This is a genomic window from Gloeomargarita sp. SKYB120 (genome assembly GCA_025062155.1).
GTDB lineage: Bacteria > Cyanobacteriota > Cyanobacteriia > Gloeomargaritales > Gloeomargaritaceae > Gloeomargarita.
On the sequence record JANXAM010000003.1, the window covers coordinates 1 to 55,382 of the forward strand.

The 55,382-nt window shown below is 59.1% G+C and carries 58 protein-coding genes, 1 tRNA gene and 1 pseudogene (1 of these 60 running past the window's edge); 28 read left to right on the forward strand and 32 right to left on the reverse strand.

Translation table 11 applies throughout. The features are described 5' to 3' along the window. Positions 1–176 precede the first annotated feature (176 nt). The 4 genes from NZ705_01765 to NZ705_01780 all read left to right on the forward strand — a co-directional run bounded on the left by NZ705_01765 (position 177) and on the right by NZ705_01780 (position 2,417). Positions 177–332, forward strand: a complete 156-nt coding sequence (locus NZ705_01765) for a hypothetical protein (GenBank protein ID MCS7291689.1) — start codon at positions 177–179, stop codon at positions 330–332. Positions 333–647: 315 nt separating this feature from the next. Beyond that, complete coding sequence (gene speD / locus NZ705_01770; protein ID MCS7291690.1) at positions 648–1,040, forward strand: adenosylmethionine decarboxylase; 393 nt, start codon at positions 648–650, stop codon at positions 1,038–1,040. Then, the gene (speE, locus tag NZ705_01775; protein ID MCS7291691.1) at positions 1,040–1,915 is read left to right on the forward strand and encodes a polyamine aminopropyltransferase; all 876 of its coding nucleotides are present in this window, start codon (positions 1,040–1,042) and stop codon (positions 1,913–1,915) included. Before speD ends, speE begins: the two co-directional genes overlap by 1 nt. 55 nt (positions 1,916–1,970) lie before the next feature. Beyond that, entirely contained in the window at positions 1,971–2,417 is a 447-nt protein-coding gene (locus tag NZ705_01780; protein ID MCS7291692.1) for a TerB family tellurite resistance protein, read from the forward strand. Here the strand turns inward: NZ705_01780 and NZ705_01785 are convergent. Beyond that, positions 2,353–3,288, reverse strand: a complete 936-nt coding sequence (locus tag NZ705_01785; GenBank protein MCS7291693.1) for a CHAD domain-containing protein — start codon at positions 3,286–3,288, stop codon at positions 2,353–2,355. The genes NZ705_01780 and NZ705_01785 overlap by 65 nt on opposite strands. 46 nt (positions 3,289–3,334) lie before the next feature. Further along, the gene (gene cysH, locus NZ705_01790) at positions 3,335–4,084 is read right to left on the reverse strand and encodes a phosphoadenosine phosphosulfate reductase (protein MCS7291694.1); all 750 of its coding nucleotides are present in this window, start codon (positions 4,082–4,084) and stop codon (positions 3,335–3,337) included. Positions 4,085–4,210: 126 nt separating this feature from the next. Here cysH and NZ705_01795 point away from each other — a divergent pair, with 126 nt between their 5' ends. Both NZ705_01795 and NZ705_01800 read left to right on the forward strand, forming a co-directional pair. Next, complete coding sequence (locus tag NZ705_01795; protein MCS7291695.1) at positions 4,211–5,950, forward strand: NADPH-dependent assimilatory sulfite reductase hemoprotein subunit; 1,740 nt, start codon at positions 4,211–4,213, stop codon at positions 5,948–5,950. A gap of 124 nt (positions 5,951–6,074) precedes the next feature. Beyond that, positions 6,075–7,694, forward strand: a complete 1,620-nt coding sequence (locus NZ705_01800) for a DUF4070 domain-containing protein (GenBank protein MCS7291696.1) — start codon at positions 6,075–6,077, stop codon at positions 7,692–7,694. On the opposite strand, the gene cydB is transcribed toward NZ705_01800, so the two are convergent. The 8 genes from cydB to NZ705_01840 all read right to left on the reverse strand — a co-directional run bounded on the left by cydB (position 7,691) and on the right by NZ705_01840 (position 14,967). After that, positions 7,691–8,731, reverse strand: a complete 1,041-nt coding sequence (gene cydB / locus NZ705_01805; GenBank protein MCS7291697.1) for a cytochrome d ubiquinol oxidase subunit II — start codon at positions 8,729–8,731, stop codon at positions 7,691–7,693. The genes NZ705_01800 and cydB overlap by 4 nt on opposite strands. Positions 8,732–8,748: 17 nt before the next feature. Next, entirely contained in the window at positions 8,749–10,194 is a 1,446-nt protein-coding gene (locus tag NZ705_01810; protein ID MCS7291698.1) for a cytochrome ubiquinol oxidase subunit I, read from the reverse strand. Positions 10,195–10,305: 111 nt separating this feature from the next. After that, complete coding sequence (gene hemF / locus NZ705_01815; protein MCS7291699.1) at positions 10,306–11,310, reverse strand: oxygen-dependent coproporphyrinogen oxidase; 1,005 nt, start codon at positions 11,308–11,310, stop codon at positions 10,306–10,308. An 81-nt stretch (positions 11,311–11,391) separates the two neighbouring features. Then, entirely contained in the window at positions 11,392–12,393 is a 1,002-nt protein-coding gene (gene bioB / locus NZ705_01820; protein ID MCS7291700.1) for a biotin synthase BioB, read from the reverse strand. Positions 12,394–12,442: 49 nt separating this feature from the next. Continuing rightward, on the reverse strand, positions 12,443–12,979 hold the full coding sequence (locus tag NZ705_01825; GenBank protein MCS7291701.1) for a hypothetical protein: 537 nt from the start codon (positions 12,977–12,979) through the stop codon (positions 12,443–12,445). Positions 12,980–12,981: 2 nt separating this feature from the next. After that, positions 12,982–13,761, reverse strand: coding sequence for a DUF4115 domain-containing protein (locus NZ705_01830; protein ID MCS7291702.1), 780 nt, complete (start codon positions 13,759–13,761; stop codon positions 12,982–12,984). Positions 13,762–13,792: 31 nt separating this feature from the next. After that, positions 13,793–14,527 carry an rRNA pseudouridine synthase gene (locus NZ705_01835; protein ID MCS7291703.1) on the reverse strand — a complete coding sequence of 245 codons (735 nt, stop codon included), beginning with the start codon at positions 14,525–14,527 and terminating at the stop codon, positions 13,793–13,795. Continuing rightward, positions 14,524–14,967 carry a peroxiredoxin gene (locus NZ705_01840; protein ID MCS7291704.1) on the reverse strand — a complete coding sequence of 148 codons (444 nt, stop codon included), beginning with the start codon at positions 14,965–14,967 and terminating at the stop codon, positions 14,524–14,526. The genes NZ705_01835 and NZ705_01840 overlap by 4 nt, the downstream gene beginning before the upstream one ends. Positions 14,968–15,147: 180 nt before the next feature. Between NZ705_01840 and NZ705_01845 the strand changes: the two genes are divergently transcribed. From NZ705_01845 to NZ705_01855, 3 genes are all read left to right on the forward strand, one after another. Then, on the forward strand, positions 15,148–15,642 hold the full coding sequence (locus tag NZ705_01845; GenBank protein ID MCS7291705.1) for a tRNA (cytidine(34)-2'-O)-methyltransferase: 495 nt from the start codon (positions 15,148–15,150) through the stop codon (positions 15,640–15,642). Between the two features lie 359 nt (positions 15,643–16,001). Further along, the gene (locus NZ705_01850; protein ID MCS7291706.1) at positions 16,002–17,315 is read left to right on the forward strand and encodes a peptidoglycan DD-metalloendopeptidase family protein; all 1,314 of its coding nucleotides are present in this window, start codon (positions 16,002–16,004) and stop codon (positions 17,313–17,315) included. A 129-nt stretch (positions 17,316–17,444) separates the two neighbouring features. Next, positions 17,445–18,845 (forward strand): folate/biopterin family MFS transporter, encoded by a 1,401-nt coding sequence (locus NZ705_01855; protein ID MCS7291707.1) that lies wholly within the window; start codon positions 17,445–17,447, stop codon positions 18,843–18,845. Here NZ705_01855 and NZ705_01860 read toward each other — a convergent pair. Continuing rightward, entirely contained in the window at positions 18,842–19,081 is a 240-nt protein-coding gene (locus NZ705_01860) for a NifU family protein (protein MCS7291708.1), read from the reverse strand. The two genes, NZ705_01855 and NZ705_01860, sit on opposite strands and share 4 nt — an antisense overlap. 132 nt (positions 19,082–19,213) lie before the next feature. On the opposite strand from NZ705_01860, the gene NZ705_01865 reads away from it, so the two are divergent. Genes NZ705_01865 through NZ705_01875 form a run of 3 tightly spaced genes read left to right on the forward strand, consistent with a single transcriptional unit; the run spans position 19,214 to position 22,538 of the window. Continuing rightward, the gene (locus NZ705_01865) at positions 19,214–20,476 is read left to right on the forward strand and encodes a serine hydroxymethyltransferase (GenBank protein MCS7291709.1); all 1,263 of its coding nucleotides are present in this window, start codon (positions 19,214–19,216) and stop codon (positions 20,474–20,476) included. Between the two features lie 2 nt (positions 20,477–20,478). Beyond that, positions 20,479–21,528, forward strand: a complete 1,050-nt coding sequence (locus NZ705_01870; GenBank protein MCS7291710.1) for an undecaprenyl/decaprenyl-phosphate alpha-N-acetylglucosaminyl 1-phosphate transferase — start codon at positions 20,479–20,481, stop codon at positions 21,526–21,528. Further along, the gene (locus NZ705_01875) at positions 21,525–22,538 is read left to right on the forward strand and encodes a Gfo/Idh/MocA family oxidoreductase (protein ID MCS7291711.1); all 1,014 of its coding nucleotides are present in this window, start codon (positions 21,525–21,527) and stop codon (positions 22,536–22,538) included. Before NZ705_01870 ends, NZ705_01875 begins: the two co-directional genes overlap by 4 nt. On the opposite strand, the gene secG is transcribed toward NZ705_01875, so the two are convergent. Beyond that, the gene (secG, locus tag NZ705_01880; GenBank protein ID MCS7291712.1) at positions 22,444–22,785 is read right to left on the reverse strand and encodes a preprotein translocase subunit SecG; all 342 of its coding nucleotides are present in this window, start codon (positions 22,783–22,785) and stop codon (positions 22,444–22,446) included. The two genes, NZ705_01875 and secG, sit on opposite strands and share 95 nt — an antisense overlap. Before the next feature lie 869 nt (positions 22,786–23,654). Here secG and NZ705_01885 point away from each other — a divergent pair. After that, a complete protein-coding gene (locus NZ705_01885) occupies positions 23,655–25,001 on the forward strand; it encodes an FAD-dependent oxidoreductase (protein ID MCS7291713.1) in 1,347 nt (448 codons plus the stop codon). On the opposite strand, the gene rplI is transcribed toward NZ705_01885, so the two are convergent. Then, positions 24,970–25,440 (reverse strand): 50S ribosomal protein L9, encoded by a 471-nt coding sequence (rplI, locus tag NZ705_01890; protein MCS7291714.1) that lies wholly within the window; start codon positions 25,438–25,440, stop codon positions 24,970–24,972. The genes NZ705_01885 and rplI overlap by 32 nt on opposite strands. Before the next feature lie 212 nt (positions 25,441–25,652). On the opposite strand from rplI, the gene NZ705_01895 reads away from it, so the two are divergent. Together NZ705_01895 and NZ705_01900 are read left to right on the forward strand one after the other, a co-directional pair. Beyond that, complete coding sequence (locus tag NZ705_01895) at positions 25,653–26,051, forward strand: cytochrome c (GenBank protein ID MCS7291715.1); 399 nt, start codon at positions 25,653–25,655, stop codon at positions 26,049–26,051. Further along, positions 26,052–26,627 (forward strand): pyridoxamine 5'-phosphate oxidase family protein, encoded by a 576-nt coding sequence (locus NZ705_01900; GenBank protein MCS7291716.1) that lies wholly within the window; start codon positions 26,052–26,054, stop codon positions 26,625–26,627. It abuts the gene before it with no gap. A gap of 2 nt (positions 26,628–26,629) precedes the next feature. On the opposite strand, the gene NZ705_01905 is transcribed toward NZ705_01900, so the two are convergent. Next, positions 26,630–27,271, reverse strand: coding sequence for a hypothetical protein (locus NZ705_01905; protein ID MCS7291717.1), 642 nt, complete (start codon positions 27,269–27,271; stop codon positions 26,630–26,632). 150 nt (positions 27,272–27,421) lie between these two features. Here NZ705_01905 and NZ705_01910 point away from each other — a divergent pair, with 150 nt between their 5' ends. From NZ705_01910 to NZ705_01920, 3 genes are all read left to right on the forward strand, one after another. Continuing rightward, the gene (locus NZ705_01910; GenBank protein MCS7291718.1) at positions 27,422–28,108 is read left to right on the forward strand and encodes an aldehyde oxygenase (deformylating); all 687 of its coding nucleotides are present in this window, start codon (positions 27,422–27,424) and stop codon (positions 28,106–28,108) included. Positions 28,109–28,159: 51 nt separating this feature from the next. Then, positions 28,160–29,179, forward strand: coding sequence for a long-chain acyl-[acyl-carrier-protein] reductase (locus tag NZ705_01915; protein ID MCS7291719.1), 1,020 nt, complete (start codon positions 28,160–28,162; stop codon positions 29,177–29,179). Positions 29,180–29,193: 14 nt separating this feature from the next. Continuing rightward, positions 29,194–29,265: transfer RNA gene (locus NZ705_01920), tRNA-Thr, on the forward strand. Here the strand turns inward: NZ705_01920 and NZ705_01925 are convergent. From NZ705_01925 to NZ705_01950, 6 genes are read right to left on the reverse strand one after another with little or no spacing between them, the layout of a single operon-like run. After that, the gene (locus NZ705_01925; protein ID MCS7291720.1) at positions 29,266–29,967 is read right to left on the reverse strand and encodes a hypothetical protein; all 702 of its coding nucleotides are present in this window, start codon (positions 29,965–29,967) and stop codon (positions 29,266–29,268) included. Next, positions 29,937–30,509, reverse strand: coding sequence for an NAD(P)H-dependent oxidoreductase (locus tag NZ705_01930; GenBank protein MCS7291721.1), 573 nt, complete (start codon positions 30,507–30,509; stop codon positions 29,937–29,939). The genes NZ705_01925 and NZ705_01930 overlap by 31 nt, the downstream gene beginning before the upstream one ends. 2 nt (positions 30,510–30,511) lie before the next feature. Beyond that, positions 30,512–30,814 carry a hypothetical protein gene (locus NZ705_01935; GenBank protein MCS7291722.1) on the reverse strand — a complete coding sequence of 101 codons (303 nt, stop codon included), beginning with the start codon at positions 30,812–30,814 and terminating at the stop codon, positions 30,512–30,514. Continuing rightward, entirely contained in the window at positions 30,789–31,190 is a 402-nt protein-coding gene (locus NZ705_01940) for a biopolymer transporter ExbD (protein MCS7291723.1), read from the reverse strand. Before NZ705_01940 ends, NZ705_01935 begins: the two co-directional genes overlap by 26 nt. Further along, positions 31,168–31,824 (reverse strand): MotA/TolQ/ExbB proton channel family protein, encoded by a 657-nt coding sequence (locus tag NZ705_01945; GenBank protein MCS7291724.1) that lies wholly within the window; start codon positions 31,822–31,824, stop codon positions 31,168–31,170. Before NZ705_01945 ends, NZ705_01940 begins: the two co-directional genes overlap by 23 nt. Positions 31,825–31,842: 18 nt before the next feature. After that, positions 31,843–32,898, reverse strand: coding sequence for a TonB family protein (locus tag NZ705_01950; protein MCS7291725.1), 1,056 nt, complete (start codon positions 32,896–32,898; stop codon positions 31,843–31,845). A gap of 152 nt (positions 32,899–33,050) precedes the next feature. On the opposite strand from NZ705_01950, the gene NZ705_01955 reads away from it, so the two are divergent. The 3 genes from NZ705_01955 to NZ705_01965 all read left to right on the forward strand — a co-directional run bounded on the left by NZ705_01955 (position 33,051) and on the right by NZ705_01965 (position 37,069). Beyond that, positions 33,051–34,730, forward strand: a complete 1,680-nt coding sequence (locus NZ705_01955) for a hypothetical protein (GenBank protein MCS7291726.1) — start codon at positions 33,051–33,053, stop codon at positions 34,728–34,730. Between the two features lie 69 nt (positions 34,731–34,799). Next, positions 34,800–36,623: an ABC transporter ATP-binding protein/permease gene (locus NZ705_01960; GenBank protein MCS7291727.1), complete on the forward strand. Its 1,824-nt coding sequence runs from the start codon at positions 34,800–34,802 to the stop codon at positions 36,621–36,623. Positions 36,624–36,631: 8 nt separating this feature from the next. Beyond that, positions 36,632–37,069, forward strand: coding sequence for a YlqD family protein (locus NZ705_01965; GenBank protein MCS7291728.1), 438 nt, complete (start codon positions 36,632–36,634; stop codon positions 37,067–37,069). Here the strand turns inward: NZ705_01965 and NZ705_01970 are convergent. The 4 genes from NZ705_01970 to NZ705_01985 all read right to left on the reverse strand — a co-directional run bounded on the left by NZ705_01970 (position 37,062) and on the right by NZ705_01985 (position 40,849). Beyond that, the gene (locus tag NZ705_01970) at positions 37,062–37,892 is read right to left on the reverse strand and encodes an S-layer homology domain-containing protein (protein MCS7291729.1); all 831 of its coding nucleotides are present in this window, start codon (positions 37,890–37,892) and stop codon (positions 37,062–37,064) included. The two genes, NZ705_01965 and NZ705_01970, sit on opposite strands and share 8 nt — an antisense overlap. A 121-nt stretch (positions 37,893–38,013) precedes the next feature. Continuing rightward, complete coding sequence (locus NZ705_01975; protein MCS7291730.1) at positions 38,014–38,913, reverse strand: hypothetical protein; 900 nt, start codon at positions 38,911–38,913, stop codon at positions 38,014–38,016. Continuing rightward, complete coding sequence (locus tag NZ705_01980) at positions 38,885–39,793, reverse strand: BtpA/SgcQ family protein (GenBank protein MCS7291731.1); 909 nt, start codon at positions 39,791–39,793, stop codon at positions 38,885–38,887. Before NZ705_01980 ends, NZ705_01975 begins: the two co-directional genes overlap by 29 nt. 240 nt (positions 39,794–40,033) lie before the next feature. After that, a complete protein-coding gene (locus tag NZ705_01985) occupies positions 40,034–40,849 on the reverse strand; it encodes a 3'(2'),5'-bisphosphate nucleotidase CysQ (GenBank protein ID MCS7291732.1) in 816 nt (271 codons plus the stop codon). 285 nt (positions 40,850–41,134) lie between these two features. On the opposite strand from NZ705_01985, the pseudogene rpoD reads away from it, so the two are divergent. After that, a pseudogene (gene rpoD, locus NZ705_01990) lies at positions 41,135–42,268 on the forward strand (RNA polymerase sigma factor RpoD). Positions 42,269–42,323: 55 nt separating this feature from the next. On the opposite strand, the gene NZ705_01995 reads toward rpoD, so the two are convergent. From NZ705_01995 to NZ705_02005, 3 genes are all read right to left on the reverse strand, one after another. Continuing rightward, complete coding sequence (locus NZ705_01995) at positions 42,324–43,712, reverse strand: chlorophyll a/b binding light-harvesting protein (GenBank protein ID MCS7291733.1); 1,389 nt, start codon at positions 43,710–43,712, stop codon at positions 42,324–42,326. Between the two features lie 59 nt (positions 43,713–43,771). Next, positions 43,772–44,257 carry an allophycocyanin subunit beta gene (locus NZ705_02000; GenBank protein MCS7291734.1) on the reverse strand — a complete coding sequence of 162 codons (486 nt, stop codon included), beginning with the start codon at positions 44,255–44,257 and terminating at the stop codon, positions 43,772–43,774. Positions 44,258–44,342: 85 nt separating this feature from the next. Continuing rightward, a complete protein-coding gene (locus NZ705_02005; protein MCS7291735.1) occupies positions 44,343–44,816 on the reverse strand; it encodes an allophycocyanin subunit alpha-B in 474 nt (157 codons plus the stop codon). A 194-nt stretch (positions 44,817–45,010) separates the two neighbouring features. On the opposite strand from NZ705_02005, the gene NZ705_02010 reads away from it, so the two are divergent. Next, positions 45,011–46,345: a metallopeptidase TldD-related protein gene (locus NZ705_02010; protein ID MCS7291736.1), complete on the forward strand. Its 1,335-nt coding sequence runs from the start codon at positions 45,011–45,013 to the stop codon at positions 46,343–46,345. 53 nt (positions 46,346–46,398) lie between these two features. After that, positions 46,399–47,115 (forward strand): D-alanyl-D-alanine carboxypeptidase family protein, encoded by a 717-nt coding sequence (locus NZ705_02015; GenBank protein ID MCS7291737.1) that lies wholly within the window; start codon positions 46,399–46,401, stop codon positions 47,113–47,115. Here NZ705_02015 and NZ705_02020 read toward each other — a convergent pair. Together NZ705_02020 and pgl are read right to left on the reverse strand one after the other, a co-directional pair. Beyond that, a complete protein-coding gene (locus NZ705_02020) occupies positions 47,090–48,139 on the reverse strand; it encodes a DUF1565 domain-containing protein (GenBank protein ID MCS7291738.1) in 1,050 nt (349 codons plus the stop codon). The genes NZ705_02015 and NZ705_02020 overlap by 26 nt on opposite strands. A 90-nt stretch (positions 48,140–48,229) precedes the next feature. Beyond that, positions 48,230–48,967, reverse strand: a complete 738-nt coding sequence (pgl, locus tag NZ705_02025; GenBank protein ID MCS7291739.1) for a 6-phosphogluconolactonase — start codon at positions 48,965–48,967, stop codon at positions 48,230–48,232. Between the two features lie 44 nt (positions 48,968–49,011). Here pgl and lptB point away from each other — a divergent pair, with 44 nt between their 5' ends. The 3 genes from lptB (at position 49,012) to NZ705_02040 (ending at position 50,520) form a co-directional block, all read left to right on the forward strand. Continuing rightward, the gene (gene lptB / locus NZ705_02030) at positions 49,012–49,731 is read left to right on the forward strand and encodes an LPS export ABC transporter ATP-binding protein (GenBank protein MCS7291740.1); all 720 of its coding nucleotides are present in this window, start codon (positions 49,012–49,014) and stop codon (positions 49,729–49,731) included. 35 nt (positions 49,732–49,766) lie between these two features. Further along, entirely contained in the window at positions 49,767–50,099 is a 333-nt protein-coding gene (locus tag NZ705_02035; GenBank protein MCS7291741.1) for an FHA domain-containing protein, read from the forward strand. 67 nt (positions 50,100–50,166) lie between these two features. Next, complete coding sequence (locus tag NZ705_02040) at positions 50,167–50,520, forward strand: STAS domain-containing protein (protein ID MCS7291742.1); 354 nt, start codon at positions 50,167–50,169, stop codon at positions 50,518–50,520. Here NZ705_02040 and NZ705_02045 read toward each other — a convergent pair. From NZ705_02045 to bchL, 3 genes are read right to left on the reverse strand one after another with little or no spacing between them, the layout of a single operon-like run. After that, positions 50,517–51,857: a ferredoxin:protochlorophyllide reductase (ATP-dependent) subunit N gene (locus NZ705_02045; protein MCS7291743.1), complete on the reverse strand. Its 1,341-nt coding sequence runs from the start codon at positions 51,855–51,857 to the stop codon at positions 50,517–50,519. The two genes, NZ705_02040 and NZ705_02045, sit on opposite strands and share 4 nt — an antisense overlap. A 12-nt stretch (positions 51,858–51,869) precedes the next feature. Further along, positions 51,870–52,223, reverse strand: coding sequence for a DUF5331 domain-containing protein (locus NZ705_02050; protein MCS7291744.1), 354 nt, complete (start codon positions 52,221–52,223; stop codon positions 51,870–51,872). Positions 52,224–52,256: 33 nt separating this feature from the next. Continuing rightward, on the reverse strand, positions 52,257–53,099 hold the full coding sequence (gene bchL, locus NZ705_02055) for a ferredoxin:protochlorophyllide reductase (ATP-dependent) iron-sulfur ATP-binding protein (protein ID MCS7291745.1): 843 nt from the start codon (positions 53,097–53,099) through the stop codon (positions 52,257–52,259). A 216-nt stretch (positions 53,100–53,315) separates the two neighbouring features. On the opposite strand from bchL, the gene NZ705_02060 reads away from it, so the two are divergent. Then, positions 53,316–55,382, forward strand: partial view of a ComEC family competence protein gene (locus NZ705_02060; protein MCS7291746.1) — the 5' portion only. 168 nt of this gene lie beyond the right edge of the window; 2,067 of the gene's 2,235 nt are visible here — the first part of the coding sequence; it begins with the start codon at positions 53,316–53,318; the stop codon falls past the right edge of the window.

A 55,382-nucleotide genomic window follows, 5' to 3' on the forward strand; every position in this document is an offset into this window, starting at 1 on the left:
AACGGCGATAAGGCGCTTGCCGAGAAACTCTCCCATCAAGCTTTGGTCTATAAACCTGGCGATAGCTTCAGCATTACCTTTGGCCCAGACCTTCCCCTCGGCACCTACACCTACTACTGCACGCCGCACCGGGGCGCTGGCATGTTCGGGAAGATCATCCTACAGGGGTAGTCCCGATGTCGGCGGAATGGCCCCTATTGGGTTTGTTTGGACTGGCGTTGCTCCTGCTAGGGGGTGTCACGGTCGGCGTGGGGTATCTCACCTGGGTGGAATGGCGCGACCGGCGGCGACGGCAAGAGCAAACCCGCAGCTTGCGGTCTCGGCGTCAATGAGTATATTTGTATTTGTAATCGCGGCTACGGCCTGGGATTGCCTGAGGCTGCATTTTTTTGTAGATTAGAAAAGCTTGCCCAAAGGCCCCAAGACGCATCCGGGGTAAGCCTGCGGGTCAAGCAGCGCTAGCGGCTGGTGGATCGGCTCTAGGGGATGTGAGCTAAAGCGTTTCGGTAGCGAACGTCTTCCGGCGTCCCCCTACCCTTCGTCCACCAGGGCTGCGGTTGTATGGGTGGTGGTTCCCTGAATCACCAAGACATGCAATGTTAAGCTCCGTCAGTCATGGCGGGGGGTGCGATGCGAGGAGGGTAGCAATGCAAGCACTCGGAAGACAAATCCTGGTCGAGTTCTACCAGTGCGACCCACGGGTGCTCAACGATGAGGCCCGTATTGCCCAGATCCTACTGGAGGGGGTCCGACGGTCTAGAGCGACGATCATTACGGATTTGTTCCACTCTTTTAGTCCCTATGGCGTCAGCGGTGTGGTTGTCATCGCGGAATCCCACGTGGCAATCCACACTTGGCCGGAGTACGGCTATGCGGCGGTAGACATCTTCACCTGCGGGGAAACGATTGACCCTTGGGTGATCCAGCAGTACTTGCAGGAGCAGCTCCAGGCCCGCAGTTTGTCCAGCATGGAACTCAAGCGGGGGTTGTTCCCGACTCCGGTGCGACATAAACCGGCGGCGATGGCACAGGTGGGCTGATGACAACGTCTCAGTTTCACCAGATTCAGTTCATCGAGTTCTGGGACGGGCGCACGGGGCAAACCTTCGGCGTGGAGGACTTGCTCTACAGCCAGCGCAGCCCCTATCAGCACGTCCAAGTCTGGCAAACGGATGCCTTTGGGCGCGTGCTAACCCTGGATGGCCTGGTCATGTTCACCGAGCGGGATGAATTTGTTTATCATGAGATGATCAGCCATCCGGCTTTGTGCCTGCTGGACCATCCCCAGCGGGTGCTAGTAGTAGGTGGCGGCGATGGAGGCACGGTGCGGGAAGTATTGCGCCATCCCAGCGTCGAACGGGTGGACCTGGTGGAGATTGACGCCCTGGTGATTGAAACGGCCCGCCGGTTTTTCCCTTGGATGGCCTGCGCCTTTGACGACCCCCGGTTGCAACTGCACATCACCGATGGGGTGGCCTTTGTGGCTCAAGCGCCGGCCCAGACCTACGACGTGGTGATTGTGGACTCGACAGACCCGGTGGGTATGGCTGAAGGACTGTTTGGCCCAGCGTTTTACCGGGACGTGGCCCGGATCTTGCAACCGGCGGGGGTGCTGACGACCCAAACCGAGTCCCCCTTTGACCGGCTGTTTCAAAAGACCATCCAGGCGGCCCACCAGTGCCTGCGCCAGCTTTTTCCCGTTGTGGCGATGTATCTGGCGTTTATCCCTTCCTACCCGACCGGCATGTGGTCCTTTACGCTGGCTAGCAAAGAACGTCATCCGGTGCAGGACTTTGACCCCCAGCGGGCGGCATCCCTCGCTCCCCAACTGCGCTATTACAACGCCGACATTCATCGCGCGGCGTTTGCCCTACCGACGTTCGTGCGACAACAATTGGAAAATCGCGGCGATTAAACAGCCCTACTTCTGCTTTACTAAGAGGCAAAACCCTTCATTCCCCGGAAATCCCGTGTTACCTGCTCAGCCATTGGATGCTCCCTTGAGCCTATGGGAGGGAGTTGCTGCTGTTGGGGTTTTGATGATGCACGCTGACGAGGACCTGGCCTCTGAAGAACAAGAGGCGCTGGTGCAATTCCTAGTCGGCCAGGGAGTTGACCCACCAGCGGCCCAGGCGGCGATTCACAAAGTGTTGCAGGTGTGCCAGGAAGCGGGTCAAGCGGCCTTGGAGGCAGCGGCCTACGCAGCGGTTGCCGGCACGCCCCAAGCTGATACGGCGCTGCGCTTGGCGGTGCGCATTGCCCTGGCGGATGGCTTTGTCTTGCTCGAGGAAAATGCGGCTTTACTCAATCTGATGCGGGGCTTAGGGGTCAGCGAGTCCCGCTTGGAGCAAATCATCCAAGAGGAACTGCGGCAGGATGAGCGGTTTCGGTCGCTGCTGGAGGAGGGACCGGACTGAGGCAACGACCGCCAATGCCACTGTAAATCCGCTGGTGATTCTCACGGCTCTGGAGTTGCGCCCGCAGGGTTTGCCACTGCCGCCAGAGTTCCGTCCGGTCATGAAGTAGGCTTTCCTCGAGGGCGGGGCACTTCAATCCCAGTTGTTCCTCCAGCACAAACCCATCCTGGAGTTGCCCCAGCACCTCTTGCGCTTCCCGCAGCCAACCCAGTGGCTCCTGCAACGCCTCCCCGAGCCAATCGCCGGCAAACTCCCACAAATAACGAGTGCGTTTGATTTGCTTGCGCAGGTCGTGCAGGCCCTCGGGGTTATCGGCAACGCCGTGGATGTCCCACCCCGGATGCAAGGACAGTTCTCCCCAGGCCATCAGCAAGAAATGGGGTAGCGTCACCTCCACCGCCCGGTCGCCCAAGGGTTGCCAACGGGGATGGTCTAACCACTCGCGCCAGGCTTTTTGCACCCGCTCGTAGGTCGCCGAATGCAACAGGGCTACCAACTCCCGTTGCTGTTCTTGCCGCTGGCGACGCAATTGCCGGATCCATCCCTTGAGTGTCTCCTGCTCCTGGCTCGGCAACACTGGCAAGTAGCGGGTTTCCAGCCGTTCCAGCATCACATCGGCATCGCGGGCCTGGCCCAACACCCGGCTGAGCATGCCCACCTTGCGGGCCACGCGGGGCACATCGAGCACCGCCTCAAACCCCTTTAACAGCGACCGCAATCGCCGCATGGCCACTCGCATCTGGTGAATCGCTTCCGGGTCTTCCCCCTGCTTGACGCCCTCCTCCTGCTTGCGCCACTTGCGAACGGCCTTGCCTAGATGCTGGTGAATCCACCACCCCAGGGTCATCGGTTCCATCGTCGTCGTCCCCAAGGTTAAGACTAGGTTAACTGGTAATAACCCCAGTATAACCCAGGCCCTACAGATGGATATGGATGCCGCACTCAGTTTTGCCGGTTCCCCGCCAGCGCCCCGCCCGTTCGTCCTCGCCTTCCGCAATGGGGGTGGTCAAGGGTTCATCGCCAATACTGGCATAACCCCGGTCGTGCAGGGGATTGTAGGGTACATGGTGCTTCATCACGTAATCCCAGCTCTGCTTGCGGGTCCAGTAGGCCAGGGGGTTGATTTTTAGGCGTTGCTGTCTGTCCCACTCCAGCACCGGCATATCTGCGCGCGTGGTCGCCTGGTCGCGCCGTCGCCCGGTAATCCAGGCCACCGTTCCCAGTTCCGCCAGTCCCCGTTGCAACGGCTCGATTTTGGTCAAGTAGTGAAACTGCTCAATGTCGGTTTCCCAAAGTTTTTCCCCATAGCGCTGGGCAAAGGCCTCGCGGGAGTCCACCGTCTGAATCCGGTAAATTTTCAAGTTCAAGTCATAATGCGCCGTGCTGCGGGCCACTAACTCCAACGTCTCCGGGAAATGGTGCAACGTGTCCAGAAACAACACCGGCACCGGATGCGGGGGTTTCAGGTCGCGGTAGAGCAGGTCGGTAATCACCATGTCGTCCACATTAAAGGCGCTGGCCTGGACCAACCCTTCCGGCAGCAGGTCCGTTGCCCACGCCAGGATGTCGCGCGGGGTCGCCGTCGCCAACTCCCGGTTGAGCGCGTCCAAATCCAATTGCCGCACCTTGTGGAGTAACTCCGGATGCACAGGGGTTTCCGTCAACATGTCTGTTTCTTCACCATACGGGTTTCCCGCGCCAAGCTGCCTATTCATTTAGCTTCCCTTAACAGTGTCACACCCAAAAACATGGTACAGTAAAAAGTAACCTATCCCGATCGGAATTAGCGACAAATGACAGCCGTTTCTTCTGGGGATGCGCGGGTGTCCCGCCACGAAGCCGTCAAAATCCACAGCCACTACCTCAAAGAGCCATTAGCGTCCGAGCTGTCGCAGCCCACGACCCATTTCAGCGAAGCGGCAGCCCAGATTCTCAAGTTTCACGGGTCGTATCAACAGGATGACCGCGACCAGCGGCAGGCGTTGCGGCAGCAGGGGTTAGAGCGGGCTTTTTCCTTCATGCTGCGCACGCGCCAACCGGGGGGCCATGTGCCGCCTTTGCTCTATCGCACGTTGGATGACCTGGCGGACCGTTACGGCAACGGCACCTTACGGGTAACGACGCGCCAGACCTTTCAACTGCACGGGGTGCTCAAGGCCAACCTGCAAACGGTGATCCAGGAAATTGTGCGGCAGATGGGCAGCACCCTAGCGACCTGCGGGGACATCAACCGCAACCTCATGGCGCCCCCCGCTCCCTTTCGCAACCGGCCCAGTTATCGCTACGCCCAGGAATATGCCCGCCGCTTGTCCAACCTGCTGTTGCCCCGCACCCGCAGCTACTACGAACTCTGGATTGACGATGAAGAAATCCCCATTCCCGAGTTGCCGGCGTTACAGAAACTCCCCCGCATTCACCTGGACGACCCGGTAGAACCCCTGTACGGCAACCAGTATTTACCCCGCAAATTCAAGTGCGCCATCACGGTTCCCGATGACAACACGGTGGACATCTATTCCCAGGACATCGGGCTGATTGTGATCACCGACGCCAAGGGACAACTGCGGGGGTTCAACATCCTGGTGGGCGGGGGGATGGGCCGCACCCACAACAAGGAAGAGACGTTTCCGTTGCTAGGTCAACCGCTGGGCTTTGCGCCAGTAGATGCGATTGAAACCGTCATCCAGGCCATCTTGGCTGTCCAGCGCGACTACGGCAACCGGCACGACCGCAAGCAGGCCCGCATGAAATACCTGGTGCACCAGTGGGGCATCCGTAAATTCCGCCAGGTGGTGCAGCAGTACGCTGGCATGAAGCTCAAACCCTGGCATCCCATTCCCCCGTTTCCTAGCGGCGTGAACTACTTGGGCTGGCAACCGCAGGGGGATGGCAAGTTGTTTTTGGGGTTATCCATTCCCACCGGGCGCATTCGGGATACGGAAACGTGCCGGCTGAAAACCGCCCTGCGGCGCATCAACGAAGAATTTGCCTTGCCCGTGCAACTATGTCCCACCCAAGACCTCATCCTCACCGACATTGAACCGGCTTGGCGGGGGCGGATTACCCACATCCTGCGGGAGCATGGGGTGCCCTTGCCGGATGAGCTGTCCCCCCTGCGGCAACTGGGCATGGCCTGTCCAGCGTTGCCCACCTGCGGCCTGGCGATTACCGAGTCGGAGCGGGTGTTTCCCGACCTGTTGCAGCAGATCGAAACGGTTTGGGCGGATTTGGGACTGGGCGATACACCGCTGATTGTGCGCATGACCGGTTGTCCCAACGGCTGCGCCCGTCCCTACCTGGCGGAAGTGGGCTTGGTGGGAACTTCACCGGGCTATTACCAAGTCTGGGTAGGTGCGAGTCCCAACGGCGACCGTTTAGCCCAAGTCCTGTGGGAAAAAGTCGCCCTCACCGACCTTCCCCAAGCCCTGCGACCCGTTTTCGCCTACTACAAGCAAGAGCGCTACATGGGCGAGCGGTTTGGGGACTTTTGCCAGCGGGTGGGCGTGACGCGCCTGCAGGAGTTGGTCGCTTGACCTGCTATTGTACATACAAAAATTAGGCGTCATAAAGCCGAAAAATCCCTTAAGAATGGGTTGAGCGGGTTGCCAAGGGATAACGAATCTTCCTACACTAAGGTCACGTATCACAGCGCAACCGATGACTCAGGCTCCTGCTCGTTCCCGGCGCACGCCCTACCAGCCCCAAAACCGGCGACGGATTTTGTGTGTGTTCCCCCGCTACACGCCCGCCTTTGGCACCTTTCACCACGCCTACGAACTCATGCCAGGGGTGAAAGCGTTTATGCCGCCCCAGGGGTTGCTCGTCGTGTCCGCCTACATGCCGGAGTCGTGGGACGTGCGCCTGATTGATGAAAATATCCGGCCTGTGCGGGAGTGGGAATATCGCTGGGCGGATGCGGTCATCATCAGCGGCATGCATATTCAAAAACCCCAGATTTTAGAAATCAATCGCAAGGCGCACCGCTACGGCAAGATCACGGTGTTGGGGGGGCCATCGGTGTCCGCTTGTCCGGAGTATTATCCCGATGTGGATATCTTGCATCTGGGGGAATTGGGGGATGCCACCGACGCCGTGATTGCCTATTTGGATGCCCACACCGAGCGTCCGAAAAACCAAATCATTTTCCGCACCAAAGAACGGGTGCCCCTGCACGAATTTCCCATTCCCGCCTACGAAAAATTGCCCCTGGACCGCTATTTCATTGGCAGCATCCAGTTCTCCAGCGGTTGCCCCTATCACTGCGAGTTTTGTGATATTCCCGCGTTGTATGGCAACAATCCCCGCTTGAAAACCCCCCAGCAAATCCTCGAAGAATTAGATGCGATCTTGGCATCAGGCAATCCGGGCGCCATTTACTTTGTGGATGACAATTTTGTGGGAAATCGCAAGGCGGTTATGCAACTGTTGCCCCATTTGATCGAGTGGCAGAAAAAACGGGGGTATCCGGTGCAATTTGCCTGCGAAGCCACCCTCAATCTCGCTCAAAGTCCTAAGATTCTCGCCATGATGCGGGAAGCCTATTTTTGCACAGTTTTTTGTGGGATTGAAACGCCCGAACCCGAAGCCCTGCACGCCATTTCCAAAGACCACAACTTGAGCTTGCCTATTCTTGAGGCCGTGAAAATTCTCAACAGTTATGGGCTGGAAGTGGTCTCGGGCATCATTATGGGGTTGGATACGGACACGCCGGCGACCGCTGACCGGATTTTGGAGTTTATCCGGTTGTCCAACATTCCCATGCTGACCATTAACTTGCTCTACGCCTTGCCGAAAACGCCCCTGTGGGAGCGGCTCGAAAAAGAAGGGCGCTTGATTTTTGACGAAAACCGCGAATCGAATGTGGACTTTCTCATGCCCTACGAGCAGGTGGTGGCTATGTGGCGCAAGTGCATTACCCAGGCCTACACGCCGGAATTTATTTACCAGCGCTTTGCCTATAACTTGAAGCACACCTATCCCAACCGCATTCAACCGCCCAATAGCCCCGCCCGCACCAATTGGAAAAATATCCTCAAAGGCTTGCGGCTGTTGGCCAATATCTTTGTCAAAGTGGGGCTGTTGAGCGACTACCGGGATGCGTTCTGGAAATTTGCAAAACTGGCATTGCAGCAGGGCCAAATTGAATACCTGATCAGCGCCGCGTTAGTCAGTCATCACTTAATTAAATTTGCGCGGGAGTGTGGTCAGGGGCAGCAGTCCGCCTCATTCTATTCCCAGAAAGTTCGCCACCCCGTTGCCGTCACCACCAGCTACTAACTGACGGGCTGTACCTTCTGGCTTTCAGACCCCACAATCTTGCCGCGAAAGACCACGTAGTTGTAGATGTTATAGCCAAGCACGATGGGGATCAAAAAGCCCACAAACGTCAGCATGAACACCAGCGTACTCGGGGCCGCCGCCGCTTGATAAATGGTAATGCTGGGGGGAATGATGTTGGGGAAAATGAGAAAGCCCAACCCGATAAACGACAGGGCAAAAATCAAAAACGTGTAAACGATGGGAGCCATCTCTTGCCGCAACTGCAAGCTCCGCAACAGGGCGATGATGAGCAGGAGACCCAGCACCGGAATCGCCCCAAAGATATACACCATGGGCCGGGAAAACAGCAACTCCCGTGCGGGTTCCGACAGCAGGGGCGTACTCACTGTGATAAACACAGCACCGGCCAAAGTTGTCCAAGTCGCAATCGTCGCTGTGCGGTAGTGGGTCTGTTGCAATTCGCCCGTTGTTTTCAGAATGAGATACGTCGAGCCAATCAGCACGTAACCTTGAATCAGCGTCAGGGCCACAATCACCGAGCGCCAGGTCAACCAGTCCCACGGCGTGCCGACAAAATGCCCCGCTGCGTCCACCTTGATCCCTTCAAACACCGTGCCGAGTGCAAATCCCTGTCCCAGAGCTGCCAGGAAACTCCCCACCCCAAACGCGATATTCCAGACCATCTTGTTGTCGGCGTTCTCGCGGAATTCAAAGGACACCGCCCGCAGGATCAGTCCCACCACCATGATCACCAGCGGGATATACAGGGCTTGCAGGATGGTGGCATAGGCCAGGGGAAACGCCCCAAACAGCGACCCGCCCATCAGCACCAGCCATGTTTCATTGGCATCCCACACATTGCCCAAGCTGGTCATCAAGATGCTGCGCCGTTCTTCCCCTTTCGCCGTCAGGGACAAAATTCCCACTCCCAGGTCAAACCCGTCCAGTAGCACATACAGAAACAAGAACAGGCCCAGGATGAAAAACCACACCTGCGGCAGGAAATGGGCTAATGGGTCAAGCGATGACTGCATCGGGCACCTCCCTATCCCTAAAACTTCGCTTCCGCTGGGCGTTGGTCCGGTAAATGTTGCGCCGGTTCGATAACGACAGTGGGTTGCACAGCCGCCCGGGGCGCTGGTAGCGACAAATTCGGCCCCTTGAGAATAATCTTGCGCCCAAAGTACAGCGTCATCACAAAGAACACGGCATACATCAGCATCAACCCCGACAGGGAGAACAACACCAACTGGGGCGGCAAATGGGACGCCGATTCCACCGTGCGCAATTGCCCATAGACGAGCCAAGGTTGCCGGCCCACACACCGCACAATCCAGCCCGCTTCCACCGCAATGTAGCCCAGTGGCCCAGCATACACCCACGACCAGAGCAGCCACTTGTTTTGGCTAATCGTCTCCGGCTGAAGTTTCCCGCGCCACCATTGCACCAGGGACACCGCCATCAACCCAGCGAAAAACAGCCCAATGGCAATCATGACCCGGAAGGAGTAATACACCAATCCCACCAGGCGGGGCCGGTCTTGGGGCGACCACTCCTTTAACCCCAAAATGGGCGTATCCAGCGCTGGTTTGAACTCTAGTAAATAACTCAACAGACCTGGAATTTTCAGCTCCCATGTATTCGTCTCCAACTGGTTGTTCGGCAGCGCCAGCAAGGTCCAATCGGCAGGGGTATGTGCTGGAATCGTCTCCCACAAAGCTTCCATCGCCGCCAGTTTAGTGGGCTGGTAATGATACACCTGTTCCGCGCTCCAATGCCCCAGCAGAATCTGCAATGGCGCCACAATCACCAAAACCGTCAACGCAATCTTGAACGAACGACTGAAAAACTCCGTTTCCCGCTTATTCAAGAGATACCAGGCGCTAATGCCCCCAATCACAAACAACGCCGTCTCAAACGTGGCGAAAAACATGTGCAAAAAACTGTGCAGCATAAAGGGGTTGCCAATCGCGCGGAAATAGTCTTGCACGATAAATTTGCCATTGGCAAACACTCCCCCCGCCGGCGTCTGCAACCAAGAATTGGCCGTCAAAATCCAAAACGTAGAAAGGTTCGCCCCAATCGCCACCAGAATGGTCGAAATCAGGTGAATCACCGGCGGCACCCGTTCCCAGCCAAAGACCATAATGCCTAGGAAACTGGCCTCCAGCATGAACGCCATCGTGCCTTCAAAGCCCAGCAACGTTCCAAAGAAATCCCCCACCGACTCCGAAAACGGCGCCCAGTTCAGCCCAAACTGAAATGCCATGGGCAACCCTGACGCCACCCCGATGCCAAAATTCAATAGATACAACTTCGACCAGAAACGGGCGTGGTGGTAGTAGGCCAGGTTACGGGTTTTCAGCCACAGCGCTTCCACAATGACCAGGTAAATCGCCATGCCTGTGGTTAACACCGGCCAGAGCATGTGAAAAATGGCCGTCAGGGCAAATTGCCAGCGCGAGAGCGTCACCGTATCCAGCCACGTTTCCAGCATAAATACCTAGGGAATAGTCACGAATACACTCCTGTTATAGAAGCGGGTCTGGACTTGCCCTGACGGATTACAGATTTTTTTTACGATGGTTGACGAACAGTGAATAGAGCGTTACACAGCGACGGGAGCCAACCAGTCCTGGGGTTTCAGGAATTCCTGGGTCAACTGGGCTTCGGGACTACCGGGTTCCGGCGTGTAGCAATACTCCCAGCGGGCCAAGGGGGGCATGGACATCAGGATGGACTCGGTGCGCCCGTTGGTTTGCAGCCCGAAAATCGTGCCCCGGTCATAGATGAGATTGAATTCCACATAGCGCCCGCGCCGGTAGAGTTGGAATTGCCGTTCCCGGTCGCCATAGACCATATCCCGCCGTCGTTCCACGATGGGCATATAGGCCGGCAAAAAAGCTTGGGCGCAGCTTTGCACCATGCGGAATATATCCTCCCAACTGCGGGGGGGTAGTTCACCCACTTTATTGCTGTAAATCGCCGCGTTGCCCTGGGAATGGTTCCCCCGGTACAGCAGTCCAACGCCGTCCTGGTAATCGAAGAAAATGCCGCCAATCCCGCGCGTTTCCTGACGATGCTTTAAGTAAAAGTATTCATCACACCAGCGTTTGAAAACGGGGTAATACTCGGGGTGATGGGCATCGAGCGCTTCCTTGTGTACCCGGTGAAAATGTACCGCATCCTCTCGGAACGGGTAGTAGGGCGTCAAATCCGCGCCGCCACCAAACCACCACACCGGCCCCGCTTCAAAGTAGCGATAGTTCAAATGCACCGTAGGCACGTAGGGATTGCGGGGGTGGAGCACCAGGGACGTGCCAGTGGCGTAAAACGCATGACCCTTGGCTTCGGGTCGCTGCTCCAGGATAGATGGGGGAAGCTGTTGGCCCCAGACCTCGGAAAAATTAACGCCGCCCCGTTCCAACAGCGCGCCGCCTTCCATCACCCGCGAACGACCGCCGCCCCCTTCTGGCCGCTCCCAGGTGTCCTCCCGAAACTTGCCCTTGCCATCAGCCGCTTCCAACGCTTGACAAATCTCGTCCTGCAATTGCCGTAAAAACGCGCTCACCCGTTGCCGCGCATCACTCGGCGGTAGTCCTGGCGTGGTCATGGGTCGTTCTCCTCGTCAACACTGCTCCCTACTATACCAGGAAACCAGTCACTATTGTCAACAAGCGTCGCTTATTAACAATCAACAAGTTGTTTTATTGCCAACGCGGGGTGCGCGGGCGACCAATCCCAACTGGGCGAGCAGTGCCTGGTCTTGCTGGTAGCTAGGGCAAGGGGTGGTGCGGGTGAGCATCTGGCCGTCATCGCTGGAGAAGATGGAGTTCACCCCCGCCAAGAAACACAACGCCTGTTCTGCAGGACTCAGGTGGGCGCGCCCGGCGGCGAGACGCAAATCGCTCTTGGGCATGAGAATCCGGGCGGTTGCCAGCACCCGCAGCACATCCCACAGGGGCACCGGTTCTTGATTCGCCATCGGTGTTCCCGGCACCCGCGACAGGATGTTAATGGGCACCGATTCGGGGTGGGGTTGGAGACAGGCCAACGTCGTCAGTAACTCAATCCGGTCCTGATGGGTTTCTCCCAACCCGAGAATCCCCCCGCAGCAGACCGTGATGGGCGTTTGCCGGATATGGGCGATGGTGTTCAGGCGGTCGTCGTAGGTGCGGGTGGTGATCACCTGGGGATAATACCGGCGGGACGTGTCCAGGTTGTGGTTGTAGGCGTACAAGCCCGCCTCGCTCAACCGTTGCGCCTGCTCTGGTGTCAGCATCCCCAGCGTGCAACACACTTCTAATCCCAGGTCGGTCACCCGGCGAATCATCTCCAGCACTTGGTCAAACTGTCGTCCCGGTCGCACTTCCCGCCAGGCCGCTCCCAAGCACAGCCGGCTGACGCCTTGAGCTTTGGCGCGCTGGGCAATCGCCACCACCTCTTCCACATCCATCAATGGTTGCGGGGTGATCCCGGTCTGGTAGTGAGCCGATTGGGCGCAGTAGGCGCAATCTTCGGGGCAGCCGCCGGTTTTCACCGACACCAACTTGCACACTTGCACGTCGCGGGGGGGATGGTAACGCCGGTGAACATTAGCCGCCTGAACGATTAGTTCCAGCAGGGGTTGCTCGTAAATCGCTTGCACTTCTGCCACTTGCCAGTCGTAGCGACAGTCCCGCTCCGTCGTTGTCATTCCCATTGCCTCGTAACCGGATCATCACCACTTTGCCTGGAAACTGTCCCTACGGCAATAGGCGCTGGCGCGTTTGGGAACGGGGTCGCTCCCGCACAATCTCCTGACACTCCACGGTTTGGCCGTCCTGGCTCCGCAGCAAGTAGTGCAAAGGCTTTTCCTGCAAGATTTTCCACGGCAAGGCCGCCATTTGCCCCCGCAATAACAGCCAATCCAAACAATCCCGGTCTAAGCACAGCAGCCGCACCCATCCCTGGTCACTGGACTTGGCTCCCCCAATCAGATGCAGTTGGGTACGCCGGCGCAATTGATACCAAAAACCCGTTGGTGGCACGCCACCTGGTCGTTGCAGGGAAATCAACGGGTCAGTGAGCCCCAGCGCTTGCTCGTAGTGGTAGTAGTAATGCAGGGGAACATCGGCCCGTGGCAACCTCAAATCCTCATCGAAGAAGCGCCGCGCCGCCTCCAGGTCGGACGTCATCACGGTATAGACTTTGGGGGAACTGCGCAGGAATAACCATAGGGCCGTGGCGTAGCCAACCAGCAGCAACACCATGACCCCCTGGGGCGAGAGCAACCCGTCCATGGTTACTGCAGCGGTTGGGGAGAGAGCCTGGGATTTTGGGCTGTGAGTTTCACTTCTTTAACTTCGCCTTTCTCACCCAAGGGCTGGGGTGGCCCATCGTTAATCCGCACCTGCACCTCCCCAGCGTTGCCCGCCGCTAACACCAAAGTTTCCCGCGCCGTCCAGCGTTGGGTCGCCCCAGCGCTCAAAATGCCCTCAAACACCACCTGACCGTCCGCCACCACTTGTAACCAGGATTGGCCGGTCATCTCCACCTGCACCTGGATGGCCGATGCTGGAGCTGGCGACGGTGTAACGGCGACTGGTGAGGGAGAAACCGGCATCTGGGGACTGGGTTTCGGACGAGCTGGCGTCTCTGGTGCCGGACTCAGGCTCGCCTGAGGTTTGGGCGTGGGACGCAGGAGATACGACAGCAGGCCAATGGCACCTAAAATGAGGGCAAAGTAAGTCAAATACAGATGCCAAGGCCGCAACGACGGACCACTGGGGGAACTGCTCGCAGGTAACGGCGTCACGGGCATTCCCGTGTCCAGAATCGATAAGTCCAAGTCTTCCACCTGGAGCAGCCGAGCGTATTGCCGGAGAAATCCCCGTACATAGACCGGTTCTGGCAGTTCCTGTACGTCCCCCTCCTCCAAGGCGCGCAACATCCGAGTTTGAATGTGGGTGTGTGCCGACACGTCCGCGAGCGACAAATGCTTGTCCTCCCGCACCTGGCGCAAATACTGACCTATCTCCCGCAAACGTGCTGCCTGCGCAGGGGTGTAAAGACTCACCTTCATCGCATCAACAACTTAACCGGCAGTCTTTACCCTATCTTACCCGCATCCTCGCCCGCACCGCATGGCAAAACGCCAACTCCGATGAGGTCAGCGGACGGATTTGGCCCACCGGTAGATTCCCCAGGTCAATCTTGCCAATTGCTTGCCGGTGCAACCGCACCACCGGATAACCCAGCTGGGCCGCCACACGCCGGATTTGCCGGTTCCGTCCCTCCCGCAACCGTACCTCCAACAGGGTCTGGTCTGGCCACGTTCGTAACACGCGCACTTGCGCTGGCAAGGTGGGGCGCCCGTCCAGTTCCACACCCTGTCGCCACTGGGCGAGTACGCGCGCCGACGGATGGCCAGTAACCCACACCCAGTACACCTTCCAGACGGGATGGCGAGGATGGGTCAAGGCCAAGGTTAAATCGCCGTCATTTGTGAGGAGCAAGGCGCCGGTCGTGTCGTAATCCAACCGTCCCACGGGATACAACGGCGGCAAGCCAGGGGGTAAAAAATCTCGCACGGTTGGGCGTCCTTGGGGGTCGCGACAGGTGCTGACTACACCCAGGGGTTTGTGCAGTAGGTAGTAGTACAAACCAGGGGCTGGCGGTAACGGTCGGCCTTGCACCGTAATCTGGTCCACCTGGGGGTCGCACTTTTGACCCACCTGCGCGGGTCGTCCGTTGACCCACACCTGTCCAGCTCGAATCAGAGCCTCTGCTTGCCGTCGCGCCGCGATTCCCCGTTGGGCCAGAATTTTTTGCAATCGCTCAATTGTCATCCCGTCAAACCCAGGTCCGCCAGGATGTCGGTGGCATGGGTATCGGTCTTGACGTTGGTATAAACGCGGCTGATTTTGCCCTGCGGGTCAATCACGTAGGTCACCCGCTGGCTGTAACCACCCCCATCCACATCATAGGCGCGGCTAATTGCTCCGCCCGTATCCACCAGCAGGGGAAACGGCAAGTTGTACTTCTGGGCAAACGCCTGGTGCGAGGCCTGATCGTCCTGGCTCACCCCCAACACCACCACATCGTGCTGCTGGTAAGCGGCGTAGTGGTCCCGAAATCCACAGGCCTCCTTGGTGCAACCGGGCGTGTCGTCCTTGGGATAAAAGTACAGTACCACCGTCTTGCCCGCAAAATCTGCCAGCGATACTGAACGTCCCTGCGTGTCCACTGTGCGAAAGTCAGGTGCTTGGGTTCCCACCGCCAGAGCCATGTTGCGTCTCCAATCCCTCGTCAACGCCATTGTAGCGCCTGGGGGTCGCCGCTCCCCACTGATGAGTCCCAAACCCCGATTTCATCGGCTCTTTCGTCTCTGCGCACCCCCATGACACTGATTACGATTCCTAATAAGCCGCTGAAAGTTAAGATAAATTTAAAGATGCTAATCGAATGGATGCACGACTTTCACTATACAGATTTTCCGCTCCACATCGTACTTGTCCAACCGCAAATCCCGCCAAATACGGGCAATATCGCGCGCACCTGTGCTGCAACTCGCACGCCTTTACATCTCATTGGCCCGCTGGGATTTGAATTGAGCGACCGCTACCTGAAACGCGCGGGTTTAGACTACTGGCCCTACGTCCTGTACCGCGTCTATCCCAACTGGCAAAGCTTTGTCAGTACATATCCCCAGGTGCGGGGGCGCTGGTTGGCCTTTACTCCCCAGGCCGAAACCTGCTTTTGGGACTACTCATTTCAGTGGGGAGACTGGCTATTTTTTGGGAGCGAAACCACGGGCTTGCCGGAGATTTGCCTGCAGGCATGTCATGCACAATTACGAATCCCCATGGTGGAGCCGGGAGTCCGTAGCCTGAACCTGTCCGTGAGTGTCGCCGTGGGTTTGTTTGAAGCTCGCCGCCAGCTATACCACATGAAGCGACCTTAAGTGTGTTTTCCAGAATACATATAACTTTTTTTTAATGTGAATCGGTGGCTGAGACGAGGCCATCGGCCTTCTCAGTCATAACGATTTATCATCGGGGGTTTACGGTTCACCGGGGCCACCGGCTAAATAATCAGGACAAGGGCGATGTGGTCCATGTTCCACACGTCTGGTGGTGGAGGGGTGATCGGGTGTTGGGTCCAACCGGCACGCGGGTAGCCCTCATCAGGTTCGCTCCTTGGTGCGTTTATCCTCACACCCGTTTTAGGAGGTAACTCATGCCGCAGCATGACCTAAGCCATTTTGACTGGCAGCCTCTGCAGGTTTCTTCCCAATCTAGGCCCTCGGTTACGACAACGCCGTTGCTTCGGCCTCTGGCGACATCTTCGGTTTTGACTGGCCTGGCAGCCGTGGGGGCGCTGGTCGGCCAGGGGATGGCGCTGGCCGAGGAACCCGCCGTCGCAACGGAGGGATTGCCATCGCAGCAGCAGGAAGCCGGTATGGCTGCTGTGCCAGAAGAGCTGGTGACACAACACCGCGTGCGAGCGGGAGAAACCCTGTGGCAGTTGTCGTACCTGTACCAGGTCACGGTGGAAGAGTTGGCGCGTTTCAACGGCCTGCAGCCGGATCAGGTACTAGAGGTAGGACAGGTCTTGAAGATCCCGCCTCGGTCGCTAGGACCTAATCGGGCGGAGAGTTTGCTCGAGCGGGTACGACAGCAGGCGCTGGCGCGGCAAAGGCCTTCCCTAGCAGCCATGATGGAGGCCCCGACGTTGGTGGCCCACAGTGCCCAAGAGGTTTCACCTAAACAGGCCTGGGAATACCGGGTGCAGCCAGGGGACACGTTGAGTGCAATTGCCCGTCGCTACCGGGTTTCTCTAGCGGAATTGGTGCGGTTCAACCAGTTGCGCGACCCGGATTGGCTGTACGTGGGTCAAGTCCTGCGGGTGCCAGCCACACCAGGGGTCTCCCCAGCATCGGCGGTTGCCCAGCGGCCTGTGCCGCAGGTGCTCGCGCGGCTACGAGCGCCCCGTTTGACCACGCCTCCGACGGCGCTCCCCGCTCCACCGGTCAATCCGCTACTGGGGACCGATGCGCTGGGTGAGGTGGGCAAGGCGCCGGCGCTAGATACGGATAATCTCCGGCGCCAACCGGCGGTTCAGGATTTATCGGCTATCTTGCCAAGGGTATTCCCACCCGTTTTGGATGAAGGTCCAGCGGATAACCGGCAAGCCCTGAGCCTACCGCCCATTGGAGAGGTGGATAAGTTCTTACCCAAAGACCCCACCTTTTTCCGGGGCTATATCTGGCCAGCACGAGGGGTATTGACGTCGGGGTTTGGGCCGCGCTGGGGCCGGATGCATCAGGGGATTGACATTGCCGGGCCAGTGGGAACGCCGATTGTAGCGGCGGCTTCAGGAACGGTGATCTTTGCCGGTTGGAACGCGGGCGGCTACGGCAATCTGGTGAAAATCTGGCACGACAACGGCAGCGTCACCTACTACGCCCATAACCACCGGATTCTGGTGCGGGAAAACCAGCGGGTGGAACAGGGGCAGTTGATTGCGGAGATGGGCAGTACCGGCTTTAGCACCGGTCCCCACTTGCACTTTGAAATCCGCAAGCGTGACCGGGGTCCGGTCAATCCCCTGGCGTTTTTGCCGTCGCGCCGGTGATGCCATAGGCAAATTGCAGTGAGGTTTACCGGGTCATGGGGTGTCCTATGGCCCTTTTTGTGTGGGTCAACCGCCAGCCCTTGTAAAAAAACCTATACAATTTGAAAAGTTTTAACAGTAGGTTGTCCCATGCCAACCCCTTCCGCTTCTGCTTGGTCAGCCTGGGTCCAGCGGCGGTTGCTGCTGGGCTGGGAACCAACGCCGGAGTTGCTGGCCATTCTGCTGGTGTATTTTGTGCAAGGGGTGATTGGGCTGGCACGGCTGGCGGTGAGTTTTTTCCTCAAGGATGAACTGGGACTGACGCCGGCGACGGTGGCGGCCTTAACTGGGATTGCGGCGTTGCCCTGGATGGTGAAACCGCTGCTAGGGCTAGTGGCGGACGGGTTGCCCTTGGCGGGGTACCGGCGGCGTTCCTATTTAATGCTGTCTGGTGTATTGGGAGCGACGGCTTGGGGGTTGCTGGCAACCTGGGTGCAGCGGCCATGGCAAGCGGTGGCGGCGATTACGATGGCGTCCCTGGCGACGGCGCTGGGGGATGTGATTGCCGATTCGCTGGTGGTGGAACGGGTGCGTGGGGCCAGCCAGAGCCATACGGGGTCGTTGCAATCTTTGTGCTGGGGGACCAGCGCCCTGGGCGGCGTCATCACCGCGTATTTCAGCGGGGCGTTGCTAGACCGTCTGGGGACGCGGGCGGTGTTTGGGATTACCGCGCTGTTTCCGATGCTCGTGACGCTGGGAGCGTTTTGGGTGCAGGAGCTGCGCCAGCCCCGCCAAAAACAAGTGGTGACGCAGGTGGTGGGCCAGATTCAGCAGCTGTGGACAGCAGTCAAACAACCGGGCATTCTCATGCCGACGGCGTTTTTGTTCCTATGGCAAGCCACGCCCACGTCCGATACGGCGTTTTTCTTCTTTGTGACCAATGAGTTGCACTTCCCGCCGGAATTTTTGGGACGGGTGCGATTGGTGACCAGCGTGGCGGCCCTAGTCGGCGTGTGGATTTTCCAGCGCTATTTGCGAGACGTGCCGATTCGCCGGATGTTGCTCTGGACAACGGTACTTTCTAGCGCGTTGGGGATGACCAGTCTGCTGCTGGTGACCCATACCAATCGGCTGCTGGGGATTCCGGACCGCTGGTTTAGTTTAGGTGACAGCGCCATTTTGACCGTCATGGGGGAGATTGGCTTTATGCCGGTGCTGGTGCTGGCCGCCCGGTTATGCCCCCCCGGTATCGAAGCCAGTTTGTTTGCCCTGTTGATGTCGGTGCTGAACTTGGCTGGGGGAGTTGCTCACGAATTGGGTGCGTTGCTCACGCATCTGCTAGGCATCACCGAAACCCAGTTCGACCGGCTCTGGCTGCTGGTGACGATTACCAATCTCAGTAGCTTGCTCCCACTGCCCCTGTTGGGCTGGTTGCCGGAAGACAAGGCAACTACCAAGCCTGAACTACCACCGGCGGTGGTGGCCGATGCAGTTGTCCTGGGGGACGTGGCGCCGGGGTTGCACTTTGAAGCGGTTGAGGTGGAGTCCTAAAACACTTGTTCGACTTCGGCGATTTCGGGAATGAATTCCTTGAGCCGCCGCTCGATGCCCATGCGCAACGTCATGGTGGAACTGGGACAAGCGCCGCACGCGCCCTGTAACCGCAACCGCACGATGGGGCCGTCAATTTCCACGAGTTCAACATTTCCCCCATCAGCCATCAAGTAAGGGCGCATCTCGTCTAGCACTTTTTCCACATTTTCCACAGTCAACGGCAACGTCTCCATAGGAAGGCTCCACAAACAAGCAGTCTCAGGTGAATTTTCCCTGTCGGTCAGGCTATGATGGGACAGGGATATGGGTGAAACGCCCATCCTTAGTGTACCGTGAAAGCTCAGTTGGGGGGAAACGTGACAGAGATGGCCCTAGCGCCGTTGGCGGCAACCGACCCGGTGGTGGCTGACTTGATTGCCCAGGAGTTGCAGCGGCAACGGGATCATTTGGAGTTAATTGCCAGTGAAAATTTTGCGTCGCCGGCGGTGATGGCGGCCCAAGGGTCGGTGCTGACGAATAAATATGCCGAGGGTCTGCCGGGGAAACGTTATTACGGCGGGTGTGAGGTGATTGACGCAATTGAGCAACTGGCGATTGACCGGGCCAAGGAATTGTTCGGCGCGGCCCATGCCAACGTGCAACCCCACTCCGGCGCCCAGGCAAACCAGGCGGTGTTTCTGGCGCTACTGCAACCGGGGGATACGATTCTCAGCATGGATTTGAGCCATGGCGGGCATTTAACCCACGGCTCGCCGGTGAATCTATCAGGGATGTGGTTCCGGGCGGTGCATTACGGGGTGCATCCGGAGACCCACCGGTTGGATTACGACCAGATTCGGGATTTGGCGCGGCAACACCGGCCCAAGCTGATCATCTGCGGGTATTCCGCCTACCCTCGGCAAATTGATTTCGCGGCGTTCCGGGCGATTGCCGATGAGGTGGGGGCGTACCTACTGGCGGACATGGCCCATATTGCGGGGTTGGTCGCTGCCGGGGTGCATCCCAGTCCGTTGCCCCATTGCCATGTGGTGACCACGACCACCCACAAAACCTTGCGCGGGCCGCGTGGTGGGTTGATTCTCACCAATGACCCGGAGCTAGGCAAGAAGCTGGATAAAGCGGTGTTTCCGGGAATTCAAGGCGGGCCACTGGAGCATGTGATTGCCGCCAAGGCGGTGGCGTTCGGGGAAGCTTTGCGCCCGGACTTCCGTGCGTACATCCAGCAGGTGGTGCGCAATGCCCAGGCGTTGGCCCGAGGATTGCAGGAACGGGGATTGACGGTCATCAGCGGCGGCACGGATAACCATCTGGTGCTGGTGGATGTGCGACCCACGGGATTGACGGGGAAAGCGGCGGATGCCCTGCTGGGGGCGATTAACGTGACGGTGAATAAAAACACGATTCCCTTCGACCCGCAGTCGCCGTTTGTAACCAGCGGGATTCGCTTGGGGACGCCGGCCATGACCACCCGCGGGTTTGGCGAGTCGGAATTTGAGGAAGTGGCTGACATCATTGCCCACCGGTTGTACCATCCGGAGGACCTCTCGGGCCGAGAACGGGTAGCGGCCTTGTGTCGGCGTTTTCCCCTGTACAGCCATTTACCCCAGCGAGAGCCGGTGCCGGTGTAGCAATGCCCTTCCATCTGCTGGCGTTTTTGTTGGCGGCGGGCGTGGTGCTGTGGGTGACCCCCTGGGTCAAGCAGTGGGGACTGCAGGTGGGTTCAGTGGATGTCCCCAATGACCGGAAAATTCACCGGCAACCAATGGTGCGCATTGGCGGTGTGGCCATTTTTGCGGGTTACCTGGTGGCGCTGCTGGTGGTCTGGTGGGCGGGGGGATTTGTAGATGCCCAGGGCCAACCCTTGCGGGCGCAGGCGGATGCCCAGATGTGGGCGACGACGGTCGGGGGCTTGTGTTTTTTTCTGATTGGGCTGGCGGACGATTTGTTTTCCCTGTCGCCGGGGTCGCGGTTGGTGATGCAGATGGCGGTGGCGGGAGGCGTGTGGGCTTGGGGTGTGCGCATTGATTCTTTGACCTTGCCGGGGCTGGGGTTGGTGTCGCTGGGGCCATTGAGTTTGCCCTTGACGCTGCTGTGGCTGGTGGGAATGGCCAATGCCATCAATATGGTGGACGGGGTGGATGGCCTGGCGGCGGGTGTTTCTGGGATTGCGGCGGCGGTGCTTTTGGTCGTGACCCAGTTTATGGGCCAACCGGCGGCGGCATTGTTGGCGGCGGCGCTGGCGGGAGCATGCTTGGGCTTTTTGCGCTACAACTTTAACCCGGCGCAGATTTTTATGGGCGATGGCGGCGCTTATTTCATGGGATTTACCCTGGCGGCCATCGGCACGATTGGCATGGTGAAGCGGGTGACGACTGCAGCGGTGGTGTTGCCCTACATCATCCTGGCGGTGCCGTTGCTAGATATGACCTGGGTGGTGATCGACCGGTTGCGGCGCGGCAAGTCTCCTTTTTTTCCAGATCAACGGCATTTGCACCACCGGTTGTTGCGGGCGGGTCTGTCTCAACGGGAAACGGTAACGGTGATCTATAGCTTGACCCTGTGGGCGGGGAGTGTGGCGCTGGCGCTGGCAGATTTCCCGGGGTCGCCGGTCTATGTGGCGATTGCCACCCTGTTGCTGGGGTTTATAGCGTGGAGCGTGTGGCAACGGCGAAAACCATGACCACCATTGGCTTTGGGTTGATTGGCACAGGGTATGCGGCCAGCCGGCGGGCGGAATGTCTGGCGCAGGACCCACGCGGGCGCTTGGTGGCGGTGGCGGGGCACACCTGGGACAAGGTGCAACAGTTTGTCGGTCAATATCCAGCCGAGGCCTGCACCGACTGGCGTGAGGTCATTCATCACCCCGATGTGGACATTGTGATCGTGGCGACGGTGAATGCGCTACATGGGGAAATTGCCGCCCAAGCGCTGGCAGCCGGCAAAGGGGTGCTGGTGGAATATCCGTTGGCGTTGGATTACACCCAGGCGGCCCAGGTGGTGCAGCAGGCGCGGGCGCGGGGCTTGTTTCTCCACGTGGAGCACATTGAACTGCTGAGTCCGATTCATCAGGCGTTGCGGGAGGTCTTGCCGAAACTGGGTCGAGTGACCTACGGGCGGTCAGTGAACCTGGTGGCCCAGTACCCAGCTCCCCGCAAGTGGACCTACCACCGGGAATTATTTGGTTTCCCTTTCACCGCCGGGCTGGCGCGGCTCAACCGGCTCTTGGATTTGCTGGGGCCAGTGGCGTGGGTCTTTTGTGACGAAGCATTCGAGGACGCTGGCGATGGTTATTACCGCAGTTGCCGGTGCAACGCCCAATTGGGATTTGCGGGGGGCGCGTTTGTGGAATTGACCTACGGCAAAGGCGAATGCATTTGGGAAGACCGGCGGCATTTCAGCTTGCACGGCGACCAGGGCGGCGTCATTTTTGAAGGCGACCAAGGGGAATGGATCACCCCAACCCAACAGCAACCCATCCCGCTCAGCGGTCGCCAAGGATTATTTCACAAGGACATGACCTGCGTGCTTGACCATCTCACCCAAGGCGCGCCCCTGTACACCACACCGGAAAAAAGTCTCGCAGCGCTGCGGGTGGCTACGGCGTTACAGGCGTCGGCTCAGGCGCACCAGCGGGTAGTTCTGGCGGAATGGGAGTTACCTGGGGCGGCGACGTCGCTTCAGCGGGCTTAGGAGGATTGATGTTACTACCGGGAAGCCAGCCTGCAGACAAGATGACCGTCGTACCCATAAATACCACGGCCAAACTCCAGGTCACACGGTTCAGCGTCGTTTCAGCGCTGCGGGTGCTGCTGAATAACTGCGCTTGACCCCCAATCGCGGCAATCCCTTCACCTTTAGGACTGTGCAACAGGATCAATATCACCAGCGCCACCGCACTAAAGAGCCAGATGGCTTCCACCAGCGTCACAATGCTCATCGCTCTATCCTTGCCAAGGCCCCTTTCATTTTACCCTAGGTCTCCTGATGCCAGTAACTCTCTCCTAGTGAATACTGCAACCCGCCCAGGTCTCAAACGCCAACAATCAAGCTCACTGTACAGCCACAGTAGAAGCAGGTTAAAGAGTGTCGGTTCTTGCCGAACCATTCGGGCACAAAAAACTGGACTGCGTAGAGTAACAATTGTTTTCACTTTCGCGGCATGGGTGACGACAATCTTGGACGCAGAAACTGTGATTTTTTCCAAGACTCTCTGCCATCCTTTCATCCTACAGCCAAGTATTGATATTTTGAAAGTTTCAAGTGAATAATTGCACCGTCAATACTTGCCCTTAAAACCCCTATGGGATCGCAGTTATTCACCCCGGAGTGGACCTGTTGTCATCAGTAAGTTGAACTCTCAATATTTCTATCACTTCTCAAGCTGCAAGGCAAAGTTGCATCCTTGGTTTTCTGAACTCGTTTGATAAACTTAAGCATCTTACAAGGTAGAGCTTCTGAATTTCTCTTTCATAGCTAGTCTCAGTTTTTTAGGCTTGTCATATCTTAGGTCGTAGGGCACAGCCCATCCCTCGTTTTACCGTCATCTCGCTAACATAAACTAAATAATACGACTACAATTCTACTTCTTATCCGCATTGTACAGCTACTACGCAGAACATTCTTATTTCGGATAACAGTAAAATTGGTCGAGTTTACAAGCGCATGGTGCAGAGAGCAAAAAACGGATGCGGTGTCAAGCCTATTGGCCCCCTATGTGCAGCGACAATTGCTATCGCCACATCCATCCTGGTACGACAAGGGGGGTCTTCTTCGGAATCCATTGACCCCGAATGGCCTGTAACCCAGGTGGATGTTCTGGTGTATGGGGATGAACCGGCTGGGGTCGCCGCCGCCATTCAAGCTGGGCGAGGTTTGGCGGGACAGGGGCGGGTGGTTCTGGTGCGCTCGCAACCGGAATGGGCCTGGGTCGGAGGGGTCTGGACGCGCGGTGGATTGGCTTACCTGGACCGCAACCAACGGCGAGGTCATCCGCCTGCCTGCCCCTTCTACCGAGAGTTGCTGGAGACGGCAAACGTCCAACGGGTTGCGGCCAATGCCAGCCTGATGGACTGGGGAATGCGGCAGCTACTGGCAGCAGCGGGCGTCCAACTGGTGCATCAGACGCGCTTGCAACCCAAGGTGCAGGGCTCGCGCATCGAATGGCTGGCAGGTGGCGGACAACGCTGGACAGCGCAGGTGGTGATTGATGCCACACCCGAAGCCGATGTGGCACGAGCGGCGGGTTTGGCCTACGAGAAGGGATTTGCCGCGTTGGGACTCCCAAACGACACCCTGGCGGTGTCGCCTGTGTTTGAATTAGCCCCCTTGACGCTTTCCCAGTTGGCCGCCATTGAACGCCGTATTTTGACCAATCCCCTGCTGCTGGAAGAACTCCGGGCCAAGATTGTCCAGGACAACCGCCCCGAAGAGGCCCAACTCCTGCTGCGCAATTTTCATTTGCCAATGAGAGTGCAGGGGGACTTTGCCGATGTGTACAGTTCCGCCTTGGGCGCTGCCTATCACCGGTCTCGGGGCTTGCCGTTTCGGATGGGCAACCGGGTTTTTCTAGACCGAGGCAATGTAGCCGCTGTGGCGCCTGACCGTCTATCCTTCAACGGCTTGCTGTTTCAGCTCTCCACCCGCGAGGTGGAACGCCTGGTGCAGCAACAGCGCCGCCTCACGCCCCCGATGTACCGGGAACTCCAGCAGTTCCAAGCCTGGTTGCGCCGATTTCCCGAAGCAGCCCAGGTGCAGGTGTTTCCCCCGCTAGAAGTGTACGTGCGCCACCTGGTGACCGTCACCGAGGTGTTGGACCTAATGCCAGTTGAGCGCATTCTCCAAGGAGGCGTGGAACCAGAAAAGGCAATCGGCACGTTCCGCTACGCCTTTGACGCGCGGGGGGGCATCCCTGGGTGGTCCCACCGTCTCCCACCGACGGTCACATTTCGCTACGGCGTGGGCAGTTCCCTAACGCGCCTGGAGAATTTCGCCGTTGTGGGTGGGAACGCTGGTTTCCCTGGACTGGCGGCTACCGTCGGACGTATCGAGGAGCGCAAGGTTTGCACAGGTGCCTATCTCGGGCAATTAGCAGCGCGGGCAGTGCTTACGCAACAACCCCTGGTTAGGCAGAGCCCTTTGCCGGCACCACCCTGAACCGCACGGTCGCGATGACTTCCGGGTGAAGGCGTACCTGGGCCTCGTAAGTTCCCAATTTGCGGATGTCCGGAATCGTGATGTCGCGGCGGTCCACCACCTGGCCCGTACCAGCTTGGATCATCTCCGCCACGTCCTGCTCGGTCACGCGCCCAAACAACTGCCCCTGTTCGCCCGCCTTCATTGGCAGGGTCAACAGACCAATCACCTCTAGGGCCGTCTTGCGGGCCAGGGCTTCTTCCTTCTCCTGCAGCTTGCGTTGCTGCTCCAACGCTTGCCGTCGCTCGATTTGCCGCAGTACGGTGGGAGTCGCCGCCACCGCTTTGCCCTGGGGGATCAAATAATTGCGCGCATAGCCTGGAGCTACATCCACCACGTCGCCCGCCGCCCCTAGTTTTGGAATCGCGGTCGTTAACACCACCTGTACCCGCTTCGCCATCGCGTCAACCGGTTTTTAGAATTGGGACAAAAGATAACTATACCGTAATCCCAGGAATAGACACAAGCAGTCATTTCGGTACACAAAGGTGGTGGTTATTGTTACAATACCTTCAAATGCTTTTAAGGAATCTTGCGTTTCACAACACGGCTGGGGTTGTTAGCCTAGGGTTGTTTGAGCTGACGCGTCTCCTATTGGTTTAAGAAGGGTATATGGTGGAAACGGTGCAATCCAAGTCGCTGACCCCAACAGAAAAGTTCCGCTGGTCATCGGTTCTTCTAGGTCTGGCATTAATTTTGTGTCTGGTTTTGCTGAGCTGGGGATGGTCGCGAGTTTCGACGCCGGACCCCTATGTGCAGACGGTGCTTAGCTTGGTGGGAGACCCGGTGCGGGGCAGGGACATCTTTCTACAAAATTGCGCCAGTTGTCATGGGGTGCAGGGGGCGGGTCATGTCGGACCTTCGTTGCAAGGTGTGACCAAGCGGCGGTCAGCCCAGCAGATTATCGCTCAGGTGACGGGGGGTAAAACGCCGCCCATGCCCCAGTTTCAGCCCAGCCCCCAAGCGATGGCGGATTTGTTGCGCTATCTGGAGCAACTGCCTGCGAAGTAGATGGGATTGGCTCCCTGGCGAGTGCCTTTGGCGCGGGCGTTGCACCGGAATCGGGCACTGGTCTATAGCCGTTATGCCCAACTGGCGACGGTGGATGCCCAGGGCCGGCCCCACAACCGTACGCTGGTGTTTCGGGGCTTTTGCCGGGATACGGACACCCTGGCCTTTGTCACAGACCGGCGCAGTGAGAAGGTCCAGCAGATTGACCACCAGCCCTGGGGCGAGTTGTGCTGGTATTTTCCCCAGACGCGGGAGCAGTTTCGGCTGGCGGGTGTGTTGGAGCTGGTGGATAGCCACCACCGGGACCCGCTGGCCCAGGCAGAACGCCGGGAACGCTGGCAAACCCTTTCAACCGCCAGCCGGCAACAGTTTCTCTGGCCCCACCCCGGTCAACCGCGCACCGGCGACTGGCGAGTGGAGGACGCGGTTCCGGCAGAGCCGCCCGCGCACTTTTGTGTCCTATGGCTGCATCCCCAGCAGGTGGACCACCTGGAATTGCGCGGCCAACCCCAAAACCGCTATCGCTACTGGCGCACGCCGTCGGGGGAATGGGCGATGGTGGAAGTGAATCCCTAAAGCTACTCGCGCCGGTCCGGGGTGTGGAGCACCACGCCCTGGAGTTGCTCAATGGCGGCCAAGGCGGCCCGCGACCCCGCCAAGATGTCCCGTTCTTCGCCCCCTAGATACACGCGCCCGAAACTGCCAAACGGTTGCACTTCCAGGATGTTGATCAGAGCGGCTTTTTCTGCCTCGTTGGCCGCCAAAGGCGCGTAGGCCGCCGGTTCCACCTCTAGGATGTACAGCGTCTGGCCTGCCAGGATCATTTGGCCCCGGCGCATCCGGTTGATAAGCTGGGCCTGGTGCGGGTCAATGTTGCGGATCACCTGGCTGGAGACCACGCGGGGTTTGAGGCGTTCCTGTTCCTTGACCCCTAGCGCCGCCAAAATCGCCTGGCCTGCCGCACGCACGTCTCCCTGGCGACTGGCGTGGATTTCCAGCAGGCCGTACAGGCGTTCCACCACCTGCACTCCCGGTCGCACCAGGTTGGACTTGAGAGCCACGTCAGTAATCCGGTTGATTTCAATCCCCGGCGAAATTTCCACCCACAGGGACGCATCGCCTGGCAAGGGCAAGAAACCCGAGGCCACCGTCCCCAGGTAGGCGGCATACTGGGGTTGCAGGCTGTCGATGTACACGTAGCTGCGCAGGATGACACCCACCGGTCGGCTCCCCGCCCGTCCATACCCAGTGTAGGGGCAACCGGTCCAAACGTTTTGCAGCTGGCGGGGGATTCTGGTAGAGTTAGGACAGTGAAAATGCCGGTCTGCAACCGGTATTCCCATATCACTAGCAGGAAGGAGTGAATCACGATGACGGCAGCAGTGACCCTCGATTACCACAGCGACACCTATCGGGATGCCTATAGTCGCATCAACGGGATTGTAATCGTAGGGGAACAGGAAGCGGCGGATAACTACTGCAAAATCGCCGAGCTGCTGCCGGCCCATCGGGAAGAATTGCTGGCGCTGGCCAAAATGGAAAGCCGCCATAAAAAGGGCTTTGAGGCCTGTGGACGCAACCTGAACGTCACGCCCGATTTGACCTTTGCCCAGCAGTTTTTCCAGCGGTTGCGCGCAAATTTTCAGGCGGCGTTTGCAGCAGGGAACGTCGTCGCCTGCTTGCTCATTCAGGCCCTGATCATTGAGTCCTTTGCCATTGCTGCCTATAACATCTACATCCCCGTCGCTGACCCCTTCGCCCGCAAGATTACCGAAGGAGTGGTCAAGGATGAATACCTGCATCTGAACTTTGGTCAACGGTGGCTCAAGGAACATTTCGCTGAGGTGAAGGAAGCCCTGAAGGAAGCCAATCGGCAGAATTTGCCCCTGGTCTGGCAGATGCTGAATGAAGTGGAGCAGGATGCAGCCACGTTAGGGATGGAAAAGGCGGCGCTGGTGGAAGATTTCCTGATTGCCTATGGGGACGCCCTGGCGGACATTGGCTTTAACACCCGCGAAGTGATGCAGATGACGGCCATGGGTCTGGCGGCGGTCTGAAGACTTTCCCTTTTCCTCTATCCTGGTGAAGGGGCGTTAGGGCGCGCAGCCATGTTTGGACTCATTGGCCATCTCACTAGCCTGGAAGTTGCTCAGTCCCTGGCCGACCGCCTGGGTTATCCAGAGTACGCGGAGCAAGGGTTGGACTTTTGGTGCATGGCCCCGCCCCACATCCTCGATGAAATCAAGGTGCGCAGCGTCACAGGGCAGGTGATCGAAGGCCGGTACGTGGAGTCCTGCTTTGTGCCGGAGATGCTCGCCCAAAACCGATTCAAAGCGGCGACGCGCAAGGTTTTGAACGCCATGGCCCACGCCCAAAAACATGGCATTGACATCACAGCGCTCGGGGGCTTTACCTCCATCATTTTTGAAAACTTCAACCTGGAGCAAATTCGCGAAGTGCGCAACGTGGCCCTGGACTTCCGCCGCTTTACCACGGGCAACACCCACACCGCCTACATCATCACGCAGCAGATGGAATTGGCGGCGCGGGACATGGACATCAACCTGGCGCGGGCGACCATTTTGGTGTGCGGCGCTAGCGGGGACATTGGCAGCGCCGTGTGCCGGTGGGTGGCCCATGCCTACCCCAACGCCGACCTGATTCTGGTGGCCCGCAATCAACAGCGGTTGCAGGCGTTTCGCCAGGAACTGGGCACGGGACGGTGGATGTCGCTGGAGGAAGGGTTACCTTTAGCGGATGTGATTGTATGGGTGGCCAGTATGCCCAAGGGGATCGACATTGACCCGGCGGTGCTCAAAAATCCCTGCCTGGTGATTGACGGGGGGTATCCCAAGAATTTGCGGACCCGTATCCAGCGCCCAGGCGTGCGGGTACTGCAGGGGGGCATGGTGGAACACGCGCTGGAGATTGACTGGCGGATCATGGAGTGGGCGAATTTAACCGACCCCAGCCGCCATCTCTACGCTTGTTTTGCCGAGGCGATGCTGCTGGAGTTTGAGGGCTGGTACACCAATTTCTCCTGGGGCCGCAACCAGATCACGCTGGAAAAAATGGCGCAAATTGGAGCGGTTTCCCGCAAGCACGGCTTTCAACCCCTACTGAGCTAAAATGGTGGCGGGATGCTGGTGTAGCTCAGCGGTAGAGCACTCGCCTTGTAAGCGAGCGGTCGAGGGTTCGAATCCGTCCACCAGCTCTAGGTCTGGACCAGCGGGTACAGGGGGATGATGTATTGCTGGCCGAAGATGAACCGGTGATACAAACCCAATTGCTCGTACACCGCCAGCGGCACCCCCACGTCAGCGAGATACACCTGCCCGGTGTAACGGGTGTCAGCCACCGGCAAGCCCAGCACCAGGGTCGCCGCCGCAGCTAACTCGTCCAGGGTTTCCCCCAGGCGCACCACCTCGGCGCCGCTTTGGGTCACCCACGCCCGCACCTCATCCGTCAAGGGAGCATCGCTGCCAACCAATACCACGCCGGCAGTTTCGCCCACTAGTTCCGTCCCATCCACCACCTGGGCCCCGGTCTGGCGGTAGAGATGGTACTGGGTTTGGAGGAGCGGGTCCGAAGATGCCAGCGCCTGGGGCCACAACCGGACGTTCACCCCTCGGTTGGCCATGTTGCGGGCTGCTCCCATCGCCACGGCAGCCAGCCAGCCGGACCCCGCCAGCACCACCACGCGCTGGGTGGACCAGTTGTCCCCGAGCCATCCCAGGGTCAACATCGCTGCGCTGCGGCCTGCGGTTTCCACCAGCGCCTCGCGCGTCAAACCCGCCCGTTGTACCAGATGCCACCACCGTTCCACCTGGGACCGCGCTAGCGTTGGCACTGGCAACCCCGTCTGGGTGCAAAACCACTCCTTCCCTAGGGCAACGGAATCGTTGTGCGTCCCCATTGCAGCGTACGCGCCAGCCACAGCAGTTCGTTCATAAAGCGGGTCAAGCGGGGTTGGTACTCGTCGGCGGCAAGAAACTGCCCCTGCTCGTCAAACAGGCGGTCCACATAGCTGAAATTCAAATCAATCGGCGTCATGCATAACCCGTAGGCCCGCAGCACCGGAATCAGGGCTTCAATCACCCGCGTCCCGCCAAATCCCCCTACCGAAACGCCACACAATCCCACCGCCTTGAACCGGTACTCGGGGTAATTGCTGTCGAGCACATGCTTGAGCATCCCCGGATAGCCATGGTTATACTCCGGCACCACCAGGATCAATCCGTCCGCCGCCTGCATCTTGGCCGCAAAGGGGGGATACTTCACAGCGGGTCCCGCGTCATCTGTGCGAATCGGCAAGGTGCGAATGTCGATCAGCTCCGTCGCCACCTCGGGATAATGACTCTCCAACTGGGAGACAATCCAGCGGGCGACCCCTTCGCTCAGGCGGCCCTGGCGCACCGTCCCCAAAATCACCGGCAACACCACCTTGCCCATGGCCATCCCTAGTTCACCGGCACCACAATTTCAATCAGCACCGAATCGGCCCCGTAGGCAGCGGGGCCAGCCCCTGGGTCGCCGCCGCTCAATCCCGGTCCAAATTGCACCCCGAACGGCAACGGCCAGCCCCCCGGTCGGGTTTGCCGCAACTCCAGTTGAATCCGGTCGCCGTAGGCCACCTGCTGAGCGGTGCGCGCCTGCGTGGGTAAATCCGCCGCCCTACCCTTGCGCTCCTGGGTCAGCCCCACTTCAGCGCCCCCAAGTCCCACGACCACTACGGCGCTAAGGACGCTGAGTGGCCACCGCAATCCGCACCCCCGGAACGTACCGCAGTTGGTCCATAATCGCCACCACTTGCCCATAGCTGACATTTCGGTCCGCACTGATGACAACAACGGTGCTTTGCCCTGGCGACACCAGCGCCTGCACCCGCGCTCGCAGTTGTTCCAAGGGTACCACCTCTCGATTGACCGCAACACGCCCCTGGCGGTCCAGGCTCACCGTCACCGGCGGCGCATCTTGCACCTGGGCCGTCGTCGCCTTCGGTAAATTCACCGGCAGACTTTCCAGGCGCGTCAGGGAAAGGGTACTGACAATAAAATACACCAGGATCGCGAAAATGACATCGATCATCGGCACGATGTTGACTTGGGCCTGGGGTTCACTCTCCTGAGGCAGCCGCATGGACACCTCCTTTCTCGTAGTGATGCCGGTAGAGCAACTCCAACTGGCCGCCGTACTCCTGGATCAGGGCAATTTGCCGCTGGTACAAGCCGCGGAACACATTGGCAAACAACAGCGTCACGATGGCCACCACCAGACCCGCCGCCGTAGAAATCAAGGCCTCGCTGATCCCTGCGGTCACTGCCGCCGACTGGGCGCCGCTTAACTGGCCCAAGCGCAGGTTCGCCAGGCTCGTGATCAGTCCCAGCACGGTGCCAAGCAGCCCCAGCAGGGGCGACAGGCTAATGATCGTCTCAAACACCGTGTTAAACCGTTTGATCAGGGGCAATTCCGCTTGGGCCGCCGTCTCCAGCGCCAGGCGAAACTCCTCAGGGTTGGGGTTGTCCAACTCCAGGGCCGCCAAGAAAATCCGCGCCAGGGGCAAATGACTGTTTTGCTTGAGCAGGAGAATCGCCGCGCGGGGGCTGCGTGCGTAGAGTGACAGGGTTTCCTGGACGATCGCAGGCTGCGCAGTGGTGACCCGCACCCAAAACACCAGGCGTTCCAGGATCAGGGCCAGCGCCAGGATGGAAAACCCTAGCAGCGGCCACATGACCACCCCACCGGCGGCAAATAGACGACGGGCAACCTCCATGCTTACCTCGACCTTCCCCTAAAAACCATACCAACTCCGGGGCGCTTGAATCACCACGTTGTTGACGTAGATGTTGAAGGTAAATTCAATTTCCAACTGGTTATAGGCAAAGGTTTCCGGCAAGGGGCCAAAGGGCGCCGCCCGTTGGATGGCCTCCAGCGTTTCCGCATCCGTTTGCGGCGAACCCGACGAGCGCAAGACCCGCAGGTTGCTAATTTGGCCGCTGCGACTCAGGGTGAATCCCACGACCGTTTGCCGTGGCTGGTCCGGGGCGCGCGGACGCCAGTTCTGCTGCACCCGTCGCCGTAGGTTCGCCAGATACGGCCCCAAATCCACGTCCTGGCGGGCGGCGAGTTGGGTCGGTCCCGGAGCGTTGCGGGTGCTGTTGGCCTCCTGGTCGAACGGCGCTTGGCGAGCATCGCGGCTGATTGGCCCGCCGAGCAGTGCCGCCTCCCCTTTGGGAAGGGCTGCCGGATGGGGCGCAGGTTGAGCGTTCGGGTGGCTAGGGGGCTGGAAAGCCCTGAGAGCGGGTCGCTTCGGCGTTGATGCCGACTCGGGTAGAACTGGCGGCGTCGGGATTTGCGGTTCGGTGCGGGCGGTAGGTTGCGGCTCCCTCAGCGCCGTCGGGCTAGGCGTTGGTTCTTCGGGTTTAGGACGGGAGAGTTCCTGCGGCGCAACGGGCCTCGGCAGTGGCTCTGGGTTAGGAGATGCCTGGTCGCTGCGCGGTGATAACGCTGGTGCCGGTTGACTGGCAACGCGCTCGGCGCTCCGGCGGGTTGTCTCTACACCCAAGGGCAGGTCGGGACGCGCCGTTCCCTGGGCAATGGCATGTTGCACCGCGCGGTGCTCCGTATCGGGCGGCGGGGTCTCCGCAACCACCTTCGGCGCTTCTACGATTTCAATGGGGGGCAATTCCGCTACCGACCTTTCCTCAACCGTGGGGTTTGTCCATTGCCAGGCCAAGAAAACCGCCCCATGAATCACTAGAGAGAGACCGCCGTAGAGCCACAGGTTGGCCGGTTGTCGCCGTCGCCATCGCCAGGAATAGACCATGCCCCCACACCTGCGCTGCATCAACGTCTCGACTTGACCGTTAGTTTAACAAATCTGCTTCTCGGCCAGGGTTGATAACTGTTTAATGTTTTATGTAGCTTATATGCATACATGGGCATCTAGCCATGAAATTGAGTGAGTAGTGCAAGCGGCAGTAGAGCTACAGTTCGGTTGTGCGTCTGACATTTAGCTACCAAGCACGGATTGCCACAACCCCAGACCAACAGGCGGTGCTAGCTGCTTACGCGGCGTTATTCGGACGGGTGGAGCGGTCGTTGTTTGCCACCACGGCTGCGGGGCAAGACAACAACCAGATAAAACGGGAATTCCTGCAACGGTTTGGTATCACTGCTCGACAATTCAACAGTGCGCGTGTGGAACTAGAAGGACGCATACAGGCTGTTAGGGAAAGTCAAGCAATACAAGTTGAGCAGTTGCAGCAGAAGATACGTAAAGCACAACGGATTATTAAGAAGGAAAAACGTCGGTTTGTCTTGCACCAAAAGCAACGGCGCTTGGCTAGGTTGCAGAGCCAACTGGCGCGTCTGGAAGCCGATAGGCACAGTGGCAAGATACGGCTGTGTTTCGGTTCCAATCGACTGTTTCGCCAGCAGTTTGCTCTGGCGGCTAATGGTTATGCGTCTCATGCGGAATGGTTAGCCGACTGGCGGTTTAGCCGCTCTCGACAGTTTTTCGTACTTGGTAGTCAGGATGAGACAGCCGGTAACCAGTCATGCCAAGCCGTACCGGAAGCCGACGGGACGTTCACGCTTTATCTGCGCGTGCCCGATGCACTCGTGGAGCGGTTTGCTAACTGTTTGTCTCCCGGGCTGCAACAAAGGGGGAAGAAAGTCTACCTGAAGCTAACGAGTATTCGGTTTGCGTATGGTCATGACCAAATTGTGCAAGCGCTACAGGGGGTAAAGGTACGCACCACCACCCGTAGCGGTAAAGCCACGACCAAACGGATTGGCACGCCCGTCAACTACCGTTTCATCTTGGATGAGCGCGGCTGGCGTGTGATGGTCAGTATCGAACAAAAGGAGCCGAAACCGGTTACCAACCCAGCGGCTGGTCTTATCGGCGTAGACATCAATGCCGACCACTTAGCCGTAACCGCAATGGACCGGTATGGGAACTGGGTCGCGTCTTGGCGGTTTGATTTGCCCCTGTGCGGCAAGACGACGGGTCAAGCACAAGCCATGATTTTGGAAACCTGCGCCCAGGTCGCTCGGTTGGCGGCGGAGAAGGGGAAGCCTTTGGTTGTGGAAGGGCTCGACTTTCAACGGAAGCGAGCACAGCTAGAGAGTGAATTGCCCCGCCGTTGCCGTCAGTTGTCGAGTTTTGCTTACCGTAAGATTCTCACGGGTCTCAAGTCCGCTGCGTTGAGAGCGGGCGTGGAAGTGTGTGAAGTCAACCCAGCTTACAGTAGTTTGATAGGTGCGGTTAATTACGCCAGGAAACTTGGCATTTCACCGCATCTTGCTGCAGCGTTGGTGTTGGCCAGAAGGGTTTTGCGCCTGAGTGAACGACCCGCTTGCCAAGGAGCTGCATCGGTTCCCTGGCGAGGCGGTCACGTCACCTTTTCCCTACCTGCAAGGAATCGGGAGAAGCATGTGTGGTCGTTCTGGCGGGTTGTTGCTCAGGCGTTAGCGGCGGTTGTACCGCAGTCACTGAGTCGTGTGAGTCTCCAGCTACCACCGGTTGGAGATGACCGACCACCTGGTCATCTGTTAGCCGACACATGGCCTGAGTGCAGCAGTGACTTGTCGGTGGGAGTCCGGCACGCTCCGCTCCCGTTGGTGGCGGGAGAAGTTGTTGGGAGAGCCGTTTGCCTAGCAGCCTGTGGATAATTGTCCATAGTTTTAGGAACGGTTGGACGCTTTATTCCATACTGGAGATGGCCCTTTTGAGGGGTAGGAATGGCGGACGCGAGAGCCAGGGTTGAGCGTGGCGATTGGCGATTGCTGCGACAAATCGGTCGTTATGCGTTGCACCATCGGCGGTGGTTAGCCCTAGCCATTTTTTTGTTCTTTCCCCTCGCCCTAGCTGGCGCCATTCAACCGGTGCTAATTGGGCAAGCCATCTCCCTGATCCGTCAGGAACCGGTGCCGGGTTTTTTACAGCAACTTCCCCCCCGGCAAGGATTGCAACTGGTGATGCTGGTTCTGCTCATCACCGTCTTTTTACGCCTGGGTTTACAAGGGGTGCAAAGTTATCTGGTGCAAAAGGTGGGTCAACACATTACTGCGGAAATTCGCCAGGATTTATTCGACCATGTTTTAGCGCTACCGATGGCCTATTTTGACCGCACACCCGTGGGGAAATTGATCACTCGTCTAACCAGCGATGTGGAGGCGTTGGGGGATGTATTTGCCACTGGCGCTGTGGGCATCGTGATTGACCTTTTGACCTTGGTGGCGTTGGTAGTAATGATGTTTGAACAGCAGGCGCTGCTTGCCCTTTTGCTGTTGAGTTTGCTGGTGCCGGTAACCGGCTTGATTACCTATTTCCAAGCCCAATTTCGCCAGGCCAACTACCAGTCCCGGGAAGAACTCTCGCGCTTAAACAGCCTGATCCAGGAGAACATTCAAGGGATTTCCATCGTGCAATTGTTTGGGCGCGAGCGCTACAACGCCCGCCTGTTTCGCCAAGTCAATCACCGCTACATCAAAGCAGTAGACAAAACCATCTTCCATGACGCGGCGATTTCGGCAACACTAGAGTGGATTGCTCTAGTGGCCATTGCGGGGGTGTTGCTAGTAGGCGGCGGCCTGGTGCTCCGAGAAAACCTAACCTTTGGGGTGTTGGCCAGTTTCATCCTGTTTGCCCAGCGTTTGTTTGACCCCCTGCGGGAATTGGCGGAAAAATTCACCCTGATCCAAGCAGGATTCATTGCGGTCGAGCGCATTCAGGAAATTCTCGAACAACCGATTCCCATCCGCGACCCGCTCCAGCCTTTAACGCTACCGGCGGATGGTCGTGGGGAAATTCGGTTTGAAGGGGTTTCTTTCGGCTACAAACCGGGCGAGTGGGTCTTAAAGGACCTAGACTTTGTCATTCGACCGGGGGAAAAAGTGGCCTTGGTGGGACCGACGGGAGCGGGGAAAAGCTCCATCCTGCGCCTGCTGTGTCGCCTGTACGAACCCCAGGTGGGACGGATCCGGATTGACGGGGTGGATATTCGCTGTCTGGCCCAGCGGGATTTGCGGCGCTACGTCGGCGTCATTCTCCAGGAACCCTTTTTGTTCAGCGGCAATATCTACAGCAACATCGCGCTGGGAGAGTCCTACTCCCTAGCGCAGGTGGAGACAATTGCGCGGCAACTGGGGATTCACGAGTGGATTAGCACGCTGCCCCAGGGTTACCACACGCCGGTGCGCCAGCGGGGGAGCAACCTCTCCACCGGCCAAAAACAGTTGATCGCCCTTGCCCGCATCGCCATCCGCCAGCCCCGCATCGTGGTGCTCGACGAAGCGACCGCCAGTTTGGACGTGGTCACGGAGGCCCTGCTGCAACAGGCGCTGCAGAACCTACTGGTGGGTCGGACCGCCGTGATCATCGCCCACCGGTTGGCGACCGTGCGCAGCGTGGACCGGATTTTGGTGCTCAAGGCGGGTCAACTCGTCGAGTCCGGTTCCCACGAAGAACTCCTGGCCCGGCGGGGGTTGTACGCTCACCTGTACCGGCTGCAATTTCCTGGGCTACACACTTCAAGGTATGATGGCAAATGTTCATACGATTAGGTTGAAATATGGCGGATGGTCAAGAGTTGATCCTGAAACGGCCGGTCAATATCAAGGTGATCGTGACGCCGCGTTGGAAGGAAGAAACGCTGCAAATTCTCCAGTCCCAAATCAACCAAATTGATGCCCGCACTCAACAAATTGACATGCAGGTGCAACGGGCAATTACTGAATTGAAAAAGCAGCCTGCTAGTCCCCAATTGACAGAGCAAATCAATACCATCCAATTCCAGGCCAACGACGAAAAAAGTAAATTGCTCGACCAAAAAAATCAAATCCTTACCCAACTGACCCAAGTCCAAACCCTGGAGATGGAACAGGAAGTCTTCCAGGGGCAACTCGACGGCTACTTCACGGTGAAGGTGGGCGAAAATCTCATCGAAAAAATGCAAGTGGAGGTGGTGCTTCGCGACGGCGTGGTGCAGGAAATTCGGGGGGTTATTTGAGGGCCTCGCGGGCGGTCACCAGGGCGTCGCCAGTCCCGCAAAACCACAGGGCCGCCAGCGCCTGGGCCTGACTTACGGGTTTGTCGGGCAAAAACAGGCGGGTGCGTCCCCACACTTGCCGGACGGTGCTGGGTTCCCGGCGGTAGTCCACCACGAGGGCGCTGAGAGCTAGGGGGTCAATCTGCGCCGCATCTCTAAACCCCCAGGTCTCGGTCACGGCTTGAACAGTACCACTGGGAAGCTGGCCCGAGACATCCAGGCTGACTTTCCAGACCACGAGGGTTTCGCGGGTCAACCAGCGGTCAGGTTCAAACCGCAGGGGGGCGCGACTCCCATCGGTCAAGCGGCTAGGAATGATGCCCGCTTCGGCCAACCCTTGAATCACGGTGAAATCGGGGTCGGAATGGGGTACATCGGCGAAGACGGGAGTACTGCCAGGGGTCGCCGGGCGTACTTGCCGCTCTATCTGGTCCCGGTACAAGCGCTGCTGCACAGCCATCAACCAGCGGGCAAATTGCCGGCGGGTCGCGGGCTGGTCGAGACGCACGTCCGTCGCTGGAATCACCCCCAGGTTCAAGACATCCTCCACCAAGGGACGCAACGCCTGGGGAACTCGCTCCATATCGGCGAGTGCGACAGGTGTGGGCGATGGCGGCTCAACCAGTTCAGGCGTGGGACGCGCCGGGGATTCGGCAACGGGTGAAGGGCTAGGAGACGGCGTCAAGCGGGGGTCTGGCGCTAGGGAACGCTCCCAATGGCTACCGGCGCAACCCGCCAACGTGGTCCATAGCACCACACTGCTCCACCAAACGCTGGTTTTCATCGCTAGCGTGACCGGGCAGCCCGTTTCGCCGTCTGGTTTACCCAAGGAGAGCAGGCGCTTTCACCCCTCCCATGTGCCCGTCCTGTGTCTGACAGGGAACGCGCCGCGGGTCATGGGCATATCACCGGGCGGGTTGATGGATGAAGTTGCGAGGACCCCGATAGCCGCTCAAATCCGCCAGTTGGTCCAGCAGTTTCAGCCCAGGGTACAACTTGCCCTTGATTTCCCAGGTGGGGAAGCCGCGAATGCCTTTCTCCTGGCAAAGCTGGGTTTGACTGTTGACGCCCCTAGGGTCGCACTCGATGTAGTTGAGCTTGGCCGCCGCTTCTTTGCCAAAGAGTTGTTTCTGTTGATGGCAGTGGGGACACCAGAAAGCCCCGTACTCCCGCGCACCCACCTTGCGCAAGTGCTCTGCTAAGGCCAACTCCGCTGGCCCAGAAGTCGTCGTGACTGGCGGTGGAGCCTGTGGACGGTTTGGGGAAGCCTCGACGCCGTTGTAGGCCGCCAGAATCCCCAGCAGGGCCACGACCACCACCACCAAGGCCGTGGTCAACAATTGCCCCACATCCCGCCAGCTCCGGCCAAAAGTCGCCAGCACCCACAGCAGCGTACTCAAAATCGCCGAAGTGATACAGTACACGCACCAGGCTCCAATCTTCACCGCCATCAGGTACAGGAAGTAGCCGCTGGAGACCAGCATGGCCGTTGTCAGGGCAAACAGCGCCCAGGCCCAGGGAAAATCCGCCTCCTTCTTGGGTGCGAGAAAGACCGCAATTACCCCTACCGCCGCATAGCATAAAAACCCTACCAGCGACAGGGGCACGCCAAACAATTGGGCGTAGGCGCTCTTGAGCACTTCGTCGCAACCCGTGGTCGGGCATAGGACGCTGCCCCCCAACCAGTGAGTGATAGTGATATAGGCGGTTTCGATGGCGCCTAGGGCAGCGAGAATCCCCATCATTGGCCGGGAATGGCGTTGCCACCAGGCGCTGCTACGACGACGGTTGAGTAATTTGCTCATAGGTGTGGGTCGGTGATGGGTTCAGGGAAAGGTGACGCGGGGCCGGTTCTTCCGGTTCCAAACAGCGCCGCACCGCCTGGACAAAACGACTCACCCGTTGCGGGTCAATCGGCTGCTCGATCTGGCCTTTGCGTTTCAAGGAACTGGCGACAATCACGCCATCTGCAGCGGCGAGCAGGTGGGCGATATTGTCCGCATTGGCGCCACTTCCCACCAGGACCGGTACAGAACCTGCTGCAGCCCGTGCCAACTCCAAATCCTCCCGCGTCGGGGGATGCCCAGTGGTCCAGCCAGAAAGAATAATGGCATCGGCCAACCCTCGATGGATGGTCTCCTGCACCGCCGTCGTCAGATTGGGCGTCCCTAGGGGCCGGGCGTGCTTGACCAAAACATCGGCAAATATTTTTACCGAACTATCCAACTCGCGCCGGTAGCGCAATAGCCGGTGGGCGCAGCCTTCAATCAACCCCTGGTCTGTCGCCATCACCCCGGTCAGGACATTCACCCGGATAAACTGCGCCCCCACGTTGGTAGCAATGGCCATGGCGCTTATAGCATCGTTGCGCAATACGTTGATCCCCAGGGGCAAATCCACCAGTGCCCGCACCCGTTGGGCCACCAGGCTCATGGCGCTCACCACCGCCGGATCCACCTGGTGCTGAGTAAACGGCGCGTCAAAAAAGTTTTCAATGATGATGCCATTGGCACCTCCAGTTGCCAAGGCGCTAGCTTCCTGTTCCGCCCGCTCGATGACCGCCTGTAAACTCCCTCCCCAGCGGGGTGATGTCGGCAACGGCAACAGATGCACCACCCCAATCACCGGATGCGCCGTGCCAAAAACCTGCATTAAATCCATAAACCCAGACGTATGCTGGCCCATTTCATTATAGCCCGCGTCTTACTCCCTCCCATCTTAATCTGCCCTTTACGTTTTTTTTTCGCAAGGAGAGCGGTTATCCTTCAGCAGCCAGACTGGCACGGCTAGGAGAGACAAATCTCCGCACCAACCTCAGCAAGGCATTTTGCAGCCGTCTACGCACCGTTAGGTTTTCAAAGAAGAGATGCTCCGCCTCTTCTGAGAGCCAAGCCATTGGTGCTTGTCATGTCTTGAGTTTTCCGGTTATCTCCCCGACAAACGAAAGCGGCTCAGCTCGGACGAGCGAAACCAGGCGTTGCGAAGTAATTGCCAAACTACGTCCCTGGCGGCTGGGGTCGTCGCCACGATTCCCGAAAGCAAAGGGGGCATTTGATTGAACTGAAGCGCCTGTCCCTGGGCATCGGTAGCCACGCCACCGGCTGCGAGAACCAGCGCAACGCCGCCTGCGACGTCCCACTCGTGCTTTGGTCCCAAACTGAACGTGGCATCGGCGCGTCCTGCAGCTACCAAGGCCAGTTTGTAGGCAATCGAACCCACCACTTGCACCTGCATGACGGATTGAAAGGGTGCCCACTCGCCTCGGCGTACCTCGGAACGACTGGCCAGGACTAACGGTGGGTCGCTCAGCGGATGACTCGCTCGCACAGGCTGACCGTTGTAGGTGACCCCTTGACCGAGAACTCCCAAGAACAGCTCATCGCGCGCCGGGTTGTACACGCCGCCCAAGACAGGTTTACCGCCGATGGCCAGCGCCACTGACAGGGCATATTCCGGAATGCCCTCGACCAACTCCCGCGTGCCATCAATCGGGTCCACCACCCACACCCGCTGTTTGTGCAACCGCTCCGGCTGGTCGCGCGTTTCCTCGGAGAGCCAACCGTCTTCGGGAAAGACGCCCAACAGTTCGGACTGGAGCACCTGGTTGGCGGTGATGTCGGCCCGCGTCAAGGGGTCATCGCCGCTTTTGTAGGTGGTTTGCAACCCTTCAGTCACAACCTGGCGTACCGCCGCCCCTGCCGCCCGTAACGCCCTTGCCACCACCGCCAGTTCCTGCTCCATGCCCACTGGATTCCCTTAGGCTCCCCGTCTATCATAGAGGTCGCCATCCGTCCCGCCGGCCTCTCAGAATGTAAATTTATGTAAAAGTTTCTAGGTTCTTTTCCCCTACTTTCGTAGGAACTGCTGGGAAATCCCGCTATCCGAACCTAGACTATGCTGTTATCAGGATTACAATAGGATTGCTCTGGAGGGGATAGGCGAAACATTCCTTCTGTCGGTCGCCTTCCCTGGTATGATGGGCATCTGTTTACGCTTGGTATTGTAGTCCGAGGAGTACCCGACGCGATGACTCAGGTGCATAATGTCTTGCCGACCCTTGCTGACCCGTCCCTCGACGATTTGGATGACGAGACTGCGGGGGATGACCTGAGTGGTCTGGACCCAGAGGACCTCGACGAAGACTTGGACGAGGTGGACGCGGACGAGACCTCCCCACGCTCGGGACGAAAACGGTCAGCGGCCAAGAAAAATTCCTACACCGAAGATTCCATCCGGCTCTATCTCCAGGAAATTGGTCGGATCCGGCTGCTGCGGGCGGATGAAGAAATTGAACTGGCACGGCAAATCTCGGTGTTACTGGCATTTGAGCGCAAGCGGGACGAGTGGGTGCGCCAGCATGGACAACGCCCCACCGAAGAACAGTGGGCGGAATTGGTGGGACTGCCGCTGGAGGAGTTCCGGCGACAGCTGCGCCAGGGCTATCGGGCCAAGGAAAAAATGGTGCAGTCAAACCTGCGGCTGGTGGTCTCCATCGCCAAGAAATATATGAATCGGGGCCTGTCTTTCCAGGACTTGATTCAGGAAGGCAGTCTCGGGCTGATCCGAGCCGCCGAAAAGTTCGACCACGAAAAGGGCTACAAGTTTTCGACCTATGCCACCTGGTGGATTCGCCAGGCGATTACGCGGGCCATTGCTGACCAATCCCGCACCATCCGGTTGCCGGTGCATCTATACGAAACGATTTCCCGCATCAAGAAAACCACCAAAATCCTGTCCCAGGAGATGGGCCGTAAACCGACCGAGGAAGAAATTGCCACCCGTATGGAAATCACGATTGAAAAGCTGCGATTTATCGCCAAATCCGCCCAACTGCCCATCTCCCTGGAAACGCCCATCGGCAAGGAGGAAGACTCCCGCCTGGGGGATTTTATCGAGGCGGACGGCGAAACGCCGGAGGACCAGGTGGCCAAACACCTGCTGCGGGAGGATTTGGAAACCGTGTTAAACACCCTCAGCCCGCGGGAACGGGACGTATTGCGCCTGCGCTATGGTCTCGATGACGGTCGCATGAAAACGCTGGAGGAAATTGGCCAGACGTTCAACGTCACCCGCGAGCGCATCCGGCAAATCGAAGCCAAAGCCCTGCGTAAACTCCGCCATCCCAACCGCAACAGCATTCTCAAGGAGTATATCCGCTAGGGGGCATAAAAAACAGGGAGGCTTCCCTCCCTGGCTTTTTAAAGCTAAAGTGGTTTCACTGTGGCTCCGGCGTGGATTCAGGAGCCTGGGGAGGCGTTGCGGGAGCGGCTGTCACCGTTTCAGTCGGTGTGGCCGGCGACGGAACAACCCTTGGCTTTTTCGCCGCTGGTGCATAAAGCATTCCCGTAGGCCGGGGATGGCTCACCTGCTTGGCCGCCGGTTCGTAGAAAATCCAGGTCTGGGGCCGGTACACCACCTGGTACAGCGTCTGGCGCACTCCATTGATCGCCGTCAGGGCGGGTCTGGACGCACCCTGGACCGGTTCATACAAGGCATCGCTCGCGGGCGGCGTCAAGGCCGGCATCGGCACGAGACGGGGTTCATAGACCACCTCCGGCAACGGGGGTGCACTGCACTGAAAACGCGGGTGATACACCGCCGCCTGCTCAGCCCACCAGGACCGGAACATCTGCGTCACATCCAGACCCATCGCCCGCTGGAAGTGCCACAGGCTGCCTTGCAGGAAGAAAAACGCCAGGTAGAAATGGGCATTGGCCAGCCACACCCGCGCCGAGTACACCGTCGCCCCTGTCGGGTCGTAGTAGGCCGGTGTCAAGGCAGACCGCAGTTTGAGGGCCGGGCCGTAAAACACCTCGGGATAGGCCAGCGTGTTAAACCCGCAGTAGTAGGACGCCGCAAACCCCGCTAGGGCAATGCCAAACAGGGAATAGCTCAAAATCCCGTCAGCGGAAAACAAAAAGCGGCGTTTCACCCAACCAAACGGCGGCACCAGGATATGCCAGGTTCCCCCCAGCAGCAACAGCACCGCCACGTAGACATGCCCCCCCACTAAGTCCTCTAGGTTGTTCACGTCAAACAGGTGGGTGCGGTAGTCCCAAATCCGGACCCAATCCAGGGTCGGTTGCACAGTGCGCACCTGCCCGAGCGTCGCATCGTAGAGTCCACCACCAATGGTGGCCTTTGCTACCAATAGCAGCGCCCCGAGCCCCAACACCAGCAGGTGATGGCCCAGGATCAGGCCCAGTTGCCGTTCGTCGTCCCAGCGGAAGTGGAATTTCCCCGCTGGCGGCGGCACCATCTCTAAGGTCTGGGGCAACCGGGTGAAATGGAACCAAGCGCCCCAGGCCAGCACCCCAGCGCTCACCAGGTGGAAACCAGCCACCGCCACGTAGGGAAAGACGTTAACCACCTGACCGCCGGCGCCGACCCCCAACCCTAGCGTCGCCAGGTGGGGCAATAAAATCAGCCCCTGTTCGTACATCGGTCGGGTCGGGGTGTAGCGGGTCAGTTCAAACAGCGTCATTAGCCCCACCCAGAACACGATCAAGGCCGCGTGGGCCACATGGGCCACGATGAAGGTGTTGGACAGGTCGGTCAACCGTGCATTCCCCGCCCACCACGGATAGCGTTGCGTTTTGTTCATAGCTACACCTGCACGCCCAAAAACGCTCCCCCGGTTGGACCAGGGGAACACCGTTGCCGTTAGCGCAAACCGGCAATGATGTGGTCTAGATATCGCGCCAGCTCCTGTCCCGCCTCGGTGCCCACTGTCTCGTTCAAGACCTCCTTCATGGCGTTCAGGGCCTGGATCACGCGGTCAATCGGCACCCCCAGCGTCTGGTAGGTCTCTTTCAGACCGTTCAGCACCCGCTCGTCGAGGATGGACGTATCCGCCGCCAGCATCGCGTAGGTGGCAAAGCGCAGGAAATAATTCAAATCCCGCAGACAGGCGGCATAGCGACGGGTGGGATACATATTGCCCCCCGGCAGCGTGATGTCCCCGTACAGCAAACTTTTCGCCACCGTACGGCTGATGATTTGGCTAGCAGTGGCGCTGATCGTGGCCGCCGCTTTGACCCGCATCATCCCCCGCTCAAAATACTGCCGGAGTTGACTGAGAGCGGCGTCACTCAGATATTGCCCCTGGACATCCGCGGAGTTAATCAAGGCTGTGATCGTATCTTGCATGGCATCTCCTCTGTGATGAATAGGGATTCACATTTGACTTAGAAAATGTCCACTTTTTTAACGCTCATCAAGCCAATCATTGACCTTAAAACGCGCGGATTAAACGGTCAAAGTAGGGGGCGGCCAAGGCCATTTCCTCTGGCGAGAGGATGCCTGCTGTGACTTCCTTGAGACTGGTCATCGCAATGCGTAAATTATTGAGCGGCACCCCTAACGACACGTACATTTCCCGCATCCCGTTCAGGCCAATATCCTCGAGGGGTTTATCGTTGCCCGCTAGGACGCAGTAGCTAATCAGCCGGATGTACCAAGCTTGGTCCCGCTGGCACAGAGCCGTTTTTTGGGCATCCCCCCGGTTGCTAGGTGTATTGGGGCACTTGGCCCAAAAGCGTTGGCTGCCCTCTTGCACAATCTTGCGCTCATTGGCCGCCAATTTCTGCGCCACTTGAATCCGCAATGCCCCTTTGCTAAAAAACTCCTCTAACTTGTTTAATTCGGCACTGCTGAGGAAACGGTCAGCAGCATCCGATTGAGCAATCACTTGCGCAACGATACTCATTGGTTTTAGGGAAGCATCCTGAACTACAGGTAACAAGATAAAATGACACCTAAAGCAGTGACACAAATTATGAAGAAAAAGTTGTGATTTGAAATAAATGTGCAACAAACAACCGTGCCGATTTTGTACTACAAAATGTGTGACAAGTGGGGTTGGCAACAGTAGTATCCTGGGGACAATAGGGCGAGGGTGATATGGCGGACTTTATCGAGGCGGTCACGGCCAGTTGGCGCGGGAGTGTGCAGGCATTGGCGCGTCTGACGCTGCCCTGGCGGGCAACGCTGGTGGCGGAAGCAAGTGATTTTGTGCGGTTCAATCGAGGGCGAGTACGCCAGGGAGGACACGTCGAACAGGCCGAATGCACCCTCACTTTAATGGTGGAAGGCCGCAGCGGCTCGCGCCGTTTCCCGTTGACGGGGGTGGTGGAAACCGACGTGGCCCAGGTGGAGCAAGCAGTGGCAGACCTGCAGCAGGTGGTGCCCCAGCTTCCCCCGGATCCCTTCCTGGTAGAGCCGTCCGGGAACGCCCAGAGCCAGGAGGTGCAAGCGGGTCAAGTGCCGCCGGTGACCCAGGTGATGCCCCTGATTCTGGAAGGGGTAGCGGGGTTAGACTTCACCGGATTGTACGCCGCCGGACCCCAGGTGCGGGCCTATGCCGATAGCGCGGGCCAATCCCACTGGTTCTACACCGAGACGTTTACCCTGGACTATTCCCTGTTCAACGAGCAGCAGCGGGCGGTCAAGGGATACTACAGTGGCCGGGCGTGGGAGACATCGGCTTTTGTGCGGCAACTTCAGGCGCTGCGCCGTCAGTTGGAGCTACTGAGTCGTCCGGCCAAGGTTCTCCCGCCGGGCCGTTATCGCACCTACTTGGCGCCGGCAGCGGTAGCGGAGCTGGTGGGCATGTTGTCCTGGGGCGGCCTGAGCGAGGCAGCGTTGCGCCAGGGAACCAGCGCCCTTTTGCCCCTGCGCCGGGGAGAACGCCAATTGGCAGCGGCTTTTTCCCTGCGGGAGAACTTTCAAGCGATTCCCGTCCCCCGCTTCACCGTGCAGGGAGACGTCGCGCCCGTGCAGCTTCCCCTGATCCAGCAGGGGCAACTGGTGCAGACATTGGTCAGCCAGCGCACCGCCAGGGAGTATGGTTTAACCGCCAACGGTGCTGAACCGGGGGAAGCTCTGCGCGCTCCTGAGGTGTTGCCGGGCACCTTGCCAGTGGCGCAGGCCCTAACAGCTTTAGACCAGGGGTTGTACGTCGCCAATCTGCACTACCTGAACTGGAGCGACCAGGCCACGGGGCGCATCACCGGCATGACTCGCTACGCCTGCTTTTGGGTCGAGGGAGGCCAAATGGTGGCCCCGATTGAAAATCTCCGGTTTGACGAGAGCCTCTACCACTTCTGGGGCGATGGGTTAGTGGCGCTGACGGACACCCAGGAATGGCTCCCAGCCACCGACACCTACGACCACCGCAGTTTGGGGGGAACCCTAGCGCCAGGCATGCTGGTGGCCGATTTCCAGTACACCTTGTAACCCTTGGCGCTATCATCGAACAGGGTGGTGGAGGAGACCAACGCTTGTCTATTGTGGACGACATTCCGCAGGCGCGACGCCAAGGACCAGCAACGGTACAAAAAACACCTGCGAGTGGGCCGCGCAGGTGGTGGGTGGTTTTCGTCATCGCGGGTTTGGGCAGTTTTGGGCTGGTGGGTGGGTGGCTGTTTCGCCCGGCGCCGGTTGCCCAGGAATCGCCTCCTGTAGCCAACGCGCCAGCAGATTTGTTGGGTCATTTGCCCTACGCTGAAGCTGACCCCAGAGATTTGCAGGCGGTGACGGCCGATGGACGGGTGAAACTGCACCGTGATGCGGCCCAAGCGTTCTTAGCGATGCAACGGGCGGCGCAAGCGGATGGGGTCCTGCTCGTGCCGCTGTCCGGGTTTCGTTCCTACCAGGAGCAGCAGGCGGTCTTCTACGACGTGAAGGCGGAGCGCGGACAACGGGTGCAGGAACGGGCGAAAGTGAGTGCGCCGCCTGGCTACAGCGAGCACCACACCGGCTATGCCATAGACATTGGCGATGGCCGCCAACCAGCGACCCATCTGCACCCATCCTTTGCCCAGACGGCAGCCTTTGCCTGGCTCCAGCGGCGGGCCGCCCAGTTCCACTTTGAAATGTCCTTCCCAGAGAACAACCCCCAGGGCATCAGCTACGAACCCTGGCACTGGCGGTTTGTGGGTACACCGCGGGCGTTAGAGACCTTCTACCGCGCCCGCAGCTCTACTGCAGCTGCACCTGGCCGTTGACCTTGTTGGTGTCCAGCCGGTTGCCCACGCTGGTCAAGGTGATGTTGCGGGTGGCGTTGTGCAGGTCGTGGTTGCCGTTGCCCTGAAAGATGTTGTTGCCGGGGCTAGCGCTGTTGCCCAGATCCGGTTGCGCGCCGGCGATCACCACGACCCCGCTGCGCTGGTTGAACGCAATCCGATTGCCCCGCAGGACAGGCCGCGCCACATCGCTGATGACTAGGCCGTCCACATTGTGCTCGATGCGGTTGTCCGCGACCAAGGGCGACGAAACCCCGCCGATGGCCAGGCCAAACCCCGTTTGGATAAACCAATTGCGCCGGACTTCTCCTTTGGACGCGCGGGTAAAGGACACGCCGTTGCCGCCGTTGCGAATAAACAGGTTGTCCTCAATCCGGGGTGCGCCCTCACCCGTCACGAACACCCCCTCGCGGTGGTTGGCGACAAACGTGCAGTTGCGGATCAGGGGGTTGGTGGATTCGACCCAGATGGCGGTGCCTCGAGTGTTGCGGTTGGTGACGGTCACCCCCAAGATCGCGCTGTTGTCCGCAGCCAGAATCGTAGCATTTTGCCGGGCAAACAGGCGGCTGACGAAGCGACCGCCCCCTTCAATCAGGACTCCCTGGCCCCGCTTGGCTTCATCGCCCCGCAGGATCACACCTGGCTTGAGCACCAGGGGAAACTGCTCACCTGATTCCGCACTGTACTTGCCGGGTGCGAGCTGAATCAACGTACCGGCCTCCGCCGCTTGCAGGGCGCGGGTGATGGTCCGAAAGGCCGTCTGGGGCGTCTGGCCGTTGTGGCTGTCCTGGCCGCTGGTGGGATGGACGTACAGCACCCGTTGCGCCTGAACCGCCGTGGGCGAAGCTGCTGGCATGTCCTCCGGTCGAGGCGGGGGAACCACAGGACGGGCGGGGATGGTGGGTGCGGTCAACCGTAGCTGACGCGGGATGGGATTGGCCAAGGCCGCATCCGTCATCCCCAGGGCAATAACTAAAGACCAGCCGGCGAAGGCACAAAAACGCATGGCACAACTCCTCACAACGCGCAACGGTAGAAAACCAAGTTACAGCCGGAGCGAAGCCTTGCTTGTCATTCTAGCGGGGCGCTTGCTCCTTCAGACGGAAGGACGCACTTCAGGTTCCCCTGGCCTCAACACCGTTGCCTCCACCAACCACCACAATTCGCCGTTGACAGGCCGGATCAAAGCAGCCGGATAGGCGTTTCCATCGGCATCTGGGCGTGTGACCTGAGCGTAGGCAGCGGCTTTGTTCACCCCAGCGACCAAAAACAGGACACATCGCCCGTAGTTTAGCGTGGGTACCGTCAGGGTAATCCGAGGTTGGTCGCCCCGGTAGCCCACCGTGACCGCCCGGTCGCACACCTGGAGCGCCGCCGTGTGGGGAAACAAGGAGGCCGTGTGCCCGTCTTCGCCCATGCCCAGCAGAATGACATCAAAAACGGGAAATTCGCCGGGTTGGAGTCCCCAGAACGCTTGAAGTTCCCGCTCGTAGGCCTCGGCGGCGGCGGCGGGCGTCAAGGGCACTGTCGGGATGGGGTGGATGTTGGCGGCAGGCATCGGGACATGGTCGAGCCAAGTCTCCCGCGCTAAGCGGTAGTTGCTGTCTGGGTGGTCGGGAGGCACAAACCGCTCGTCACCCCAAAACACATGAATTTGCGACCAGGGCCAGTTCTGTTGCGCAAGGCGCTGGTAGAGCCGTCGTGGTGTACTCCCCCCCGCCAGCGCCAACGTCGCGCGGCCTCGTTCTGCCAGAGCGCTGTGGATCCGTTGTTCCAACAGCCGGAGGGCCTGCTCGCTCAGGGCCTCCAAGTCGGCGCAAACGATGCGGTTCATCGGCAAGGCACAATGGAGCAGAAAACCCTTGCGGGCATTCGTTCATGCAGATCATACTCGAAAACATCCATAAAGCCTATGGCCGCCGCCCCGTCGTGCGCGATGTGAGTTTGACCATCGGGCAGGGGGAAGTCGTGGGTTTACTGGGACCCAACGGCGCGGGTAAAACGACTATCTTCTACATCGCTGTGGGGATTGAGCGCCCGGACCTAGGGGTGGTGCGCCTAGACCACCGGGACATTACGCCCTGGCCGTTACATCGCCGCGCCCGCTTGGGCATCAGTTATCTAGCCCAAGAGCCGAGCATCTTCCGCGACCTTTCCATCCAGGAGAATCTCCTGCTGGTGCTGCAAGAGACGGGCGTGCCGGAGCCGGAGCGTCGCTGGTATGTCCGTAAACTGCTTCGGGAATTGCGCCTAGAGGCGGTGGCCCACACCCTGGGCGGTCAGGTCTCCGGAGGCGAACGACGGCGAGCCGAAATCGCCCGCGCCTTGGCGACGCGGCCCCACTTCCTGTTGTTGGATGAACCTTTTGCTGGGGTAGACCCGATAGCCGTGCAGGAGTTGCAGACCATCCTCCGGCAATTGCGGCAGCAACAATTGGGCGTGTTGATCACGGACCACAACGTGCGGGATACGTTGGCCATTACGGACCGGGCCTACATTCTCTACGATGGGGTTGTCCTAGCGGCGGGCACCGCTGGGGAACTGGCGCAAAATCCCCAGGTGCGAGAGCATTTTTTGGGCGCCCACTACCCCGTGTAAGCCCCCTCTGAGGCGTTAAAATAGGGGTCAACACTGTGGTGACCTCGAGGGAGCAGACCGTGATTACGCTGAGCCTGATGAACCCAACCCAGGGAACTTCCATTCGGGATTGGTGTTTCAAAGATGAAACGGTGATCCGGATTGGCCGGGCGCCGGATAACGAGGTGGTGTTGCTCAGCTCGGTGGTCTCCCGCCACCATGCGGAGCTGCGCCGGGAAAACGGCCAGTGGGAACTGTTGAGTCTAGGAGCCAACGGCACGTTTGTTGATGGCGAACCGGTCACAGACAAAACCAAGCTAGTGGACGGGGCGACCATTCGCCTGGCGGTCTCGGGGCCGGTGATCCAGGTGCGGATTGACGAGTCCTAAAGCGGCCATACTAAGATAGACGATTACAGTCATTTCAAGGAGTGGGACCATTTCTGAGCATCTGTCGTTGACGGTCAGCCTGCGGGGCACGCGCGAAATCCAGCCGACCCACCAGATTTTTCGCCTGAGCGGGATGCTGGATGCCTTCTCCGAGCAGCACATCCGCAAGGTTTTGCAACAGGCGATAGAGACAGGCCCCAAGCAGGTCGTCATAGACCTGAGCAAGATTGAATTTATTGACAGTTCCGGGTTGGGGGTGTTAGTTCAAACCGCCAAGCAACTCCAGGCCGTCGGTGGCAACTTGTATATCGTGACCAACCCGCGCGTCACCCAGGCGGTGAAGCTGGTGCGCCTGGATCAGTTCCTATCGCTCCATCCGTCGCTGGAGGCGGCACTGGCAGCGCTGCAGGGGAAAAGTTAAACCAGCCGTTGCCATCCCAGTTGGCTTAGGGCCTGGTTCCGCCGTAGGGGCCGGGTGACTAGTTCTAAAATCTCCCGCGCGCCTGCGAAGCCGTGAATCTGGGCAAAGGTAAATTCTACTGACCATTTGGTGGTAATGCCCCGCGCCTCCAGGGGGTTGGCGTGGGCCATGCCGGTGATTACCAGATCCGGTTGGAGTTCGTAGATGCGTTGGATTTGGCGGTAGTTATCCGGCTTTTCTACAATCCGGGGCATGGGGACGCCCATTTCTCGGCAGGTGCGCTCCAACAGAGCCAGTTCCGCAGCTTGGTAGCGTTTATCCAGGTAGGGAATGCCCACCTCCAACACCCGCATCCCGCAGCGCACCAAAAACCGCGCGAGTGCAATTTCCAGCAAGTTATCCCCCATGAAAAAGACCGATTTGCCCTGCAGGAGTTCTAAGTAGGGCGCCAGGCGTTGCCAGGTTTGGGCTTCCCGCTGCGCCAACGCCACCGTCGGTTTGCCAAGGGCCTGGGCAATCGCCTCCACCCACGCCCGCGTGCCGTCGGGACCAATGGGAAAGGGCGCTGAGATGAACCGACACTGGCGCCGGCGAACCAGGGTAGCCGCCGTGCGAGAGAGAAACGGGTTCACCCCGCAGACGAAGGCACCTGGCGGGATAGCCGGTAGCTCCCCAAAGCGCTTGGCCGGCAACCACCCAGCAACCTGAATCCCCTGCTGCTCTAGCTCCAAGGTCAATTGGGTCGCCACCGGGTCCGGCAGGGAACCAAACAGGATGAGGGGCGGATGGTCCGCCGCCGCTTGGGGACGAGGGACGAGCCTTAGCCACCGGGATTCCGCAGGTGCCGACGGGGGCGTCTCAGGACAGCGCTGGGCCATCGCCGCCAGTACGGTGTCTTCCCCTTGGGTAAAGGCGTAGTCCAACCCGTTGGCGCGGGCCACCACAATCGGGATGCCAATTTCTGCCTCCAGTTGCGGCGCCAACCCCTCCAAATCCATCTTGATAATTTCAGTAGTGCAGGTGCCGATCCAAACGATCACGCTGGGGTTGCGGTCGCGTTTGATCTGCAGGCACAGCCGTTTCAGTTCGGCATAGTCGTTCAGTTGCGCCGAGATGTCGCCTTCTTCCAACTCCGCCATGGCGTAGCGCGGCTCGGCAAACACCATGACCCCCAGGGCATTTTGCAGGAAATAGCCGCAGGTTTTTGTGCCGATCACCAGGAAAAAACTATCTTCGATCTTCGGGTACAGCCAGGCCACGCAACTGATAGGACAAAAGGTGTGGTACTGGCCGGTCTCACAGTCGAATGAGAGGGTGTTTACCGAAGAAGTAGTCATCGCTCGTGCTCCTTAAAACGGTGTGACATTGACCTGCTCCGATTCAGCCATAGGAGTTGCCGATTCGGGCAATTGGGCCACGGGTTTGGCCAATTCCTTGAAGGGGTCAAAGTTCAAATCCAGGGCCTCAATAATGGCGTCGGGATTGCCTTGACTCAGCTTAAAAAAGGTGGGCAAGATTTCCAGCAATTGCGGCGCGGCCATGGTGATCACACCCAGAATCAAACCCGCATCGGGCCGGCGGCCATTATCCGGCGTTTTGAACCCCCGCTGTTTGAGATACATCTCGAGCCAGGGTCGGTGATTGCGCGCATATTCCAACCAGGCGTTGCGTAGGGCTAGTTTCAACTCGTCAAACGTCGCCATTACCGTGCTCCTCGGGGCCAGGACGGCTCCAGTTTAGACCATTGCCAGTTCGCGTTGAGCGGGGGGATTCAGGTAGAAATCGGACAGCAGACTGAACAACTCGCGGTCCGGCGCCTCCTGGGGAACCACACCTTCGGGACGGGCCAATAGTTGGTCGGCGATGTGGAGGTAGTAGTCGCAAAGGGGCGCCAGGGAAGGGTCGCTTTCCGCCATTTCGAAAACTGTTTTTCCCTTCACCCGCGAGATGCGAATGTCGTCCACAACCGGCAACACTTCCAACACCGGCATCGGCACGACCGAGGTGTATTTATCAATCAGATCACGCTTGTTGGTGCGATTGCCAATCAACCCAGCCAGGCGCAGCGGATGGGTTCGCGCCTTTTCCCGCACGGAGGCGACAATGCGATTGGCGGCAAACAGCGCATCAAACCCATTGTCTGTCACGATCAGACAATAATCGGCGTAATTCAACGGCGCGGCAAACCCGCCGCACACCACATCGCCTAACACATCGAACAGGATCACATCGTAGGCGTCAAAGGCGTTCAACTCCTTGAGCAATTTCACGGTTTCCCCCACCACGTAACCGCCGCAACCGGCACCGGCGGGAGGTCCGCCCGCTTCGACACAATGCACCCCCCCATAGCCGGAATAAATCACATCCTCCGGCCAGATTTCCTCGTAGTGGTAGTCCCGTTCCTTGAGGGTGTCAATGATGGTGGGGATTAAAAAACCGGTGAGGGTAAAGGTGCTGTCGTGTTTGGGGTCGCAACCAATTTGCAGTACCTTCTTGCCCCGCCGAGCCAGGGCCGCCGAGAGATTGCAACTGGTGGTGGATTTGCCAATGCCACCTTTGCCGTAAACCGCAATTTTCATGCTGATGGCCTGGGATAACATCTGGACTGGATTCCATTATCCCCTGTGGGTTTGGCCCGTCTCCATTTCTCAACGCTTCTCCACCAACGCTCACGAAAGTCCATTTCTTTTCAAACAACTTCAAGATGACGAGCCCCTGTGTAATCGGCGCTACCAAGGGACGAGGCCGGGACGCCAGGGCTGGCTACAATCAGGGCAGGGTAGCAGTATGCGGTCATGGGCGCGTTGTTCACGCCGGAAAGGCTGCTGGTCTGGGCCGGTGCCTGGGTCTTGGGATTGCTGGTGGCGCAGGTGCCCTACGGGATGTACGTCCTGCCAGTGGCGGGTTTGGTTCTGGCCCTTGTGGCGTTGCGGATGCCCAAGTGGCGACGGCAGGGACTGGTGGCCTGGGTCTGGGTCGTTGCCGGCGTGGTTGGTTTACTGGCGGGGCTTTACCTGCAGTGGCGGACGCCGCAACCGGGACCGAACGACATCAGCACCAAAGCGCCCCAGTTTGACGTGGTGGTGACGGGCAGGGCGCTGAACCTCCCCCGCTTGAACGCCAGCGGCAAGCGGCGGTTTTTCCTGGCGGTGGAGCAAATCGAAGTGGGAGAAGCCCCCTACATCCGCACGGAACGGGTGACGGGCAATCTCTATGTCACGGTGGCTCCTGACCAGGCGGAGGGCGTGACGCCGGGACGCAAGGTGTCGGTCAAGGGCGACCTCTATCTACCCGTGACAGCGGCGTTTCGCGGCGGCTTTGATTTCAAAAACTACCTGGCCCAGCACAACACCTTTGCCGGGATGCGGGGGGAAACCGTCACTGTTGACCCCGCAAGCGGCCAGAGATGGGGCTTTTGGTGGATACGACAACGAATAGCAGATGTCCACCGGCAAGCGCTGGGAGATGAGCAGGGACCACTGGTGAGCGCAATGGTAGTCGGGGCGCGGGTGGTGGACTTGGATACGAACTTGCGGGCGGCCTTTACGCGGGCGGGTCTGGCTCACACCATTGCCGCTTCGGGATTCCACGTCTCGCTACTGCTAGGGACAGTGCTGGCGTTGACTCATCGCCTAGGGTTGCGAGCGCAACTGGTGGCGGGGTTGCTGGCCCTGGCGGGATTTGCCCTGCTGGCTGGGTTTGAAGCGGGCGTGGCGCGGGCGTCCGTGATGGGCGCGGTGGGCTTGTGGGGCCTGGTGCAAACGGGCCAGGGAGATGTGACGGGTAAACGCCAACCCTTGCCGTTACTCCTGCTGGTGGCTGCCTCCCTATTGCTGTACAACCCCAACTGGATTGGCAACCTGGGGTTTCAGTTCAGTTTCTTGGCGACCTTAGGGCTGATGCTCTGGGCCACACCCATCGCCCAGCGATTGACGCTCTTGCCCCCGGCCCTAGCGGAGTGGATTGCCGTGCCGACGGCGGCTTACCTCTGGACGTTGCCCCTGCAGTTGTACACCTTTGGCCTGATTAACACCTACACCATCCCGTTAAATGCGGTGGCGGCTCCCTTGGTAATGGTGTTGACCTTGGGGGGAATGGTGACGGCGGTCATCGGCCTGGTGCAGTTCCAGCTAGGGGTTTGGGCGGCGTCCCTGTTGCGTTATCCCCTGAGCCTGCTGCTGGCCATCGTGAACTGGACGAATCAATTGCCTGGGAATTCCCTTGCGGCTGGCAAGATTACGGCTGGGCAGTTGGTGCTGCTTTATGGCCTGCTGGGGCTGTTGTGCTGGGGATGGCTGTGGCAACGCCGGCGCTGGCTGTGGGTAGTGCTCTTTGGCATCGCGTCGGTCCTGGTCCCGCTGCTGGTGGGTCATGCCACCCGCCTAGAATTCACGGCGTTGGACACGGGGCGCATTCCGGTGATGGTGGTGCAGGCGCGGGGCCGGGTAGCCGTCATCAACGCGGGCAATGAACGCACGGTGCGGTTTACCCTGTTGCCGTTTTTGCAGTTGCAAGGGGTGAATGCGATTGATGTGGGCGTGGCCTGGCCAGGAGTGCCCAACCAGGGTTGGACAGACCTGCAGCGAGTGATGCCAGTGCGGGCGCTGTACGGCGAGGGGGTTCAAGGGTTCTCTCCACGTCCCTTGGCCCAGTTATCCGAAGTGAGTCTGGGGCTGGTCCGCTTTGAGGTGACCAACACCCAACCGCCCCTGTTGCGCATGACCGCCAGGAACGAGTCGCTGGTGTGGTTGCCCGACAGTACCTTTGCGCAGCAGGACGTCCTCGTGCGCCAGGGGGTGCCGCCGGCCCAGGTGCTCTGGTGGAGCGGGGGAACCCTAGGGAACAACCTGCTGCGTGCCCTG

Bases quoted from the DNA above. Each gene is read 5' to 3' on its own strand.
- NZ705_01965 (MCS7291728.1), top strand. From the start codon at position 36,632: ATGGCGGATGGTCAAGAGTTGATCCTGAAACGGCCGGTCAATATCAAG.
- NZ705_01950 (MCS7291725.1), bottom strand. From the start codon at position 32,898: ATGCAGCGCAGGTGTGGGGGCATGGTCTATTCCTGGCGATGGCGACGG.
- NZ705_01945 (MCS7291724.1), bottom strand. From the start codon at position 31,824: ATGGAGGTTGCCCGTCGTCTATTTGCCGCCGGTGGGGTGGTCATGTGG.
- NZ705_01875 (MCS7291711.1), top strand. From the start codon at position 21,525: ATGACCACCATTGGCTTTGGGTTGATTGGCACAGGGTATGCGGCCAGC.
- NZ705_01825 (MCS7291701.1), bottom strand. From the start codon at position 12,979: ATGGACGGGTTGCTCTCGCCCCAGGGGGTCATGGTGTTGCTGCTGGTT.
- speD (MCS7291690.1), top strand. From the start codon at position 648: ATGCAAGCACTCGGAAGACAAATCCTGGTCGAGTTCTACCAGTGCGAC.
- NZ705_01855 (MCS7291707.1), top strand. From the start codon at position 17,445: ATGCCAACCCCTTCCGCTTCTGCTTGGTCAGCCTGGGTCCAGCGGCGG.
- NZ705_01960 (MCS7291727.1), top strand. From the start codon at position 34,800: ATGGCGGACGCGAGAGCCAGGGTTGAGCGTGGCGATTGGCGATTGCTG.
- NZ705_01795 (MCS7291695.1), top strand. From the start codon at position 4,211: ATGACAGCCGTTTCTTCTGGGGATGCGCGGGTGTCCCGCCACGAAGCC.
- NZ705_01980 (MCS7291731.1), bottom strand. From the start codon at position 39,793: ATGGGCCAGCATACGTCTGGGTTTATGGATTTAATGCAGGTTTTTGGC.
- pgl (MCS7291739.1), bottom strand. From the start codon at position 48,967: ATGAACCGCATCGTTTGCGCCGACTTGGAGGCCCTGAGCGAGCAGGCC.
- NZ705_01840 (MCS7291704.1), bottom strand. From the start codon at position 14,967: ATGGCTCTGGCGGTGGGAACCCAAGCACCTGACTTTCGCACAGTGGAC.
- NZ705_01810 (MCS7291698.1), bottom strand. From the start codon at position 10,194: ATGCTGGAAACGTGGCTGGATACGGTGACGCTCTCGCGCTGGCAATTT.
- NZ705_01860 (MCS7291708.1), bottom strand. From the start codon at position 19,081: ATGGAGACGTTGCCGTTGACTGTGGAAAATGTGGAAAAAGTGCTAGAC.
- NZ705_01865 (MCS7291709.1), top strand. From the start codon at position 19,214: ATGGCCCTAGCGCCGTTGGCGGCAACCGACCCGGTGGTGGCTGACTTG.
- cysH (MCS7291694.1), bottom strand. From the start codon at position 4,084: ATGTTGACGGAAACCCCTGTGCATCCGGAGTTACTCCACAAGGTGCGG.
- NZ705_01930 (MCS7291721.1), bottom strand. From the start codon at position 30,509: ATGGCCATGGGCAAGGTGGTGTTGCCGGTGATTTTGGGGACGGTGCGC.
- NZ705_01925 (MCS7291720.1), bottom strand. From the start codon at position 29,967: ATGGGGACGCACAACGATTCCGTTGCCCTAGGGAAGGAGTGGTTTTGC.
- secG (MCS7291712.1), bottom strand. From the start codon at position 22,785: ATGAGCATTGTGACGCTGGTGGAAGCCATCTGGCTCTTTAGTGCGGTG.
- lptB (MCS7291740.1), top strand. From the start codon at position 49,012: ATGCAGATCATACTCGAAAACATCCATAAAGCCTATGGCCGCCGCCCC.
- NZ705_01895 (MCS7291715.1), top strand. From the start codon at position 25,653: ATGGTGGAAACGGTGCAATCCAAGTCGCTGACCCCAACAGAAAAGTTC.
- NZ705_02010 (MCS7291736.1), top strand. From the start codon at position 45,011: ATGGCGGACTTTATCGAGGCGGTCACGGCCAGTTGGCGCGGGAGTGTG.
- cydB (MCS7291697.1), bottom strand. From the start codon at position 8,731: ATGCAGTCATCGCTTGACCCATTAGCCCATTTCCTGCCGCAGGTGTGG.
- bchL (MCS7291745.1), bottom strand. From the start codon at position 53,099: ATGAAAATTGCGGTTTACGGCAAAGGTGGCATTGGCAAATCCACCACC.
- NZ705_02005 (MCS7291735.1), bottom strand. From the start codon at position 44,816: ATGAGTATCGTTGCGCAAGTGATTGCTCAATCGGATGCTGCTGACCGT.
- NZ705_01900 (MCS7291716.1), top strand. From the start codon at position 26,052: ATGGGATTGGCTCCCTGGCGAGTGCCTTTGGCGCGGGCGTTGCACCGG.
- NZ705_01800 (MCS7291696.1), top strand. From the start codon at position 6,075: ATGACTCAGGCTCCTGCTCGTTCCCGGCGCACGCCCTACCAGCCCCAA.
- hemF (MCS7291699.1), bottom strand. From the start codon at position 11,310: ATGACCACGCCAGGACTACCGCCGAGTGATGCGCGGCAACGGGTGAGC.
- NZ705_01845 (MCS7291705.1), top strand. From the start codon at position 15,148: ATGCACGACTTTCACTATACAGATTTTCCGCTCCACATCGTACTTGTC.
- bioB (MCS7291700.1), bottom strand. From the start codon at position 12,393: ATGACAACGACGGAGCGGGACTGTCGCTACGACTGGCAAGTGGCAGAA.
- NZ705_01975 (MCS7291730.1), bottom strand. From the start codon at position 38,913: ATGAGCAAATTACTCAACCGTCGTCGTAGCAGCGCCTGGTGGCAACGC.
- NZ705_01835 (MCS7291703.1), bottom strand. From the start codon at position 14,527: ATGACAATTGAGCGATTGCAAAAAATTCTGGCCCAACGGGGAATCGCG.
- NZ705_01830 (MCS7291702.1), bottom strand. From the start codon at position 13,761: ATGAAGGTGAGTCTTTACACCCCTGCGCAGGCAGCACGTTTGCGGGAG.
- NZ705_01985 (MCS7291732.1), bottom strand. From the start codon at position 40,849: ATGGAGCAGGAACTGGCGGTGGTGGCAAGGGCGTTACGGGCGGCAGGG.
- NZ705_02000 (MCS7291734.1), bottom strand. From the start codon at position 44,257: ATGCAAGATACGATCACAGCCTTGATTAACTCCGCGGATGTCCAGGGG.
- NZ705_01995 (MCS7291733.1), bottom strand. From the start codon at position 43,712: ATGAACAAAACGCAACGCTATCCGTGGTGGGCGGGGAATGCACGGTTG.
- NZ705_02050 (MCS7291744.1), bottom strand. From the start codon at position 52,223: ATGGCGACGTTTGACGAGTTGAAACTAGCCCTACGCAACGCCTGGTTG.
- NZ705_01970 (MCS7291729.1), bottom strand. From the start codon at position 37,892: ATGAAAACCAGCGTTTGGTGGAGCAGTGTGGTGCTATGGACCACGTTG.
- speE (MCS7291691.1), top strand. From the start codon at position 1,040: ATGACAACGTCTCAGTTTCACCAGATTCAGTTCATCGAGTTCTGGGAC.
- NZ705_01870 (MCS7291710.1), top strand. From the start codon at position 20,479: ATGCCCTTCCATCTGCTGGCGTTTTTGTTGGCGGCGGGCGTGGTGCTG.
- NZ705_01910 (MCS7291718.1), top strand. From the start codon at position 27,422: ATGACGGCAGCAGTGACCCTCGATTACCACAGCGACACCTATCGGGAT.
- NZ705_02045 (MCS7291743.1), bottom strand. From the start codon at position 51,857: ATGACTACTTCTTCGGTAAACACCCTCTCATTCGACTGTGAGACCGGC.
- rplI (MCS7291714.1), bottom strand. From the start codon at position 25,440: ATGGCGAAGCGGGTACAGGTGGTGTTAACGACCGCGATTCCAAAACTA.
- NZ705_02020 (MCS7291738.1), bottom strand. From the start codon at position 48,139: ATGCGTTTTTGTGCCTTCGCCGGCTGGTCTTTAGTTATTGCCCTGGGG.
- NZ705_01915 (MCS7291719.1), top strand. From the start codon at position 28,160: ATGTTTGGACTCATTGGCCATCTCACTAGCCTGGAAGTTGCTCAGTCC.
- NZ705_01765 (MCS7291689.1), top strand. From the start codon at position 177: ATGTCGGCGGAATGGCCCCTATTGGGTTTGTTTGGACTGGCGTTGCTC.
- NZ705_01940 (MCS7291723.1), bottom strand. From the start codon at position 31,190: ATGCGGCTGCCTCAGGAGAGTGAACCCCAGGCCCAAGTCAACATCGTG.